The 55,793-nt window shown below is 71.3% G+C and carries 54 protein-coding genes, 7 tRNA genes, 1 pseudogene and 1 riboswitch (2 of these 63 running past the window's edge); of the genes and pseudogenes, 21 read left to right on the top strand and 41 right to left on the bottom strand.

Annotated elements, in window-relative coordinates; genetic code table 11:
• The 4 genes from CGQ25_RS07170 to CGQ25_RS07155 form a co-directional block, all read right to left on the bottom strand.
• Positions 1 to 249: the beginning of a dihydrofolate reductase family protein gene (locus CGQ25_RS07170; protein WP_208712448.1), read on the bottom strand. It extends 291 nt beyond the left edge of the window; the window shows 249 of its 540 coding nt (coding positions 1-249); the start codon lies at positions 247 to 249; its stop codon lies off the left edge, out of view.
• Between the two features lie 37 nt (positions 250 to 286).
• On the bottom strand, positions 287 to 505 hold the full coding sequence (locus tag CGQ25_RS07165; protein WP_208712960.1) for a hypothetical protein: 219 nt from the start codon (positions 503 to 505) through the stop codon (positions 287 to 289).
• A gap of 2 nt (positions 506 to 507) precedes the next feature.
• Positions 508 to 1,698, bottom strand: a complete 1,191-nt coding sequence (locus CGQ25_RS07160) for an inorganic phosphate transporter (protein WP_208712447.1) — start codon at positions 1,696 to 1,698, stop codon at positions 508 to 510.
• A 200-nt stretch (positions 1,699 to 1,898) separates the two neighbouring features.
• A tRNA-Leu gene (locus CGQ25_RS07155) sits at positions 1,899 to 1,980 on the bottom strand.
• Positions 1,981 to 2,109: 129 nt separating this feature from the next.
• Between CGQ25_RS07155 and CGQ25_RS07150 the strand changes: the two genes are divergently transcribed.
• Positions 2,110 to 2,733 (top strand): ANTAR domain-containing response regulator, encoded by a 624-nt coding sequence (locus CGQ25_RS07150; RefSeq protein WP_208712446.1) that lies wholly within the window; start codon positions 2,110 to 2,112, stop codon positions 2,731 to 2,733.
• A 77-nt stretch (positions 2,734 to 2,810) separates the two neighbouring features.
• On the opposite strand, the gene pyk is transcribed toward CGQ25_RS07150, so the two are convergent.
• From pyk to hisI, 11 genes and pseudogenes are all read right to left on the bottom strand, one after another.
• On the bottom strand, positions 2,811 to 4,319 hold the full coding sequence (gene pyk / locus CGQ25_RS07145; RefSeq protein ID WP_208712445.1) for a pyruvate kinase: 1,509 nt from the start codon (positions 4,317 to 4,319) through the stop codon (positions 2,811 to 2,813).
• A gap of 112 nt (positions 4,320 to 4,431) precedes the next feature.
• On the bottom strand, positions 4,432 to 5,889 hold the full coding sequence (locus CGQ25_RS07140) for a glutamate synthase subunit beta (RefSeq protein ID WP_208712444.1): 1,458 nt from the start codon (positions 5,887 to 5,889) through the stop codon (positions 4,432 to 4,434).
• Positions 5,882 to 10,501 (bottom strand): glutamate synthase large subunit, encoded by a 4,620-nt coding sequence (gene gltB / locus CGQ25_RS07135; RefSeq protein ID WP_208712443.1) that lies wholly within the window; start codon positions 10,499 to 10,501, stop codon positions 5,882 to 5,884. The genes CGQ25_RS07140 and gltB overlap by 8 nt, the downstream gene beginning before the upstream one ends.
• A 463-nt stretch (positions 10,502 to 10,964) precedes the next feature.
• Positions 10,965 to 11,873 (bottom strand): annotated as a pseudogene (gene lgt / locus CGQ25_RS07130) (prolipoprotein diacylglyceryl transferase); the annotation flags it as partial.
• A gap of 2 nt (positions 11,874 to 11,875) precedes the next feature.
• Positions 11,876 to 12,685 carry a tryptophan synthase subunit alpha gene (gene trpA / locus CGQ25_RS07125; protein ID WP_208713197.1) on the bottom strand — a complete coding sequence of 270 codons (810 nt, stop codon included), beginning with the start codon at positions 12,683 to 12,685 and terminating at the stop codon, positions 11,876 to 11,878.
• On the bottom strand, positions 12,682 to 14,016 hold the full coding sequence (gene trpB, locus CGQ25_RS07120) for a tryptophan synthase subunit beta (RefSeq protein ID WP_255405749.1): 1,335 nt from the start codon (positions 14,014 to 14,016) through the stop codon (positions 12,682 to 12,684). Before trpB ends, trpA begins: the two co-directional genes overlap by 4 nt.
• A 145-nt stretch (positions 14,017 to 14,161) precedes the next feature.
• Positions 14,162 to 14,989 carry an indole-3-glycerol phosphate synthase TrpC gene (trpC, locus tag CGQ25_RS07115; protein WP_208712441.1) on the bottom strand — a complete coding sequence of 276 codons (828 nt, stop codon included), beginning with the start codon at positions 14,987 to 14,989 and terminating at the stop codon, positions 14,162 to 14,164.
• Positions 14,989 to 15,252 carry an HGxxPAAW family protein gene (locus CGQ25_RS07110; RefSeq protein ID WP_208712440.1) on the bottom strand — a complete coding sequence of 88 codons (264 nt, stop codon included), beginning with the start codon at positions 15,250 to 15,252 and terminating at the stop codon, positions 14,989 to 14,991. Before CGQ25_RS07110 ends, trpC begins: the two co-directional genes overlap by 1 nt.
• Positions 15,253 to 15,327: 75 nt before the next feature.
• Positions 15,328 to 15,978 carry a Trp biosynthesis-associated membrane protein gene (locus CGQ25_RS07105; protein WP_255405641.1) on the bottom strand — a complete coding sequence of 217 codons (651 nt, stop codon included), beginning with the start codon at positions 15,976 to 15,978 and terminating at the stop codon, positions 15,328 to 15,330.
• Entirely contained in the window at positions 15,971 to 17,536 is a 1,566-nt protein-coding gene (locus tag CGQ25_RS07100; protein ID WP_208712439.1) for an anthranilate synthase component I, read from the bottom strand. Before CGQ25_RS07100 ends, CGQ25_RS07105 begins: the two co-directional genes overlap by 8 nt.
• Positions 17,537 to 17,590: 54 nt before the next feature.
• Positions 17,591 to 17,977: a phosphoribosyl-AMP cyclohydrolase gene (gene hisI / locus CGQ25_RS07095; protein ID WP_208712438.1), complete on the bottom strand. Its 387-nt coding sequence runs from the start codon at positions 17,975 to 17,977 to the stop codon at positions 17,591 to 17,593.
• A gap of 88 nt (positions 17,978 to 18,065) precedes the next feature.
• On the opposite strand from hisI, the gene CGQ25_RS07090 reads away from it, so the two are divergent.
• Positions 18,066 to 18,710, top strand: a complete 645-nt coding sequence (locus tag CGQ25_RS07090; RefSeq protein ID WP_208712437.1) for a TIGR03085 family metal-binding protein — start codon at positions 18,066 to 18,068, stop codon at positions 18,708 to 18,710.
• A 49-nt stretch (positions 18,711 to 18,759) separates the two neighbouring features.
• Positions 18,760 to 19,284, top strand: a complete 525-nt coding sequence (locus tag CGQ25_RS07085; RefSeq protein WP_208712436.1) for a hypothetical protein — start codon at positions 18,760 to 18,762, stop codon at positions 19,282 to 19,284.
• A 37-nt stretch (positions 19,285 to 19,321) separates the two neighbouring features.
• On the opposite strand, the gene hisF is transcribed toward CGQ25_RS07085, so the two are convergent.
• From hisF to CGQ25_RS07015, 14 genes are all read right to left on the bottom strand, one after another.
• On the bottom strand, positions 19,322 to 20,095 hold the full coding sequence (gene hisF, locus CGQ25_RS07080; protein ID WP_208712435.1) for an imidazole glycerol phosphate synthase subunit HisF: 774 nt from the start codon (positions 20,093 to 20,095) through the stop codon (positions 19,322 to 19,324).
• 13 nt (positions 20,096 to 20,108) lie between these two features.
• A complete protein-coding gene (gene hisG / locus CGQ25_RS07075) occupies positions 20,109 to 20,957 on the bottom strand; it encodes an ATP phosphoribosyltransferase (protein ID WP_208712434.1) in 849 nt (282 codons plus the stop codon).
• Between the two features lie 81 nt (positions 20,958 to 21,038).
• The gene (locus tag CGQ25_RS07070) at positions 21,039 to 21,302 is read right to left on the bottom strand and encodes a phosphoribosyl-ATP diphosphatase (RefSeq protein ID WP_208712433.1); all 264 of its coding nucleotides are present in this window, start codon (positions 21,300 to 21,302) and stop codon (positions 21,039 to 21,041) included.
• A gap of 99 nt (positions 21,303 to 21,401) precedes the next feature.
• Positions 21,402 to 21,875, bottom strand: a complete 474-nt coding sequence (gene ribH, locus CGQ25_RS07065; RefSeq protein WP_208712432.1) for a 6,7-dimethyl-8-ribityllumazine synthase — start codon at positions 21,873 to 21,875, stop codon at positions 21,402 to 21,404.
• Positions 21,876 to 21,933: 58 nt separating this feature from the next.
• A complete protein-coding gene (gene ribA, locus CGQ25_RS07060) occupies positions 21,934 to 22,611 on the bottom strand; it encodes a GTP cyclohydrolase II (RefSeq protein WP_208712431.1) in 678 nt (225 codons plus the stop codon).
• The gene (ribB, locus tag CGQ25_RS07055) at positions 22,608 to 23,255 is read right to left on the bottom strand and encodes a 3,4-dihydroxy-2-butanone-4-phosphate synthase (RefSeq protein WP_208712430.1); all 648 of its coding nucleotides are present in this window, start codon (positions 23,253 to 23,255) and stop codon (positions 22,608 to 22,610) included. The genes ribA and ribB overlap by 4 nt, the downstream gene beginning before the upstream one ends.
• On the bottom strand, positions 23,252 to 23,875 hold the full coding sequence (locus CGQ25_RS07050; RefSeq protein ID WP_208712429.1) for a riboflavin synthase: 624 nt from the start codon (positions 23,873 to 23,875) through the stop codon (positions 23,252 to 23,254). Before CGQ25_RS07050 ends, ribB begins: the two co-directional genes overlap by 4 nt.
• A complete protein-coding gene (gene ribD, locus CGQ25_RS07045) occupies positions 23,875 to 24,981 on the bottom strand; it encodes a bifunctional diaminohydroxyphosphoribosylaminopyrimidine deaminase/5-amino-6-(5-phosphoribosylamino)uracil reductase RibD (RefSeq protein WP_255405640.1) in 1,107 nt (368 codons plus the stop codon). The genes CGQ25_RS07050 and ribD overlap by 1 nt, the downstream gene beginning before the upstream one ends.
• A 211-nt stretch (positions 24,982 to 25,192) precedes the next feature.
• A riboswitch (FMN riboswitch) is annotated at positions 25,193 to 25,335 on the bottom strand.
• A gap of 110 nt (positions 25,336 to 25,445) precedes the next feature.
• Positions 25,446 to 26,111: a ribulose-phosphate 3-epimerase gene (rpe, locus tag CGQ25_RS07040; RefSeq protein ID WP_208712428.1), complete on the bottom strand. Its 666-nt coding sequence runs from the start codon at positions 26,109 to 26,111 to the stop codon at positions 25,446 to 25,448.
• Positions 26,112 to 27,686, bottom strand: coding sequence for an RsmB/NOP family class I SAM-dependent RNA methyltransferase (locus tag CGQ25_RS07035; protein WP_208712427.1), 1,575 nt, complete (start codon positions 27,684 to 27,686; stop codon positions 26,112 to 26,114).
• Entirely contained in the window at positions 27,683 to 28,603 is a 921-nt protein-coding gene (gene fmt, locus CGQ25_RS07030; RefSeq protein ID WP_208712426.1) for a methionyl-tRNA formyltransferase, read from the bottom strand. Before fmt ends, CGQ25_RS07035 begins: the two co-directional genes overlap by 4 nt.
• Positions 28,600 to 29,187: a peptide deformylase gene (def, locus tag CGQ25_RS07025; protein ID WP_208712425.1), complete on the bottom strand. Its 588-nt coding sequence runs from the start codon at positions 29,185 to 29,187 to the stop codon at positions 28,600 to 28,602. The genes fmt and def overlap by 4 nt, the downstream gene beginning before the upstream one ends.
• 44 nt (positions 29,188 to 29,231) lie before the next feature.
• Positions 29,232 to 30,176, bottom strand: coding sequence for a cytochrome (locus tag CGQ25_RS07020; RefSeq protein WP_208712424.1), 945 nt, complete (start codon positions 30,174 to 30,176; stop codon positions 29,232 to 29,234).
• A 97-nt stretch (positions 30,177 to 30,273) separates the two neighbouring features.
• Positions 30,274 to 30,345, bottom strand: a tRNA-Val gene (locus CGQ25_RS07015).
• A gap of 317 nt (positions 30,346 to 30,662) precedes the next feature.
• On the opposite strand from CGQ25_RS07015, the gene CGQ25_RS07010 reads away from it, so the two are divergent.
• The 6 genes from CGQ25_RS07010 (at position 30,663) to CGQ25_RS06985 (ending at position 31,524) form a co-directional block, all read left to right on the top strand.
• Positions 30,663 to 30,735: transfer RNA gene (locus tag CGQ25_RS07010), tRNA-Gly, on the top strand.
• Positions 30,736 to 30,773: 38 nt separating this feature from the next.
• Positions 30,774 to 30,844: transfer RNA gene (locus CGQ25_RS07005), tRNA-Cys, on the top strand.
• A gap of 32 nt (positions 30,845 to 30,876) precedes the next feature.
• Positions 30,877 to 30,948: transfer RNA gene (locus CGQ25_RS07000), tRNA-Val, on the top strand.
• A 22-nt stretch (positions 30,949 to 30,970) separates the two neighbouring features.
• Positions 30,971 to 31,043, top strand: a tRNA-Gly gene (locus CGQ25_RS06995).
• Positions 31,044 to 31,075: 32 nt separating this feature from the next.
• Positions 31,076 to 31,147: transfer RNA gene (locus tag CGQ25_RS06990), tRNA-Val, on the top strand.
• Positions 31,148 to 31,293: 146 nt separating this feature from the next.
• Positions 31,294 to 31,524, top strand: coding sequence for an antitoxin (locus CGQ25_RS06985; protein ID WP_344297893.1), 231 nt, complete (start codon positions 31,294 to 31,296; stop codon positions 31,522 to 31,524).
• A 95-nt stretch (positions 31,525 to 31,619) separates the two neighbouring features.
• Here CGQ25_RS06985 and zapE read toward each other — a convergent pair whose 3' ends face one another.
• Entirely contained in the window at positions 31,620 to 32,654 is a 1,035-nt protein-coding gene (gene zapE, locus CGQ25_RS06980) for a cell division protein ZapE (protein WP_208712422.1), read from the bottom strand.
• Between the two features lie 277 nt (positions 32,655 to 32,931).
• Between zapE and CGQ25_RS06975 the strand changes: the two genes are divergently transcribed.
• From CGQ25_RS06975 to ybaK, 3 genes are all read left to right on the top strand, one after another.
• A complete protein-coding gene (locus tag CGQ25_RS06975; RefSeq protein WP_208712421.1) occupies positions 32,932 to 33,846 on the top strand; it encodes a sulfurtransferase in 915 nt (304 codons plus the stop codon).
• Between the two features lie 155 nt (positions 33,847 to 34,001).
• A complete protein-coding gene (locus tag CGQ25_RS06970) occupies positions 34,002 to 34,475 on the top strand; it encodes a SufE family protein (protein ID WP_208712420.1) in 474 nt (157 codons plus the stop codon).
• A 1-nt stretch (position 34,476) separates the two neighbouring features.
• Positions 34,477 to 35,016, top strand: coding sequence for a Cys-tRNA(Pro) deacylase (gene ybaK / locus CGQ25_RS06965; protein WP_208712419.1), 540 nt, complete (start codon positions 34,477 to 34,479; stop codon positions 35,014 to 35,016).
• A 29-nt stretch (positions 35,017 to 35,045) separates the two neighbouring features.
• On the opposite strand, the gene CGQ25_RS06960 is transcribed toward ybaK, so the two are convergent.
• Complete coding sequence (locus CGQ25_RS06960; protein ID WP_208712418.1) at positions 35,046 to 36,323, bottom strand: S9 family peptidase; 1,278 nt, start codon at positions 36,321 to 36,323, stop codon at positions 35,046 to 35,048.
• Positions 36,324 to 36,358: 35 nt separating this feature from the next.
• On the opposite strand from CGQ25_RS06960, the gene CGQ25_RS06955 reads away from it, so the two are divergent.
• The 9 genes from CGQ25_RS06955 to CGQ25_RS06915 all read left to right on the top strand — a co-directional run bounded on the left by CGQ25_RS06955 (position 36,359) and on the right by CGQ25_RS06915 (position 46,372).
• Entirely contained in the window at positions 36,359 to 36,850 is a 492-nt protein-coding gene (locus CGQ25_RS06955; protein WP_208712417.1) for a hypothetical protein, read from the top strand.
• A gap of 14 nt (positions 36,851 to 36,864) precedes the next feature.
• Positions 36,865 to 37,308, top strand: coding sequence for a peptide-methionine (R)-S-oxide reductase MsrB (gene msrB / locus CGQ25_RS06950; RefSeq protein WP_208712416.1), 444 nt, complete (start codon positions 36,865 to 36,867; stop codon positions 37,306 to 37,308).
• A 186-nt stretch (positions 37,309 to 37,494) separates the two neighbouring features.
• Positions 37,495 to 38,892, top strand: a complete 1,398-nt coding sequence (locus CGQ25_RS06945) for a DUF6421 family protein (protein WP_208712415.1) — start codon at positions 37,495 to 37,497, stop codon at positions 38,890 to 38,892.
• Complete coding sequence (locus CGQ25_RS06940) at positions 38,889 to 39,662, top strand: SDR family NAD(P)-dependent oxidoreductase (protein ID WP_255405638.1); 774 nt, start codon at positions 38,889 to 38,891, stop codon at positions 39,660 to 39,662. Before CGQ25_RS06945 ends, CGQ25_RS06940 begins: the two co-directional genes overlap by 4 nt.
• Before the next feature lie 84 nt (positions 39,663 to 39,746).
• Positions 39,747 to 40,832 (top strand): low specificity L-threonine aldolase, encoded by a 1,086-nt coding sequence (locus tag CGQ25_RS06935; RefSeq protein WP_208712955.1) that lies wholly within the window; start codon positions 39,747 to 39,749, stop codon positions 40,830 to 40,832.
• A gap of 82 nt (positions 40,833 to 40,914) precedes the next feature.
• Positions 40,915 to 41,499 (top strand): DUF3000 domain-containing protein, encoded by a 585-nt coding sequence (locus CGQ25_RS06930; RefSeq protein ID WP_208712414.1) that lies wholly within the window; start codon positions 40,915 to 40,917, stop codon positions 41,497 to 41,499.
• Between the two features lie 43 nt (positions 41,500 to 41,542).
• Positions 41,543 to 42,949, top strand: coding sequence for an HRDC domain-containing protein (locus CGQ25_RS06925; RefSeq protein ID WP_208712413.1), 1,407 nt, complete (start codon positions 41,543 to 41,545; stop codon positions 42,947 to 42,949).
• Between the two features lie 45 nt (positions 42,950 to 42,994).
• Positions 42,995 to 44,212, top strand: a complete 1,218-nt coding sequence (locus tag CGQ25_RS06920) for a thiolase family protein (protein WP_208712412.1) — start codon at positions 42,995 to 42,997, stop codon at positions 44,210 to 44,212.
• Positions 44,213 to 46,372: a 3-hydroxyacyl-CoA dehydrogenase NAD-binding domain-containing protein gene (locus tag CGQ25_RS06915; protein WP_208712411.1), complete on the top strand. Its 2,160-nt coding sequence runs from the start codon at positions 44,213 to 44,215 to the stop codon at positions 46,370 to 46,372.
• A 36-nt stretch (positions 46,373 to 46,408) separates the two neighbouring features.
• Here CGQ25_RS06915 and CGQ25_RS06910 read toward each other — a convergent pair whose 3' ends face one another.
• The 10 genes from CGQ25_RS06910 to CGQ25_RS06865 all read right to left on the bottom strand — a co-directional run.
• Positions 46,409 to 47,020, bottom strand: a complete 612-nt coding sequence (locus CGQ25_RS06910; protein WP_208712410.1) for a hypothetical protein — start codon at positions 47,018 to 47,020, stop codon at positions 46,409 to 46,411.
• 98 nt (positions 47,021 to 47,118) lie between these two features.
• Positions 47,119 to 48,681 (bottom strand): ATP-binding cassette domain-containing protein, encoded by a 1,563-nt coding sequence (locus CGQ25_RS06905; protein WP_208712409.1) that lies wholly within the window; start codon positions 48,679 to 48,681, stop codon positions 47,119 to 47,121.
• Positions 48,678 to 49,445: an energy-coupling factor transporter transmembrane component T gene (locus tag CGQ25_RS06900; RefSeq protein WP_208712408.1), complete on the bottom strand. Its 768-nt coding sequence runs from the start codon at positions 49,443 to 49,445 to the stop codon at positions 48,678 to 48,680. Before CGQ25_RS06900 ends, CGQ25_RS06905 begins: the two co-directional genes overlap by 4 nt.
• Positions 49,446 to 49,461: 16 nt before the next feature.
• Positions 49,462 to 50,283 carry an ECF transporter S component gene (locus CGQ25_RS06895; protein WP_208712407.1) on the bottom strand — a complete coding sequence of 274 codons (822 nt, stop codon included), beginning with the start codon at positions 50,281 to 50,283 and terminating at the stop codon, positions 49,462 to 49,464.
• A gap of 103 nt (positions 50,284 to 50,386) precedes the next feature.
• Positions 50,387 to 51,397: a nucleoside hydrolase gene (locus CGQ25_RS06890; protein ID WP_208712954.1), complete on the bottom strand. Its 1,011-nt coding sequence runs from the start codon at positions 51,395 to 51,397 to the stop codon at positions 50,387 to 50,389.
• Positions 51,398 to 51,475: 78 nt separating this feature from the next.
• Positions 51,476 to 52,453: an aldo/keto reductase gene (locus CGQ25_RS06885; RefSeq protein ID WP_208712406.1), complete on the bottom strand. Its 978-nt coding sequence runs from the start codon at positions 52,451 to 52,453 to the stop codon at positions 51,476 to 51,478.
• A 39-nt stretch (positions 52,454 to 52,492) separates the two neighbouring features.
• On the bottom strand, positions 52,493 to 53,050 hold the full coding sequence (locus tag CGQ25_RS06880) for a hypothetical protein (protein WP_208712405.1): 558 nt from the start codon (positions 53,048 to 53,050) through the stop codon (positions 52,493 to 52,495).
• Positions 53,047 to 53,658, bottom strand: a complete 612-nt coding sequence (locus CGQ25_RS06875) for a DUF402 domain-containing protein (RefSeq protein ID WP_255405637.1) — start codon at positions 53,656 to 53,658, stop codon at positions 53,047 to 53,049. The genes CGQ25_RS06880 and CGQ25_RS06875 overlap by 4 nt, the downstream gene beginning before the upstream one ends.
• A complete protein-coding gene (gene dxs, locus CGQ25_RS06870; protein ID WP_208712404.1) occupies positions 53,655 to 55,637 on the bottom strand; it encodes a 1-deoxy-D-xylulose-5-phosphate synthase in 1,983 nt (660 codons plus the stop codon). The genes CGQ25_RS06875 and dxs overlap by 4 nt, the downstream gene beginning before the upstream one ends.
• A gap of 139 nt (positions 55,638 to 55,776) precedes the next feature.
• Positions 55,777 to 55,793, bottom strand: the 3' portion of a protein-coding gene (locus CGQ25_RS06865; protein ID WP_255405636.1) for an aconitate hydratase. 2,821 nt of this gene lie beyond the right edge of the window; 17 of the gene's 2,838 nt are visible here — the last part of the coding sequence; the start codon falls outside the window, past its right edge; it ends in the stop codon at positions 55,777 to 55,779.

The following is a 55,793-nucleotide window of genomic DNA, read 5'->3' as shown; positions in this document are numbered from 1 at the left end:
CGTGCCGAGCTCGTGGTGGGTGAAGACCCAGCACGGGACGCGGTACGGCCACCCGTCCTTCGCGTGGGCGCGCACCCACTCGTAGGTGTCGCCGCCCATGACCACGCAGCCCACCCCGGCTTCGAAGGCCTCGTACGCGGCCGCGACCCCCTCGACCTCGTTGAACTGCTCGAGCCATGCGAGGTCGCCGCCGTCCGAGGCGATGTAGCCGTCCAGACTGCTGCCCACGAAGTACACGAAGTCCGCCATGGGCCCCAGCCTATCCGGCGGTCCGCACGGCAGCGGGTCAGGAGTGGAAGTACGGGATGATGAGGTAGATCCCGAAGAGCACCGCCGCCCCGCACAGGGCGAAGCACACCACGGCGGCCGCTCGCGGCAGGCCTCCGCCCTGGGGACGGTCCCCCGCGACGGCGGAGAGCCGGACACCGAGAGAGTAGAGGAGGACGACGACGCCGGAGCCCACCACGGTGGCCAGTGCGACGACGGCGAGCTCAGCCCACTTGATGCTCATGCGGTCCCCCTCGAGGTGAAGCGGCGCTTTCGGCGCGGGAAGGCCACGGCTTCGCCGGCCTCCTCGACCTCGACCACGTTGTGGTGTGCCACCTTCTGGCGCTGGGAGACGACGAACATCCACACGACAGCGATGGTGCCGAGGACTGCGGTGGCGAGCACTCCGGGCGTGCCGAGAGCGATCAGCAGGGCAGCCAGGCCGCCCACGAGGGCCGCGGCGGGCAGCGTCAGCACCCAGCCGAGCGCAATCCTTCCCGCGGTTCCCCAGCGGACGCTCGTGCCGCGCCTGCCCAGGCCGGAGCCGATCACCGAGCCCGAGGCGACCTGGGTCGTGGAGAGCGCGAAGCCGAGGTGGGACGAGGCGAGGATCGCGGCCGCGGTGCTCGATTCGGCCGAGAAGCCCTGGGCGGGCCGGACCTCTGTCAGCCCGGTGCCCAGCGTGCGGATGATCCTCCAACCGCCCGCGTACGTTCCGACGGCGATCGCGGCGGCACATGCCGCGATGACCCAGAGCTGAGGACCGGTGCCGACCTGCTGCTCGCCGCCGGCGATGAGGACCAGCGTGATGATGCCCATCGTCTTCTGCGCGTCGTTCGTGCCATGGGACAGGGCCACGAGGCTCGAGGTGAAGACCTGGCCCACGCGGAAGGTTCCCCGCCCCTGCCGCAGTTTGCTTCCCTCGGCGTCGCGGCGTGCGGTGAGCGCGTACGCCATGCGGGTCGTGAGCCAGGCAGCGAAGCCCGCGATGATGGGGGCCGCGACGGCGGGGAGGATGACCTTCGCCACGAGGGTCTCGAAGTTCACGGCGTGCAGGCCCATGCCGACGACCGCTGCACCGATGAGGCCACCGAACAGCGCGTGGGACGAGCTCGACGGGAGCCCCCGGAGCCATGTGAACATGTTCCACATGACGGCGCCCATGAGGCCCGCGAAGATGACTTCGGGGGTGATGTGGATGCCCTGTTCCCCCTCCCTGATGAGCCCGCCGGAGATGGTCTTGGCCACCTCTGTCGAGAGGAAGGCGCCCACGAGGTTCAGCACGGCAGCCAGTGCCACGGCCTTGCGCGGGGTGATCGCACCGGTAGCGATCGGCGTGGCCATGGCATTGGCGGTGTCGTGGAAGCCGTTGGTGAAGTCGAAGAAGAGCGCCAGTACGATGACCAGCACGATCATGGCGGTGATGTCCACCCGCAGTGCCCTTCGGGGTTGAGGTCAGGGAAAGGAGCCCGTGGATCGCCCGTGTTCACGGTACGTTCATGAACAGTTCGCGTCAAAGGACTTGACGCGGCGGCTGGGCTGCAGCCTAGCCATACTAGCGCGCCACTGCGGGCTCCCGCGCCGCCTGACGAGTGCGGGCCCCGGCTCACTGCCGGGGCCCGCGCTGGACGTGCCCGAGGTGGGACTCGAACCCACACACCTTTCGATACCGCATTTTGAGGGCGGCGCGTCTGCCAATTCCGCCACTCGGGCCTGCCCGACAACTCTACCTTCTCCGGGCCTTCCCGGCGCTGCCTGCCCATCCCCTCCCGCAGGGAAGCGGAGTCAGGCCACGCGCCGGTAGGATCAACGTCAGAGTATCCCCTGACCCGAGGAGCCCGCGTGTCCGACAAGACCCCCCAGGCAGCCCCTTCCGCAGAGAGGGCCGCCTCCGCGACGGCGCGCCGCGTCGTCGTCGCCGAGGACGAGACCCTCATACGGCTCGACATCATCGAGATCCTCCGCGGCGAGGGCTTCGACGTCGTGGCCGAGGCGGACAATGGCGAGCGCGCAGTGCAGCTCGCCGAGGAGCTCAAGCCCGACCTCGTGCTCATGGACGTCAAGATGCCCGTCATGGACGGCATCACCGCGGCCGAGAGGATCGTCAAGGCACGCATCTCCCCCGTCGTCCTGCTCACGGCCTTCAGCCAGAAGGAGCTCGTCGAGCGCGCTCGCGATGCCGGAGCCATGGCGTACGTGGTCAAGCCGTTCACCCCGAACGACCTGATCCCCGCGATCGAGATCGCGCTCTCGCGCCACGAGGAGATCAAGGCCCTCGAGGCGGAGGTGACGGACCTGAAGGAGCAGTTCGCCACCCGCAAGCTCGTCGAGCGTGCCAAGAGCCTGCTCATCACCAAGATGGGCCTGACCGAGCCCGAGGCGTTCCGCTGGATCCAGAAGACCTCGATGGACCGCCGCCTCAGCATGCGCGAGGTCGCCGAGACGATCATCAACCAGGTCAGCTAGACCCCACCCAGACACCGCGAAGGGCGGCACCCGGTCCCGGGTGCCGCCCTTCGCTGCAGCTTGCGCTCTCCGTGCCGTCAGATGGACTCGCGGCGCGGCTCCGTCGGGAGCGGCCACGGGCCGACCTGTTCGCGGGCAGGCGCCGCGGCACCCTCGAGGAGCTGGCCGGCGTCGGCCAGGTCGCCCACCTTGTGCACGCGCAGCGCGTTGGTCGAGCCCGCGACCCCGGGAGGGGATCCGGCCGCGACGACGACCAGGTCGTTGGGCGTGGCAAGGCCTGCACGCAGGAGGTACTCGTCGACCTGTGCGATCATCTGGTCGGTGTGGGCCGCGAAGTCCACCATCCGGGGCTGGATGCCCCAGCACAGGCTCAGGATGTTCAGCGTGGACGTCAGCGGCGTGAAGGCGAAGACCGGCTTCTGCGGCCGCAGACGGCTCAGGCGGCGCGCCGAGTCGCCGGACTGGGTGAAGGTGCAGATGTACTTCGCGTCCAGCTGGTCGGCGATCGCGACGGCGGCGCGGGTGATCGCCCCTCCGCGCGTCTTGGGCTGGGAGCCGAGCGGCGGGACGCGCTCGAGCCCGTGCTCCTCCGTGGACTCGATGATCTTCGCCATCGTCTTGACAGTCTCAATCGGGTAGGCGCCCACGCTCGTCTCGCCCGAGAGCATGACGGCGTCGGCGCCGTCGAGCACGGCGTTCGCACAGTCAGAGGCCTCGGCACGCGTGGGGCGCGGGCTGTCGATCATCGACTCGAGGACCTGGGTTGCGACGATCACAGGCTTGGCCCAGCGCCGCGCGAGCTCGATGGCCCGCTTCTGCACGAGCGGAACCTGCTCGAGCGGGAGCTCGACTCCGAGGTCGCCGCGCGCGACCATGATGGCGTCGAACGTGTCGATGATCTCGTGCAGCTGGTCCACGGCCTGCGGCTTCTCGATCTTGGCAATGACGGGGGCGCGGCGGCCCTCCTCCTCCATGATCTCGTGCACACGGCGGATGTCGCTGGCGTCGCGGACGAACGACAGGGCGACGTAGTCGACCCCGCGCTTGAGGGCCCAGCGCAGGTCGCCCTCGTCCTTCTCGCTCAGGGCGGGAACGTTGACGGCGACGCCAGGGAGGTTGATGCCCTTGTTGTTGGACACGGTGCCGCCCACCGTGACCTCGGTGACGACCTTCACGTCGTCGACCGCGGTGGCCCGCAGCGCGACCTTGCCGTCGTCGATCAGGAGGGTGTCGCCGACCTTGACGTCCTCGGTGAGGCTCTTGAGTGTGGTCGAGCAGATGTCCTTCGTGCCGGGCACGTCTTCGGTGGTGATGGTGAAGACGTCGCCCACGGCGAGCTCGTGCGGCCCGTCGGAGAACCGTCCGAGGCGGATCTTGGGCCCCTGGAGGTCTGCCATGATGCCCACCGCCTTGCCGAGCTCGGCGGAGGCCTTGCGGACGTTCTCGTAGGTGATGTCGTGCACCGAGTAGTCGCCGTGGCTCATGTTCATGCGAGCCACGTCCACACCTGCCTCGATCACGGCGAGTGTCTTCTCATACGTGGAGATGGCCGGGCCGAAGGTTGCCACGATCTTCGCGCGTCTCATATACCTAACCCTAATGTCGAGCGGATTCTGCGTCGGGAGCAGAGGGGTGAACAGTCGGGGTGAAGCAAGCAGGAAGGACAGGCGGGGCGGACACGACCGCCCCGCCTGATGTCTAGAGGACGGCGATAGCGCGGTCCGTGGGGGCGACCGGAGCGGGAAGGCTGGTCGTGCCCATGAGGTGCCGGTCGACGGCGGCGGCCGCAGCGCGGCCCTCGGCGATCGCCCACACGATGAGCGACTGGCCGCGACCGGCATCGCCGGCGACGAAGATGCCGGGGACCTCGGTCATGTACGAGGCATCGCGCGCCACGTTGCCGCGGGCGTCGAAGGGAGCGCTGACCTGCTCCGTGAGGCCCGCCGGCTCGGCCCCGGTGAAGCCCAGCGCGAGGAAGACGAGGTCGGCCGGGATGACCCGCTCGGTGCCGGCCTTCGGAAGGCGCTTCCCGTCGACGTACTCGGTCTCGGCGACCTTGAGGCCCGTGAGGCGCCCGTTCTCCCCCACGAACTCGACGGTCGACGCGAGATACGTGCGCTCACCGCCTTCCTCGTGGGCGCTGGCCACCTCGAAGAGGTTCGGGAACATGGGCCAGGGCTGGTGCGCGGGACGCTCGGACGGTGGCTGCTTGCCGATGGCGAGCGTAGTCACGGACGCCGCCTGCTGACGGTGCGCCGTGCCGATGCAGTCCGCTCCGGTGTCGCCGCCGCCGAGGATGACGACGTGCTTGCCGCGCGCATCGATCTGGCCCGGGACGGTCTCCCCGGCGCAGACCCGGTTGGCCTGCACGAGGTAGTCCATCGCGAAGTGAACGCCGTCCAGCTCGCGCCCGGGGATCGCCAGATCCCGCGGGACAGTCGCGCCGGTCGCGACCACGACGGCGTCGTACCGGCGGCGGAGCTGGTCCCAGCTCACGTCCTGGCCGACCGCCACGCCGGTGCGGAACCGCGTCCCCTCGGCCTTCATCTGGCCGAGGCGGCGGTCCAGCACCTCCTTCTCCATCTTGAAGTCGGGGATGCCGTAGCGCAGGAGGCCGCCGATCTTGTCGTCGCGCTCGTACACCGCGACGGTGTGCCCGACCCGGGTGAGCTGCTGCGCCGCGGCGAGCCCCGCGGGGCCCGAGCCGACGACGGCGACCGTCTTGCCCGTGAGGCGCGCCGGAGGAAGCGGCTCGACCCAGCCCTCGCCGAAGGCCTCCTCGGCGATCGAGACCTCGATCTGCTTGATCGTCACAGCGGGCTGGTTGATGCCGAGGACGCACGAGCTCTCACAGGGAGCGGGGCACAGCCGCCCGGTGAACTCGGGGAAGTTGTTGGTCGCGTGCAGGCGCTCGGAGGCGTCTGCGCCCTTCCCGCGCCACGTCAGGTCGTTCCACTCGGGGATGAGGTTGCCGAGGGGGCAGCCGTGGTGGCAGAACGGCACGCCGCAGTCCATGCAGCGGCCAGCCTGGCGCTTGAGGACGCCCTTCTCCTGGGCTTCGTAGACTTCCTTCCAGTCCATGATGCGGACGGGAACGGGGCGCCGCGGCTGCGTCTCACGCTGCCGGACTTTCAGGAATCCGCGTGGGTCAGCCACCGGTCACCTCCAGGATGCGAGACCAAACTTCTTCGCCGTCCGGGTCCAGCCCCTCGTCGAGGGCGGCCAGACGGGTCTGCAGGACTGCTGCGTAGTCGCGCGGGAGGACCTTAGTGATCCTCGCCGCCGTGTCGTCGAAGTTCTCGAGCAGCCGCTGGGCAAGGGCCGACTCGGTCTCCTCGATGTGCTTCGCGAGGAGGCCGCGCACGATGTCGCGGTCCTCGTCGTCGAGCGCCAGGAGCGTGAGCTCTCCGGCGTCGAGGGCCTGCTTGTTGACGCGCTCGGGCTTGAGGTCGAGGACGAAGGCGGTTCCTCCGGACATGCCGGCACCGAAGTTGCGCCCCGTGCGTCCGAGGATGAGCGCCTGCCCACCCGTCATGTACTCGCAGCCGTGGTCGCCGATGCCCTCGACGACGGCGGTGGCGCCCGAGTTGCGCACGAGGAACCGCTCGCCCACCTGGCCGCGCAGGAACAGCTCGCCGCTCGTCGCGCCGTAGCCGATGACGTTGCCCGCGATCACGTTGCGCTCCGCGGGGAACACGTTCGTGCGGTCGGGGCGGACGATCACCCGGCCGCCGGACAGGCCCTTGCCGACGTAGTCGTTCGAGTCGCCGAAGAGGCGCAGGGTGATCCCTGCCGGGAGGAAGGCCCCGAGGGACTGCCCGGCCGTGCCGGTGAGGGTGATGTCGATCGTGTCCGTCGCGAGGGTGTCGGTGCCGAACGCCTTCGTGACCGCGTGCCCGAGCATCGTCCCGACCGATCGGTCGGTGTTCACCACGGGCAGGCTGATCTTGACCGGGCTGCGGTCGTTGAGGGCATCGGCGGACATCTCGATGAGCTGCGCATCGAAGTGCTTCTCGAGCTCGTGGTTCTGCCCCGTCATGTTGCGCAGCGGGGCGTCGTCATCGAAGTCGAGGCCGGTCAGGATGGGCGAGAGGTCCAGCCCCTCCGCCTTCCAGTGGTCGATGGCCTGGCGCGTGTCCAGGAACTCGGAGTGGCCGATCGCCTCTTCGAGGGAGCGGAAGCCGAGCTCGGCGAGGATCTCGCGGATCTCCTCGGCAATGAACTCGAAGAAGTTCACCACGAACTCCGGCTTGCCGGAGAAGCGCGCCCGGAGCTCGGGGTTCTGCGTCGCGACGCCGACGGGGCAGGTGTCGAGGTGGCAGACGCGCATCATGATGCAGCCCGAGACGACGAGGGGCGCGGTCGCGAAGCCGTACTCCTCGGCGCCCAGCAGAGCCGCGATCACGACGTCGCGGCCGGTCTTGAGCTGGCCGTCGACCTGGACCACGACGCGGTCGCGGAGCCCATTGAGCATGAGCGTCTGCTGCGTCTCGGCGAGGCCCAGCTCCCACGGAACGCCCGCGTGCTTGAGCGAGTTCAGCGGCGAGGCGCCGGTTCCGCCGTCGTGCCCGGAGACGAGCACGACGTCGGCCTTCGCCTTCGTGACGCCGGCAGCAACGGTGCCGATGCCGACCTCGGAGACGAGCTTGACGTGCACGCGCGCGCTCGGGTTGGCCCGCTTGCAGTCGTAGATGAGCTGGGCGAGGTCCTCGATCGAGTAGATGTCGTGGTGCGGCGGCGGGGAGATGAGGGCCACGCCAGGGGTGGAGTGCCGCGTCCGGGCAACCCACGGGTAGACCTTCTGGGCCATGAGCTGGCCGCCCTCGCCCGGCTTGGCGCCCTGGGCCATCTTGATCTGGATGTCCGTGGCGTTCGTCAGGTACAGGCTCGTGACACCGAACCGGCCCGAGGCGACCTGCTTGATCGCGGAGCGCCGCTCTGGGTCCAGCAGGCGGTCGACGTCTTCGCCGCCCTCGCCGGTGTTCGACTTGCCGCCGAGGCGGTTCATCGCGATGGCGAGGGTCTCGTGGGCCTCCTTGGAGATCGAGCCGTAGCTCATGGCACCCGTGGAGAACCGCTTGACGATGCTCGAGACCGGTTCGACCTCCTCGATCGGGACCGCGGGGCGGACCCCGTCCTTGAACCGCAGCAGGCCCCGGAGGGTCATGAGGTTCCGGGACTGGTCGTCGACCCCGTTCGTGTACGCCTTGAACACGTCGTACCGGCGCTCGCGCGTGGAGTGCTGGAGCCGGAAGACGGTCTCGGGGTTGAAGAGGTGGGGCTCTCCGTCCCGGCGCCACTGGTACTCGCCACCGTTCAGGAGCGGGCGGTGGGCCTGCTCGACACCTGACGACGGGTACGCCATCTCGTGCCGCGCCGCGACCTCCGCGGCGATGACATCGAGCCCGACGCCGCCGAGCTGGCTGTGGGTGCCGGCGAAGAACTCGTCCACGAGGTCCTGCGACAGGCCGAGGGCCTCGAACGTCTGCGCGCCGCAGTACGACGCGACGGTCGAGATGCCCATCTTGGACATGATCTTCAGGACACCCTTGCCGAGGCCCTTGATGAGGTTGTAGACGCCGTCCTCGGGGGTCACGCCCGGCAGGTCGCCCGAACGGATGAGCTCCTCGACGGACTCCATGGCCAGGTAAGGGTTCACGGCGGACGCCCCGTAGCCCAGGAGCACCGCGACGTGGTGCACCTCGCGCACGTCGCCGGCCTCGACCACCAGGGCGGTCTTGGTGCGGTTGGCACTGCGCAGCAGGTGGTGGTGGACCGCGGAGAGCAGCAGGAGCGACGGGATGGGCGCCCACTGGGCGTTCGAGTCGCGGTCCGAGAGGACGATGTACTGGACCCCGCGGTTGATCGCGCCCGACACCTGCTCGCAGATCTCCGTCAGGCGCGCGCGCAGGGCCGCCTCGCCGCCCTCCGGCCGGTACAGGCCGCGGATCTTGACGGCGATCCGGTCGCCTCTGTTCTCCCCGGCCTCGGCCTCCATGTTCGCGATCTTCGCGAGCTGGTCGTTGTTGATGACCGGGAACGGCAGGATGACCTGCTTCTCCTTGACGCGCTCCGTGTTCAGGAGGTTGCCGTTGGGACCGATTGCGCCGTTGAGGCTCGTCACGAGCTCCTCGCGGATCGCATCGAGCGGCGGATTGGTCACCTGCGCGAAGGACTGCACGAAGTAGTCGAACAGGAGGCGCGGGCGCTTGGACAGGACAGCCACCGGGGTGTCCGAGCCCATCGCGCCGATCGGTTCGGCGCCGGTGCGGGCCATCGGCCCGACGAGGATGCGGAGCTCCTCCTGCGTGTACCCGAACGTGCGCTGGCGGACGTTGACCGACTGCGGCGTATGGATCACGTGCTCGCGCTCCGGGAGCTCGGCGAGCCGGATCACGTTCTGCTTGAGCCACTCGCCCCAGGGGTTCGAGCCGGAGATCTCTGCCTTGACCTCTTCATCGTCGATGATCCGGCCCGCGTCGGTGTCCACCACGAACATCTTGCCGGGCGAGACGCGTCCCTTCTTGACGACCTTCGAGGGCACGACGTCGACCACGCCCACCTCGGACGCGAACACGACGAGCCCGTCCTCGGTCACCCAGTAGCGGCAGGGACGGAGTCCGTTGCGGTCCAGGGTCGCGCCGACGACCGTGCCATCGGTGAAGGAGACGGCAGCGGGGCCATCCCACGGCTCCATCAGGAGGGAGTGGTACTCGTAGAAGGCCCGGCGCGCGGGGTCCATCGAGGTGTGGTTCTCCCACGCCTCGGGGATCATCATCATGATCGAGTGCGTGATCGGGCGGCCCGAGAGCCACAGGAGCTCCGCGACCTCGTCGAACGACGCGGAGTCCGAGGCGCCCGGGGTGCAGATGGGGAAGAGCTCCTCGGGGGCGTCGCCCAGCAGCGGGCTGCCCAGCTGCGACTGGCGCGCGCGCATCCAGTTGCGGTTGCCCTTGACGGTGTTGATCTCGCCGTTGTGCGCAATCGTCCGGAAGGGCTGCGCGAGCGGCCAGGACGGGAACGTGTTCGTGGAGAAGCGCGAGTGCACGATGGCGAGCTTGGTGGCGAAGCGGTCGTCCGAGAGGTCCGGGTAGAACGGCTCGAGCTGGGCTGTGGTGAGCATGCCCTTGTAGACGATCGTGCGTGACGAGAGCGACGGGAAGTAGACGCCGTGCTTGTTCTGGGCCCGCTTCCGGATCCGCCAGGCACGTCCGTCGAGGTCGTTGCGGCCGAGCTCCTCGCCAGTCGCCGAGGCGATGAACACCTGCTCGAAGTGCGGCATGCACGCCCGGGCCATCGCCCCGACGAGCTCCGCGACCACCGGGACCGTGCGCCAGCCCAGGACCTTCAGGCCTTCGGCCTCGGCGAGGGCCTCGATGCCCGCGCGCGCCGTCGCCGCCTCGCGCTCCTCGGCGGGGAGGAAGGCGATGCCGGCGGCATACTGTCCGGCGGCCGGCAGCTCGAAGTCCACCACGGCGCGGAAGAACGCGTCGGGCAGCTGCGTGAGGAGGCCCGCGCCGTCGCCGGTGCCCTCATCGGCGCCGACGGCGCCACGGTGCTCGAGCGCCCGCAGCGCGTGCAGCGCGGCGTCGACGATGTCATGCCCGGCTTCGCCGCGCAGCGTCGCGACGATCGCGAGGCCGCAGGCGTCCTTCTCGGCGTCCGAGCGGTACATGCCGGCAGAGGCGGGCATGGCCGCAAACCGTTCGAAGGGCGAGAGTACCCTTTCGGACTCCTGCTCGGCGGCGCCGTGGGTCGGGTGAGTCATGACGGAACGTCCTTCCTCCTGGTCGATTCGCGACAGGGGACAACGTTGGCCCCGCAATGCTGTGGCACGAGTGGGCACAGCAAGGCGCTGATTACTGGAAATTGTATGGCTGGCCGCTGCCCGGCGTCACAGGACGCCGCAGCATGACAGCCACACGGTGCCGGCCGTTCGATGCACTGTCCGTCGGAGCCGGGATGATCCACGTCATTGTGGGGACGAGCCGTCCGGGCGGTGGCCCGGCATGGTCCGACTGCGGTCCCCTCCCGCAGCCGGTCGGCTTCCTCACGTCTCCCAAGCGGCCTTTGATGCGGGCCGCGGGTCGTCAGAGCCGTCTCGACTGACCGCCAGATTATCACGCCACCGCATTGCGAGACGGCGCAGTCCGCATGCCGGACATGACTGGCAGCGCGCCGGTGCGCACGTGCTAAGCGCGCGCCTGTGGAGCACCCGCCGTCGCCGGTTCCGCAGCCTCGCGCCCCGGCAGCGCTACGCCGCTGGCCTCGCGGCCGCGGCGCACCGTCAGGACGATGAACACGGCGAGCGAGACCGCGAAGACGAGGATCGACGTCCATACGTTGAGACGGGCGGTGATGCCCGCAAGGGTGACCATCTCGGCGTCGTCGATGCGCATGGCCTCGATCCATACGCGGCCCAGGGTGTAGTAGCAGGCATAGAGCCAGAACAGGCGGCCTCCGCGGAACCGCAGGCGCCGGTCGAGCAGCAGGAGGATGACGACGCCGGCGAGGTTCCACAGCGACTCGTAGAGGAACGTCGGGTGGAAGAGTGTGCCGGGGGCGTAGCCGGGCGGGAAGTTCGGGTTGGCCGCATCGACCTCGAGCCCCCACGGGAGGTCCGTGGGGCCGCCGAAGAGCTCCTGGTTGAAGTAGTTGCCCCAGCGCCCGATTGCCTGCGCGAGCAGCAGGCCCGGCGCAGCCGCGTCGACGAACGCCGTGAGGCGCACGCCCGCGCGCCGGCAGCCGATCCAGGCCCCGACGGCGCCGAGGGCGACCGCGCCCCAGATGCCGAGGCCGCCCTCCCACACGCGCGGGATCGCGCTGAGGTCCCCGGTGCCGTTGAAGCCGGGCCCGAAGTACCGGTCCGGCGAGGAGAACACGTGGTAGAGGCGGCCGCCGACGATGCCGGCGGGGATCGCCCAGACAGCGATGTCCCAGATCGCGTCGGTACTGCCGCCGCGGGCCCTCCAGCGCCTGGCGGTGAGCCAGAGCCCGACGACGATTCCCGCGAGGATGCACAGCGCGTACGCGTGGATGCGCAGGGCGCCCCATGGGAGCGGGATGTCGAATCCGGACCAGTCGGGGCTCGGGATCACAGCCGGCACCGCGGAGGCGGCGTCGGCCAGAGCCGCCGGCACGCTCAGGTCCCGGCCGGCGCGGTCCGCGCGAGCCCGGAGCGCAGTTCGGCGGCGAGGTTCCCGACCGCGTCGGGGCCCCCCTCGCGCAGCGCGCTGACGATCGCCGTGCCGACGATGACGCCGTCGGCGTAGGCGCCGATCTCGCGAACGTGCTCGGCGTTGGAGACGCCGAGGCCGACGCAGACCCGTTCGGCGCCGGCCGCCCTCGCGGACTCGACGACCTCCCGTGCAGCCGAGTCCACGGCAGTCCGGGCACCGGTAACGCCCATGAGGGACACCGCGTAGGTGAACCCGCGCGTCGCGGCGACCGTCATGGCCATCCGCTCCGGCGTGGTGGAGGGGGCGACGAGGAAGACCCGGTCGAGGCCGTACCTGTCGGACACCTCGATCCATTCGTGGGCCTCGTCCGGGATCAGGTCCGGAGTGATCAGGCCCGCTCCGCCGGCCTCGGCGAGGCGGCGGGCGAACTCGTCGACGCCCATCCGCATGACGGGGTTCCAGTAGGTCATGACCAGCACCGCGGTGCCGAGGTCAGCGGTGGCCTCGGTGACTGCCCTGACGACGTCGAAGACGCGCGCCACGTGGAAGCCGCTTGCGAGGGCCTGGGTCGTGGCGGCCTGGATGACGCTGCCGTCCATGACCGGATCGGAGTACGGGATCCCGATCTCGATGACATCGGCGCCGTTGCGGGCGAGCGCGATGGCGGCGTCGATGCTCTCCTCGACGCTCGGATAGCCGGCCGGGAGGTATCCGACCAGCGCGGCACGCCCCTCCGCCTTGGCCTTGTCGATGACGTCGGCGACCTTGCTCACGCGATGCCCTCCTCGGTGTCGTCCTCGCCGGCGTCCGCCGCGTCCTGCCCGCCGTGCGGCATGAAGCCCTTCGGGCGCCGCGTCGACAGGGTGGTTCCCTTGACCTGGCCGTTCTCGTCGAGCATCCCGAACCATTCGGCAGCCGTCTGGACGTCCTTGTCGCCGCGGCCGGACAGGTTCACGATGATGATCTTCTCGTGGGGGTCCCCTCCCTCGGCGGCCAGACGCTGACCGACCTTGATGGCTCCCGCGAGGGCGTGCGAGGACTCGATGGCGGGGATGATCCCTTCCGTCCGGCAGAGGAGGCTGAAGGCATCCATGGCCTCGGAGTCGGTGATCGGCTCGTAGGTCACCCGGCCGATGTCGTGCAGGTAGGAGTGCTCCGGACCGACGCCGGGGTAGTCGAGGCCTGCGGAGATCGACTCGGACTCCACGGTCTGGCCGTCCTCGTCCTGCATGAGGTAGGTCCGGGCGCCGTGGAGCACCCCGGGGCGGCCGAGCGTGATGGTCGCGGCGTGGTGCCCTGTGGAGACTCCGCGTCCGCCGGCCTCGAGGCCGTAGAGCTTCACCGACGGGTCGTCGAGGAAGCCGTGGAAGATGCCGATGGCGTTGGACCCGCCGCCCACGCAGGCGCACACGGCGTCCGGGAGCCGGCCGGTCTGCGCGAGGATCTGCTCGCGGGCCTCCTCGCCGATGACTTCGTGGAAGAAGCGCACCATGGCGGGGAACGGGTGCGCGCCAGCGGCGGTCCCGAGGAGGTAGTGGGTGGTCTCGACGTTCGCGACCCAGTCCCGCAGGGCGTCGTTGATGGCGTCCTTGAGGGTCTGGGAACCGTTCGTGACGGGCACGACCTCGGCCCCGAGGAGCTGCATGCGGGCGACGTTGAGGGCCTGCCGGCGGCAGTCCTCCGCCCCCATGTACACGACGCACTCCATGCCGAGCAGCGCGGCCGCGGTCGCGCTCGCGACGCCGTGCTGGCCCGCCCCCGTCTCGGCGATGAGACGCGTCTTGCCCATGCGCCGCGCGAGGAGCGCCTGGCCGAGGACGTTGTTGATCTTGTGCGAGCCCGTGTGGTTCAGGTCCTCGCGCTTGAGGAAGACCCGGACCCCGCCGGCGTGCTCCGAGAACCGCTTCGCCTCCGTCAGGAGGGAGGGGCGGCCGGAGTAGGTGCGGTTGAGCTCGGCGATCTCCGCGAGGAACTCGGGATCCGCCTTGGCCTTCTCGAAGGTGTCCTCGAGCTCGTCGAGCGCCGCGATGAGCGACTCGGGCATCCATCGCCCGCCGTACGAGCCGAAGTAGGGGCCCGGCGCGTGGCGCAGGCTTCCCTTCAGGAAGGCGTCCGCAGCCGACTCGGCGGCCGCTCCGTCCGTCCTGACGTTGGGTGCGTCCCCGGTGCCCGGGGCTGACGCTGGCGTCGTGTCGCCCACCAGTCCTACCTTCCTTCAGGCACGGCCCCATGGGGGCCCTGCCGTGTTCTCAGTGCGCGCCCGGCCTGGCGGCGATGGCAGCCGCCCCCGCGCGCTTGAATTCCTGGATGCGGGCCCGAGGATCACCGTGCGTGACGAGCGCCTCGCCCACGAGGATCGCGCCCGCGCCGTGCGCCGCATAGTAGGCAACGTCCTCGGGGCCACGCACTCCGGACTCCGCGACGGCCACGGCGCCGACGGGAAGACGGTCGGCCAGCCGGCCGAAGACGCCACGGTCGACGTCGAGCGTCTTGAGGTTGCGCACGTTGACGCCCACAATGCGGGCGCCCACGGCGGCAGCGCGGTCGATCTCGTCCTCCGTGTGGGTCTCCACGAGCGCCTCCATGCCCAGCGAGCGGGTCAGCTCGAGCAGGCCCGCGAGCCGCGCGTCGTCGAGCGCCGCGACGATGAGCAGCACGAGGTCGGCGCCGTGGGCCCGGGCCTCGTGGACCTGGTACTCCTCCACCGTGAAGTCCTTGCGCAGGAGCGGGATCCCGACCGCCGCGCGGACGGCGTCGAAGTCGGCGAGGCTGCCCCCGAAGCGGCGCTGCTCGGTGAGGACGCTGATGACGGAGGCGCCGCCTTCGGCGTACAAGGCCGCGAGCGAGGCGGGGTCGGCGATGTCCGCGAGGGCGCCCTTCGACGGGCTCTGCCTCTTGACCTCGGCGATGACCCGCAGCTCACCGGCGGGCTCCCCGCCGCCGAGCGCCGCCCACGCGTCCAGGGCGGCGGGCCGGGCAGCCGCAGCCGCCTGGACTTCGGCCGCCGGGAGCAGGCGTTCACGCGCGGCGAGGTCCTCCCGGACCCCGTCGATGATCTCGTCGAGGACGGTGGCCATCAGTGCTGGTTCTTGAGCTTGCTGCCGCCGACGCCGTAGCCGGCCTTCTTCATGGCCCAGCCGACGACGAGTCCCGCGGCGATGACGACAATGCCGGCCCAGAACACGATGCTGTTGGCGATCGCGAACCCGATGCAGGACACGATGGCGCCGAGCATCATGACGAACACGCACGTCCACGCCGCAGGGCTGTTGCCGTGGCCGAGGTCCTCGCCGTGGAGGACCTTGTTCGTGGTGGTCTGGGAAGCACGCGTGTTGCTCATCTCTTCGTCTCCTGAAGTCGGGGTACTACTGTCATTCTGCCACCTCCGGCACCGCGCCGAGGACGGGGCGGGGGGTCAGTCGGTGGGGTCCTCGCCGCGGCTGAGGCTGTCCCAGCCGTCGATTCCGTCGACCGCGGACCGGCTTCCGTCGCCGCCCGTCCCTCCCCCGCCAGCGGCGGCCCTGCCGCGGGAGCCGGGGACGGCGGCGTCGTACCTCGTACGGGTGGGCCAGTGGCGTGAGGCGACGAGCAGCACGACGCCGGCCGCGGCCAGCAGCGCGCCGGCTGCTGCCGCGAGGGCCGGGAAGGCGGTGAGCCCGACGGCCGCGTCGGTGCCGGCAAGGCCGGTCGCCTGCGCGATCGAGCCCTCGGCGGCGGCCCGCGGGTCGGCGAGGACTGCGAGGCACGCCGTCACGATGCCGACGCCCGCGAGGATCACGATGGCGCCGGCGATGGTCCTCCCGATCCGTCCCGCGACCGCCACGGCCAGCGTCCCCGCGAGGCCCACGAGGGCGAGGGCGGACACCGATGTGGCGGCCTTGCTCCCCTGCACCGCCAGATGGGCGGTCCGCACGGCGGCGCCCCGGACTTCCGCGTCCAGCCAGGTCTGGGTCGTCGCGCCGAACGCCGCCAGCGCGAGCGCGACGGCGAGCGTGACGATGACGGGCTTGCGGGCCCATCGTGGCGCGCCCCGCTCGGCGCGCTGGCTGCCGGCGGCGTCAGCCACGGTCAGCTCCGGCCTCCACAGGGGCAGGGGCGGAGGCCGGCCGGAGCGCCGACGCCGTATGCACGGCCCGCAGGGGCGCCGCCGCCTTGTTCACAGACTCCTGGGCCTCCGCGGCCGGGTCGGAGTCGGCGACGATCCCGCCGCCGGACTGGACGTAGGCCCGGCCGCCGCGCAGCAGGGCCGTCCGGATGGCGATGGCCATGTCCATGTCCCCTGCGAAGTCGAAGTACCCGACCACCCCGCCGTAGACGCCCCGGCGCACCGGTTCCACCTCGTCGAGGAGGCGCAGGGCGCGGGGCTTGGGGGCCCCGGACAGGGTGCCCGCGGGGAAGGTCGCGGCCAGGACGTCGTAGGCGCTCGCGTCGGGCCGGAGCTTGCCGTCAACCGTCGAGACGAGGTGCATGATGTGGCTGAACTTCTCGACGGCCATGAACTCGCTGACCTCCACGGTGCCGGGCCGGCAGACCTTGGAGAGGTCGTTCCGGGCGAGGTCGACGAGCATGAGGTGCTCCGCGCGCTCCTTCTCGTCCGCGAGCAGCTCGTCGGCGAGGACCTTGTCTGCTTCGACCGTGGCTCCGCGCGGGCGGGAGCCGGCGATCGGATGGGTGACGACCTGCTCCCCCGTCACCGTCACGAGCGCCTCTGGCGAGGATCCCACGATCGAGTAGTCGCGGCCCTGCGCATCGACAAGGCTCAGCAGGTACATGTACGGGCTCGGGTTGGTGGTGCGCAGCACGCGGTACACGTCCAGCGGCGACGCGTCGTACTCGAGCTCGAAGCGGCGGGAGATGACGACCTGGAACACGTCGCCGTCGTAGATCGCCTCCTTGCCGCGCGCAATGGCCTCGAGGTAGCCCTTCTCGCCCCAGGCGTGGATGACCTTGTCCTGGTAGTCGCCGACCGGGCCCAGCACGCTCAGTGCGGGGTCGGCGGGGCGCAGGAGCGCCTCGAGCATGCGGCCGAGCCGGTCCACGGCGTCCTGCCACGCTTCGTCGACGCGCTCGTCGCTGTTGTCGAAGTTGATGGCGTTGGCGACGAGCGTCACCGTGCCGTCGACGTTGTCGTGCACCGCGAGGTCGGTCACGAGGTTCATCGCGAGCTCGGGGAGATCCATGTCGTCCTCGGGCGGCGAAAGGAGCTTCTCCCACCGGCGCACGGCCTCCCAGCCGACGAACCCGACCATTCCGGAGGTCAGCGGCGGCAGGCCCTCGAACCGCTCGGTGCTCAGTGCGGCGACGGTGTCGCGCAGCGCCTCGAGCGGGTTGCCGGACGTCGGCACCCCGGCCGGCGGCTCCCCGATCCAGTGGGCCTCGCCGTCGCGGCTCGTGAGAGTCGCGCGGGACGCCGCCCCGATGAAGGAGTACCGCGACCACGCGCCGCCGACCGCGGCGGATTCGAAGAGGAAGGTCCCGGGCCTGCCGTCCGCGAGCTTGCGGTAGATGCTGATCGGCGTCTCAGCGTCCGCGAGGAGGCGCATCCGCACGGGCACGACCCGGCGGTGGGCCGCCACCGCGCGGAACTCCTCGAGGGTGGGGCTGATGGCTCCTAGGTCGTTCATGGCTGCAGTGTCGCTTTCGGTTCGCGGGTCCGTCGTGGTTCGTGGGGCGCGGGGTCAGGAGGCGTCGCCGACGACGGCGTCCAGGCGCCGGCCGTCGAAGCAGGTCCGCGTCCCGGTGTGGCACGCGGCTCCGACCTGGTCGACGCGGACGAGGAGGGCATCGCCGTCGCAGTCGAGGTCAACGGACTTCACCCACTGGACGTGGCCCGACGTGTCGCCCTTGCGCCAGTACTCCTGACGCGAACGCGACCAGAAGGTCACCCGGCCGGTCGTGAGCGTGCGGCTCAGCGCCTCGTCGTCCATCCAGCCGACCATGAGCACCTCGTTGGTGTCGTGCTGCTGCACGACCGCGGCGACCAAGCCGGCGTCGTCCCTCTTCAGGCGCGCGGCGAGGTCGGCGGGCAGCGGGCTGGACACGGGGGAGGTTCTCTGCTCAGACATCCCCTCAAGTCTAGTGGGCGCCGCTGCATGGACCGGCCGCCCGCGGCGCGCCTGCACGCTTCGCGCGCGCGTGCTAGTTTCGCCAGTGATGCATTTCAGCCACCTGTCGCGCGAAGTCCTGGCCGAGACGCTGCTCGCGGCCGGCCCTGACGCGCCCACGCTCTGCGAGGGCTGGGCCACGAGGCACCTCGCCGCCCACCTGTACCTGCGCGAGCGGAGCGCCCGCGTGGGCCTCGGCCTCGTCGTCCCGGCGTGGCATGCTGCGTCGGACCGCGCGACAGAGCGGCTCGCGGCCAGGAATGCCACCCCGGAGCGGTTCGCGGAGATCGTTGCGGCGTTCCGGGCGGGACCGCCGGCCCTGTCGCCCCTCCGCCTCGCCGCGGTGGACGAGGCCGCGAACCTTGCCGAGTTCTTCGTCCACACCGAGGACGTCCGCCGTGCCACCGACCGCTGGGCACCCCGGGCCCTCGACACTGCGTACGCGGACGCGCTGTGGGACGAGCTCATCAAGCGGGCCGCCCTCCTGTACCGCGGCGTCGACCTCGGCGTCGTCCTCGTGAGCACGGCCGGGCCCCGGCACGTCGCGCGCCGCGCGCCCGTGTCCGTCGCGATCGTGGGTGACCCCGGCGAGCTCCTCCTGCATGCCGCGGGCCGCACGGCCCAGGCCCTCGTGACGTTCGAGGGGCAGCCCGACGCCGTCGCGCTGCTCGCGAGCTCCGAGATCGGCCACTGAACTCGGGCACCGAGCCGGATCCCCGCCTCCGGAGTGGCAGGATGGTCCCATGACCGACTTCGAGCCCTCCTGGGAGTCCATCGCCCCTCTGCTCGCCGCGCTCCACGGCCAGGAAGCGCAGTTCGACAACGGCGCGCTCCTCATCGCCCCCACCACCGGCGCCGCGGGTTCGATCCTCTCGATGCACGACGGCGACGGCGCGGCTGACGCGACTCTCCTCGCCATCGCGACGGGCGACATCCCCCAGCCGCCGAAGCTGCCGGAGGGTGGCGGAATCGCCGAGGCGCCTCTGGGTGCGTACGACGCCGTCGAGCTCACGGTGTTCGGCCGGCCGGCGGCCAAGGGCCGGATTGCGTACGGCACCTCGGTCGCCGCGGTGGGCGGCTTCGAATTCGCGGTCGACGACGCCGAGGGAAGCCTGGGCGCCGCCGTCGTCTCCGCCCTGGCAGAGCAGGCCTTCCTGGAGGGCGCCGAATGGCTCGTCACGCTCGTCGAGGGCGACCCGGCGGAGGTGCCGGCGTTCCTCGGCGAGGGCTGGGCCCCCGCCGCGAGGCTCCGCAGGAAGCTGCAGTGAGCCGAGGCGCGCGCCCCGAAGCCCAGCGGACGGGGGGCTAGCGGACCGGGAAGCCAGCGTCGCGGATGGCTGCCTTGACTCGGGCGATCATGTCGTCCGGGCCGAAGTGGAACATCGACGCGGCGAGCACGGCGTCCGCGCCGGCCTCGATCGCCGGCGGGAAGTGCTCGGGCACACCGGCACCGCCCGAGGCGATGATCGGGACCTTGACGGCGGCTCGGATCAGCCGGATGAGCTCCAGATCGAAGCCCTCCTTGGTGCCGTCGGCGTCGATCGAGTTCAGCAGGATCTCCCCCACGCCCCGGTCCGCCGCCTCCTTGGCCCACGCCACGGCGTCGATGCCGGTTCCCCGGCGACCGCCGTGGGTCGTGACCTCGAAGCCGGACGCCGTCGCGGTGCCCTCCTGGACGCGACGGGCATCGACCGAGAGGACGAGGACCTGCGAGCCGAAGTGGCGGGTGATCTCGTCGATGACGTCAGGCCGGGCGATCGCCGCGGTGTTGATCGACGCCTTGTCCGCCCCCTCCCGGAGGAGGCGGTCGACGTCGTCCACTCCACGGACGCCGCCGCCGACGGTGAGCGGGATGAAGACTTCCTCGGCGGTGCGGCGGACCACATCGAAGGTGGTCTGCCGGTCGGACGAGGACGCGGTGACGTCGAGGAACGTGAGCTCGTCAGCCCCGCCGTTGTCGTAGCGGTGGGCGAGGGCGACTGGATCGCCGGCGTCGCGGAGGTCCTGGAAGTTGACCCCCTTGACGACCCGCCCGGCATCGACGTCGAGGCAGGGGATCACGCGGACGGCAACAGACATGTGGCGTCCTTCCTCAGATGCGGCAGGCGTGGATGCTGCTGACGAGGATGGCGCGGGCGCCGAGGTCGTACAGCTCGTCCATGATCCGGTTGGTCTCGCGCTTGGGCACCATCGAGCGGACCGCCACCCATTCGGAGTCCCGCAGCGGCGACACAGTCGGCGACTCGAGCCCGGGGGTGAGCGCGGCGGCCTGCTCGACGAGGTCCTTGCGGATGTCGTAGTCCATGAGCACGTACTGGCGCGCCACGAGGACGCCCTGCAGACGGCGGATGAGCACGTCGATCGCCGGCAGGCTGTGACCGCTGCGGCCGATGAGGACTGCCTCCGACTTCAGGAGCGGCTCGCCGAACACGTCCATGCCGGCGGCCTTGAGCGTGCTGCCGGTCTCGACGACGTCCGCGATCGCATCCGCGACGCCGAGGCGGACCGACGACTCGACGGCGCCGTCCAGCCGGACCACCCGGGACGCGGCGATGCCGCGCTCACCGAGGTACCGGCGCACGAGGCCGTCGTAGCTTGTCGCGATCCGCTTCCCCTCGAGGTCCTCGAGCTTGGTGAACTGGCCGACGGGGCCGGCGAAGCGGAAGGTCGAGGAGGCGAAGCCGAGGCCGAGCAGTTCCTCGGCCTCCACCTCGGCGTCGAGCAGGAGGTCGCGGCCGGTGATGCCCACGTCGAGGGTGCCGCGGCCCACGTAGACCGCGATGTCCCGGGGTCGCAGGTAGAAGAACTCGATGTCGTTGTCCGGGTCGACCATGACGAGTTCGCGGCCGCCTTCGCGACGCTGGCGGTAGCCGGCCTCGGAGAGCATCGACGAGGCGGCTTCGGACAGGGATCCCTTGTTCGGGACGGCTACACGGAGCATTGAGGGGCTTTCTGGGCGTGTGGACGTGGGGAGGGCGGCTGACGCCGCGGTTGCCCGCCGGGGATTCGGCGGGCGCCGCGGCTACAGATGACGGTAGACGTCCTGCAGCGTGAACCCCTTGGCCAGCATGAGCACCTGGACGTGGTAGAGGAGCTGGGAGATCTCCTCGGCCGCAGCCTCGTCCGACTCGTACTCGGCAGCCATCCAGACTTCAGCGGCCTCTTCGACGATCTTCTTGCCGATGCCGTGCACTCCGGACTCCAGTTCGGCGACGGTGCGCGATCCGGCCGGGCGCTTCTCGGCCTTCTCGCTGAGCTCGGCGAACAGTGTCTCGAAATCTTTCACGACCCAAGACTACTGGAGCCGGACGGCGCGCCCGCCCCCCGATGGCTCTGTGAACCACGGCCTGTGAGAGACGCCACAGGCTGCGCCGAGGTGTGCGGCTCAGACGCCGCGCAGGGTCTGGGCTGTCAGCAGCGCCGCGGTGACAGCCTCGTGGCCCTTGTCCTCGGAGGAGCCTTCGAGGCCCGCCCGGTCGATCCCCTGCTGCTCGGTGTCGCACGTGAGCACGCCGAACCCGACGGGGACCCCGGTGCGCACGCTCACGTCTGTCAGCCCCACCGTCGCCGCCTCGCACACGTACTCGAAGTGTGGAGTGCCTCCGCGGATGACGACGCCGAGCGCCACCACCGCGTCGTGGCTGGCGGCGAGCTTCGCGGCGGCGACCGGGAGCTCGAAGGCCCCCGGCACCCGGACGACGGTCGGAGAGCCGATGCCGGCCTCGCCGGCCGCCCGCAGGGCGCCGTCCAGGAGTCCGTCCATGATCTGGGTGTGCCAGCTCGCGGCGACGATCGCGAGCTTGAGGCCGGCGAGGTCGGGATTGTCGAGGGAAAGGGTGGGGGCGCCGTGTCCGCTCACGTGGTTGGGCTCCTTCTGTCGTGTGGTGGTCTGGGGTCGTCGTAGGACGGGGAGGCTGTCAGTCGGCCGCGCGCTGGCGCCGCGGACCGGTGGCCGCGCGCACCTCGAGGGTGAGGCGGTGGTCCATGCGGTCCTTCTTGGTCTGCAGGTAGCGGAGGTTCTCGGCTCGGGAGGGCACCTCGGTGGGCACCATCTCGACGATCACGACGCCGGCGTCTGCCAGGCGGTGCTTCTTGTCGGGATTGTTGCTCAGGAGCCGGATCCGGGTGAGGCCCATTTCGGCGAGGATCTGGGCAGCGGCGCGGTACGAGCGGGCGTCGACGGGCAGGCCGAGCTGCTCGTTGGCCTCGACCGTGTCGAAGCCGGCCTCCTGCAGGGCGTAGGCCTTGATCTTGTTCGCCAAGCCGATGCCGCGGCCCTCCTGGCCGCGAAGGTAGAGCAGTGTGCCACCCTCCTGGCCGATCTTCTCGAGGGCGTAGGCAAGCTGTTCGCCGCAGTCGCAACGGTACGAGCCGAAGACGTCCCCTGTCAGGCATTCGGAGTGGAGGCGCACGAGGGGCGCCGTGCCGTCCACAGGTGCCATCGGCGAACTGACCGCGAAGTGCTCGACTCCCGTCTCCTCGTCGACCCAGGCCTGGGCGACGAAATCGCCGAAGGCGGTGGGCAGCTTCACGATCGGACCCCCTGAGACGGGATGCGGTCGGTGCACGTCGTCAGGGGAATGCCGCTTGGTCATGAGACTCCTCCCTGCCCGCCGCCTGCGGCGACGAACGCTGACAGCTCCTCGATGGAGATGAGCGGGCAGCCGTGCGTGTCCGCGAACTCGCGGAGCGCCGGAAGCCTCATCATCTCGCCGTCGTCGTGCACGACTTCGGCGATGACGCCCACGGGCGCCAGACCGGCGAGGCGGCAGAGCTCGACCGCCGCTTCGGTGTGGCCCGGCCGGGCCAGCACACCACCGTCAACCGCCCGCAGGGGGAATATATGCCCCGGCCGGCTGAAGTCCGCGGCCGTCGAGGACGGGGAGGCGAGCGCCGCGACGGTCTGGGAGCGCGCGGTCGCGCTGATGCCGGTGCCCGTGCCGATGAGGTCGCAGGAGACGGTGTAGGCCGTGCCCTTGGCGTCCTGGTTGTCGGCCACCATCGGGGGAAGCGCGAGCCGTTCCGCGGTCGCGCCGTCCATGGGCGCGCAGACCACGCCCGAGCTGTAGCGGATGGTCCAGCCCATGAGCGCGGGCGTCGAGTGCTGCGCGGCGAAGATGATGTCGCCTTCGTTCTCGCGGTTCTCGTCGTCGACCACGAGGACGGGCCTCCCGGAGCGGAAGGCGTCGATCGCGGCACTGACCGGTTCGAGGCGGATGGCCTGTGCGGGGGCGCTCACAGCTGGGCCCCCTCGCGCGAGAAGGAGAGCAGCCGGGCCGTGTACTTCGCGAGGACATCGACCTCGAGGTTGACGGGTGCGCCGACCGCCTTCGCTCCGAGGCCCGTGTCGGCGAGGGTCGCCGGGATGAGGCCGACCTCGAACCACTGCTCCTTCTCCCCCGCCGGGCTCACGGCGGTGACGGTGAGCGACACGCCGTCGATCGCGATGGAGCCCTTCTCGGCGATGTACGGCGCGAGGCTGGCGGGCACGGAGAACCTCAGCCGGTGCCAGGCGGACTGGGGCTCACGCTCGATGAGCGCGCCGACGCCGTCGACGTGGCCCTGGACAACGTGCCCGTCGAGGCGGCCGCCTGCCTGGACGCAGCGCTCGAGGTTGACCGCGTCGCCGGCCTTGAGGGTGCCGATCGTCGTGCGGGCGAGGGACTCCCCCATCACGTCGACGGTGAAGCGCTGGCCGTCGTTGGTCACGGCTGTCAGGCAGCATCCGTCGACCGCGATGGAGCCGCCCAGCGGGAGGTCGCGGGCGAGCGTCGGCGCGCTGAGCGTGAGGACCGCGCTGCCGTCGGCCGAGCGCACCTCTTCAATGGTCCCGCGCTCGGCGATGATTCCGGTGAACATCAGTGGGTCTCCTTGGAGCTGTCGTCCGCGGCGGTCGGCGCCGCGGGTGCGAGATGGAAGCGGACATCCGCGCCGAGGCGGCGGACAGACCCGCCGTCGGCCTCGTCCCAGCGCCAGTGCTGGGCATCGGCGAGCGTGCGGACGCCGAGGTCGGCCACGGCGTTCTTGCCGGAGCCGAGGATCGTCGGGGCCTGGTAGACGATGAGCTCGTCGACGAGGCCCGCTGAGAGGAAGGCCGCGATGACGCGGGACCCGCCCTCCACCATGAGGTGCCGGACTCCGGCCGCGAAGAGCTCCTCGAGAGCTTCGGTGGGGTCCTGGGTCCGGAGGTGGACGAAACGGCCGTCGGAACCGCGCACGGCTGCGTCCTCGGGCACGTCGCGCAGGCCCATGACGGCGCGCAGCGGCTGGTGGGCCAGGAGCGACCCGTCCGCTGCGCGCGCGGTGAGCCGCGGGTTGTCCACCGCGACGGTCTGGCTGCCGACGAGGATCGCGTCGATGCGCGAGCGCGTGGCGTGGTTGTCCGCGAGGGACTCCGGGCACGTGATCCACTGGCTCGTCCCGTCCTCGGCGGCGATCCGCGAATCCAGGGTCTGCGCTATGTGCAGGGTCACGAACGGGCGGCGCTCCTCGACCGCCTTGAGCCAGCGTCGGTTCAGCTCGGCAGACTCCGCTGCGAGAGCGCCCGACTCGACGTCGACGCCCGCAGCGCGCAGCGTCCGGGCGCCCCCGCTCGCGATGTCGTGGGGGTCGTCGATGGCGTAGACGACGCGCGCGATCCCGGCACCGATGATCGCCCGTGCGCAGGGCCCGGTGCGGCCTGTGTGGTTGCACGGCTCAAGCGTGACGTACATGGTCGACCCGGCCAGGTCCACCCCGTCGCGCTCGGCGTTGGCAATCGCGTCAGCCTCGGCGTGCGCGGTTCCCGCCCCGCGGTGGTACCCGGTCGCCAGTGTCGTCCCGTCGCGTCCGACGGCGACCGCTCCCACGAGCGGGTTCGCTCCCCTGACGCCGTGGGACGCGAGCGCGAGTGCCCGCTGCATGTGGGCGAGGTCATCGGCCGGCCAGTGGGCGCGGACGGCCTCGGGGGATGCGGCGGCGCTCACGCGGCCACCTCCCGGCCGTGCCGCGTCATGGGCCCGACGCCGCTTCGGGGCCTGAGGCCCATCTCGCGTGCGTGGAATGCGGATCCCGTCAGGGGGACCCGCGCTGTCAAGAGCCACTGCATGAAGTCCATCGCAACCTCCTTATCCTTCACCGCAGCGGCTCCGGGGTTGCGACAGATGCGGCGCCGCCGATGACGGCGCACCGCACACTGCACGTGCTTCTCCCATCCAGACTCTAACTGTCGGTGCCGGAATTCCACCGGCTCAACCGACGTCCCTGCTCGGATGAGCTGGGCCGCCGGGTCGCGGACTGTCACCGCCGGTTCGGACTTTCACCGACCCCGGAGCACGTTTCGTTTGCTATCCGGCCGTGTGGCGCCTGCTTCGATGACAGTTCAACCAAACGACCAGTGACATTCTGACATATCAGGAGCACTTTCACGCATGCGCCACGTCACATGGGGTCAGCGGCGCGCGGCGGCCTGGGCGAGTCCGCGGAGCTTCTCGACGGCTGCTCCGGGATCGTCAACGCCGTAGACCGCCGAGCCGGCCACGAAGACGTCGGCTCCTGCCTCCGCGGCGCGCTCGATGGTCGCTTCGGAGATGCCGCCGTCGACCTGGATCGCCACCTTCGCCCCGCTGCCGTCGACGGCGGCGCGGGCGCGACGGATCTTGGGCAGGGTCACGTCGAGGAACGACTGGCCTCCGAAGCCCGGCTCGACGGTCATGACGAGGAGCATGTCGAGCTCGGCCAGCATGTCGAGATAGGGCTCCACGGCGGTCGCGGGGCGCAGTGCCATGCCCGCCTTGGACCCTCGGGCGCGGAGTTCGCGTGCAAGCTTGATGGGGGCGGTGGCGGCCTCGGCGTGGAAGGTGACCGACGCGATGCCGAGGTCCGCGTAGAGCGGCGCCCAGCGGTCGGCGTCGGCAATCATCAGGTGGGCGTCGAGCGGGACTGGGCTGACCGCCTGGAGCCGCTGGACCACCGGAAGGCCCAGGGTGAGGTTCGGCACGAAGTGGTTGTCCATGACGTCCACGTGGACGGCATCCGCCGTCGAGATCCTGGCCAGTTCGGCCTCGAGGTTGACGAAGTCGGCGGAAAGGATGCTCGGGTGGATGCTGCAGGTCACTCAGGACTCCTTGGTCGGCGCGCCGGCGGATGAGCGGCTCGTGGACGGATCGCTGGACGGAAGCTTGCGGAAGAGTGCCAGGAACATCGCGTCGGTCGAGTGGACGTGCGGCCACAGCTGCGCGGTGCCGTCGTGGCCGGCTTCCAGGGGCCGCAGCGCCACCGCGTCCAGCGCGTCGCCGGCGTCGAGGAGTTCGACGTCCGACCGGCGCCTGAGTGCGTCCTGGACGACGACCGTCGTCTCGGCCGGGTGCGGCGAGCAGGTCACGTAGCCCACCACGCCGCCCGGTGCTGTCGCGTCGATCGCCGAGTCCAGCAGGGCCCGCTGGAGCGGACCCAGTTCGGCGAGGTCGTTCGGGGTGCGGCGCCACCGTGACTCCGGCCGTCGGCGGAGGGCTCCGAGCCCGGTGCAGGGCACGTCTGCGATGACGCGGTCGAACTGGGCCGGCTGTTCGCGCCCGAGCTCCCGGCCGTCACCCGTGCGCACTTCCCACGAGTCACCCGGCACGGGCCGCAGCGCCTGCCGCACGAGGTCCGCACGGTGGGGCGCGGCCTCGTTCGCGAGGAGGCTCGCCCCCTGCTGGGCGGCGAGGGCTCCGAGCAGCGCGGCCTTCCCGCCCGGTCCGGCACACAGGTCGAGCCACCGCTCGTGGTGGGCTGCGGCGTCCTCCGCGGCCTTGCCCGCGAGGGGCGCCGAGGCGACGGCGCGGGCCACGAGTTGCGATCCGACATCCTGGACGCGCAGCGTCCCTGCGCGCACGGACGGCCACCGTCCGAGGTCTCCCCCGCCGGAGAGGGCGGAGTCGTCCACGAGGCTGCCTCGCTCGGCACCGTCCTCGAGCGCCTCGGCCAGCGAACCCAGCCCGGGAAGGGCGACGAGGTTGACGACGGGAGCAGCGTTGTCGGCTTCGAGGAGTTCGTCGATCTCCGCGGGCGGCCGCCCGTGGGCGACGAGGGACTGCCTCAGCGCCCGGACGATCCATGCGGGGTGCGCATGGCGGAGCGCATCCCGCTCGGTGTCGTCGGCGGCGTCCGCCTCGAGCTCGTGGAGCCACTCGTCGAGCGTGCGTTCGCTCACGCGGCGCAGGACGGCGTTGACGAGGGAGGCAGGGCCGGCACCGACGACCGCGCGGACGAGGCCGACGGTCGTGTCGAGGGCTGCGTGCGGCGGCACGCGCATCCCCAGGAGCTGGTGGGCCCCGAGGCGGAGGGCGTCGAGGACTGCGGGATCGAGCTTCGCGAGGGGTCGGTCCACGCAGCGCGCCAGCACCGCGTCGAGGGTACCCCGCCCGCGCAGGGCGCCATAGGCAAGCTCAGTGGCGAAGGCGGCATCCCTCCCGGCGAGCCGATGGTGCCGGATGCGTGCGGGGAGGACGAGGTTCGCGTAGGCGTCCTCGGACGAGACGGCGCGGAGGACCTCGAAGGCGACGAGGCGGGCCGGATCCGCGCGGCGTGTGCGCTGGCTCGGGGCCGTCCGGCTCTGCTGCCGCTGTCCCTGGCCCCGGTTGCGCTCGCGGCCCTGGGCGTCACGGCGCGACGGCCGGCCGCCTGACCCCCGGTGTTCCCGTTCGCTCATCCGAGCACCTTCCCTTCGATGTCGCCGGCGCCCCGCGCCCAGTCGGCCGCGCCCATCATCTTCTTTCCGGCCGGCTGGACCCTCGTGAGCTCGAGGGCGTGCGTTCCCGTCCCGACGACGAGCGCCTTCCCGGCCCACGCGAGGCGTCCCGGCGCCACCCCGTCGACGTCGGGACGGAGGCGGGGCGGCTCGAGCTTGAGGCGCTGCCCGTCGAGGAGCGTCCAAGCCCCGGGCTCCGGCGTCACTCCGCGCGCCCGGCGGTGCAGGGCGACAGCCGGCTGGGTCCAGTCGAGGTGCCCGTCCTCGAGCGTCAGCTTGGGCGCGAAGGTCGGATCTCCCGCCTGTGGCTGAGGCTCGAGCCGGCCCGACGCAATGCCCTCGAGCGTGGCCACCAGGAGCGTCGCGCCGCTCGAGGCGAGCTCGGCGAACAGCTCGCCGCTGGTCGCCTGGGGCCCGGGGGTCACCGCGAGCGTGCCGTAGACCGGGCCGGTGTCCAGCCCTTCCTCGAGCCTGAACGTCGAGGCACCCACCACGTCGTCGCCGTGGATGACCGAATGCTGCAGCGGCGCTGCGCCCCGCCACGCAGGAAGGAGGGAAAAGTGCAGGTTCACCCATCCGTGCGGCGGAACCGCCAGTGCCGACGGGGGGATGATGCCGCCATACGCGACGATCGCCGCTGCCTCCGGTGCCCACGCGGCGATCTGGCGCGTGACCTCCTCGGTCACGCGCGCGGCCTTGATCACGGGGATCCCGAGCTCTGCGGCACGGGCGCCGACGGGCGACGGGGTCAGGACCCGTTTCCGGCCGACGGGGGCGTCCGGGCGGGTCAGCACTCCGGCGATGTCGAACCCGGCCGCTGCGAGGGCGTCGAGCGAGGGGACCGCAACCTGAGGGGTGCCGGCGAAGACGATCCTCATGCCGTGGGGCCACCGCCGAAGGCGGCGCCCTGGCCGGAGCCGAACGCTGATCCCACGTGCGACGCGCGCTTCGTCACCGTGGCGTCGGCCACCGAGCGGTAGTCGAGTGCGCGGATGGCCCGCAGGGCGGCCTTCCGGTCCTCGCCCTCGAGCCTGTCCGGGAAGAGGATCCCGTCGAGGTGGTCCGTCTCGTGCTGGGCGATCCGTGCGAGGAGGCCCTCGGCGTCGAACTCGATGGGGTTGCCGTCTGCGTCGGACCCCTTCACGTGCGCCCTCGCACGGCGGCGGACCGGGAAGGCGACACCGGGGATGCTCAGGCAGCCCTCGACGGCGTCGTCCTGGTCGTCGTCGGAGAGCTCGAGGACGGGATTCACGATGTGCCCACGGCGGCCATCGAACTGGTAGGTGAACACGCGCTGGCTCACACCCACCTGCGGGGCGGCGAGGCCGGCCCCGTCGACATCTTCCATCGTCTCCATCATGTCGTCCACGAGGCGGCGCAGCCCGGGGCCGAAGTCGGTGACAGGCTCTGCAACGGTGCGCAGCACTGGGTCGCCGATGATCCTGATGGGCAGGATGGCCATGCAATCAAACCTTTCGGGTGGGTATGGGGAGACGCCTGTCCAGTCTAGGCGCCGGGGGCGTGCACGAGGATCTGCTCTTCAGCCCCCGCCTCAGCCCGAGCCCCACCGCCAACCTCGGCTGGCGCCGGCGCGGCGGCCCGTGCCGGCGGCGGTGGCGGCAGCGGCAGGAGCGTGCGACCGGCGGCCGAGACCTCCACGCGCGCGGCCCAGACCCGCCGCAGGTGACAGAAGGTGAGCCAGTGCTCCCGCCTGACCTCGGGGTTCACCCTGACGGCGGCGGACTCCGTCTCGCCGACCGCGACGGCGATGAGGAGGGGGTCCTCCCCATAGGCCCACGGGTCCCAGGATCCCGCCTCCGGGTCGACGAGGCTTTCCTCAGCCTTCATGCCTGCCACGAGCTGCATGGCAACCTTCTCGTCCGGCATCTTGACGCGGCCGTCGCGTGTCGTGCCCTTCGTCTTGTAGTCGACGAGGCAGATGCGCCCGTTGATCCGTGCCACGAGGTCGAGGGTGCCTGCGTACCCGAGGGTGTGGTTCCACACGGTGAGCTCGGTGGCGATGGGCTCGACGCCGAAGTCCGCCCACCACTTCTCCACACTCGCCGCGAAGCCCTCCTCGCCGTGCTCGCGGAGGGCCTCCCGGGCCTCCCGCAGGGTGTTGGGGCGGCCAAGAGCCTCGAGCCCGAGCTGCTCGGCGAAGGTGTGCACCCGGTCCCCCCGTTCGGCGGCGGAGCGCGTGTAGGACTCCGAGGCGTCGACGGCCGCGCGCACGAGCGTGCGCATCTTTGCCGGGTTGTCGAGGACATTCCTGAGCTCGGGGTGGTCCGCAATGTGCTTCGCCGCCATGTAGCTGCGCCAGCCGTCGAGCTCGACGGGCTGCTGGGCGATCACGGTGGTGATGGAAGGAACGGTCGGCGGCGTGCTGAACGACCTCCGGTACATGCGTCCGAACCCATCGGGCGAGGCTACTGCGAGCTGCGGAGCTGTCATGGTGGCACCCTTTCACAGCGGTCCGACACTCGTGCCGCCCACCCGCCGTCGTGATACGAGAAGGACCCCCGGACTCGCGTCCAGGGGTCCTGAAGTGTGGGCGATACTGGGTTCGAACCAGTGACCTCTTCGGTGTGAACGAAGCGCGCTACCACTGCGCCAATCGCCCGTGCTGCCTCGCGGACCGGGATGACCCGGGCCCCTGCGGCGCTCTACGACTCTAGCCCAGAGAGACCCGCACCGCCAAATCCCGTCAAGCGCGGCGCGGACGCGCCCACACCGCCGAGGCCGGCAGCCCGTCACCGGCCGAAGTCCGCCCGGCCAATCCCCAGGTGGAAGAGGACGCGCGCCCCCGCGCGAGGAGGCGCCGCGGATTTGTGCATTGGCCTGCCGTCCTATAGAGTCGTTACTCGTTGAAGCGCGCCTCAAGGCCTCAAACGACCCCTGATCAGGGGACGTGATGGCGGGAGGCCGTGGATCACCCCCGCGGACGTAGCTCAGTTGGTAGAGCACCACCTTGCCAAGGTGGATGTCGCGAGTTCGAGTCTCGTCGTCCGCTCGCAGGACACTGTCGAAGCATCCTCGTGATGCCAACACGGTGGGGTGGCCGAGAGGCGAGGCAGCGGCCTGCAAAGCCGTATACGCGGGTTCGAATCCCGTCCCCACCTCGGTGGTCATACTGGCTCCCTGACGGGAGCGAGGGCGATTGGCGCAGCGGTAGCGCGCTTCCCTGACACGGAAGAGGTCACTGGTTCGATCCCAGTATCGCCCACGGAGGAGCCCAGGCTCCCCCTGCGGACGTAGCTCAGTTGGTAGAGCACCACCTTGCCAAGGTGGATGTCGCGAGTTCGAGTCTCGTCGTCCGCTCTCTCCCTGTTAAAGGGGACACAACAGAACACGGGCGATTGGCGCAGCGGTAGCGCGCTTCCCTGACACGGAAGAGGTCACTGGTTCGATCCCAGTATCGCCCACGTCAAGCGGCGCACTGCGCCGCTTTTTTTGTGCCCGTACGCTCTCAGCGCAACCGGCCCCGAGCGGGTTGGATTGGCCTGCAGGGCTGACTACCATCGATTCCAGCAGGGGCGAATCTGGCCCCGCGGAGTGAAAGGAGGTGGCCGTGTCATTTCTCGACGACGTCAAGGGCAAAGCTGAGGAACTGATCAGCGGCAACGCCGAGGCCGTCAAGGGCGGCATCGAGAAGGTCGGCGACTTCATCGACGAGAAGACCGGTGGCAAGTTCTCCGGACAGGTCGACGGGGTCCAGCAGTCCGCCTCCGATTACGTCGACGGCTTGGACAGGGAAGATGCCCCTTCCGAGCCCTCCGAGGCTCCCGCACACCAGGCCTGAGCTTCCCTTCGTTTCGTCACTGAGTGCCGGTACCGCCGCGAGGCGGGACCGGCACTCGGCGTTTCCAGGCGCCGGCCCGCGGCTCGCCCGTCCCGTCAGGACGGCTCGTGCGTCTGGCCCTCACGCGCCAGCGCGGTCAGGCGGGACACTGCCCGGAAGTACTTCTTCATGTATCCCCCGCCCATCATGTCCGGCGTGAAGAGCTCGTCGAATGGGACGCCGGAGGCCAGGATCGGGACGTCCTTGTCGTAGAGCCGGTCCGCGAGCACGACGAACCGGAGTGCGACGGCCTGGGACTCGATGGTGTGGACGTCCTTCCACACCACGCCGTCGATCCCGTCGATCAGCTGCCGGTACCGGCTCGGGTGGACGCCGGCAAGGTGCTTCATGAGATCCGCGAAATCGTCGACGGCGACCACTCCGCCGTCGAACTCGGCATTCATCCGGGAGTCGAGCTCGTGGGTGGGAATCGGCTGGGGCGCGGCCGGGAGCCCGCGGTGGCGGTAGTCCTCCCCGTCGATGCGGACGACGTCGAACTGGTCGGCGAGCACCTGGATCTCGCGCTGGAAGTCGACGGCGGCGAAGCGGCCCTCGCCTAGCGCGCCGGGCAGCGTGTTGGACGTCGCGGCGAGCTTGACCCCGGCGTCAGCGAGCTCGCGCATGAGCCGGGACATGAGCACGGTGTCCCCCGGGTCGTCGAGTTCGAACTCGTCGATGCACACGAGTCGGTACGAGCTGAGCGCGTCAACGGTCTTGCGGAACGAGAGCGCACCCACGAGGTTCGTGTACTCGACGAAGGTGCCGAAGGCCTTGGGCCCGGGGGCAGCGTGCCAGAGCGACGCGAGGAGGTGGGTCTTGCCGACGCCGAACCCGCCATCGAGGTAGATGCCGGCACGGGAGGTGGGCTTGGAGCCGAAGATCCGCGAGAAGAAGCCTCCGTTGGAGGCTCCGATCGTGCTGCCGAAGCTCTGGAGTGCCCTGACCGCGGCAGCCTGGGACGGCTGCGCCGGATCGGGACGGTAACTGGCGAAGGACACTTCCCCGAAGCGCGGAGACGGATGGAATCCCTTCAAGAGCTCCTCCACGGAGACTCTGGGCGTACGGGTGGTGAGGTGTGCGACAGTCGCCAAGGATTTCCGTCCAGGGGGTGGGCTCTCAGAAGGGGCAGGGACAAGGATATCGTTTCGGCCCCGCCGCAGGGGGCGGTATGTGGGAGACTGCACACGTTTGGCCCGTCACCCCTCGGCCCGGAGTGCCCCCCATGTTGCGCACCGTGACAGGTGCGACGGCGGGCGCGAGCGCGTGCAGGGAACGCTGGCTAGGCTTGATTCGACCACTCAGGAGCGAGGACTTCCCGGGGCATCCCGGCTGTCCCGCGCCCTGGCTCAGCCGAGCGAAAGGCACACCATGAGCTACCCCGTCGACAGCAGCGAGAAGTTCGCTGCCTATGCCCACCCCGAGCGCCTCGTCTCCACCGAGTGGCTTGCCGAGCAGATTGCCTCCGGCGCTGTCGGCGACGGCAAGCTGGTCGTCGTGGAGTCCGACGAGGACGTGCTCCTCTACGAGACGGGCCACATCCCCGGTGCCGTCAAGATCGACTGGCATACCGACCTGAACGACGAGGTTGCCCGCGACTATGTCGACGGTCCCGCCTTCGCGAAGCTGCTTGCCTCCAAGGGCATCTCCCGCGACACGACCGTGGTGATCTACGGCGACAAGTCGAACTGGTGGGCCGCGTACGCCCTCTGGGTGTTCACGCTGTTCGGACACGAGGACGTTCGCCTCCTCGACGGCGGCCGGGACAAGTGGATCGCCGAGGGCCGCGAGCTGACGACCGAGGTGCCGACCCCGGTCGAGGGCGACTACCCCGTGGTCGAGCGCAACGACGCCCCGATCCGCGCGTTCAAGGACGACGTCCTGGCGCACCTGGGCAAGCCGCTCATCGATGTGCGCTCCGCCGACGAGTACACCGGCAAGCGCACCCACATGCCGGCCTACCCCGAGGAGGGCGCGCTGCGCGGCGGCCACATCCCGACCGCGGCATCGATCCCGTGGGCGCGCGCCGCCGCCGAGGACGGCACGTACAGGTCACGCGAAGAGCTCGAGGCGCTCTACCTCGGCGAGGCCGGCCTCACGCCCGGTGACGACGTCGTGGCGTACTGCCGCATCGGGGAGCGTTCGAGCCACACGTGGTTCGCGCTGAAGTACCTCCTGGGCTTCGACACTGTCCGCAACTACGACGGCTCGTGGACCGAGTGGGGAAACGCGGTGCGGGTTCCGATTGTGAAGGGGGAAGAGCGAGGCACGTGGCCGCTGGGCTGAACCGCGGCACCTTAGCCGCCCGGATCAGGGAGGCGGAAGGACAGCACGTGGCCTCAGGCCTGAACCGCGGCGCTGCCGCAACCCGACGTCACACTGGGCCCCGCCCACGGCGAACACGCGCCGTGCGGCGGGGCCTTGCGCGTACCCTTGAAGGGATGAGCACGAACACCATGCCCGCTGCACTGGCGGAGATCGTCGAAGACTTCCAGGCCGTGGACGAGCGCGAGCGGCTCCAGCTGCTGCTCGAGTTCTCCCGGTCGCTCCCGGACCTGCCGGACCGGCTCAAGGATCACCCCGAGATGCTCGAGCAGGTGGTCGAGTGCCAGTCGCCGCTCTTCATCGCGATCGAGACGGAGGCGCCCGCAGAAGGCACCGCGCAGGCGGCCGGGCCGGTCGTCCGGCTGTTCTTCTCGGCCCCGGCGGAGGCTCCGACAACGCGGGGCTTCGCTTCAGTGCTGCATGAAGGCCTCGATGGACTCACGGCGGCGGAGATCCTCGCAGTCCCCGACGACATGCCCGAGGAGCTCGGCCTCACGCGGGCAGTGACTCCGCTGCGCATGCGCGGGATGTCAGCCATGCTCGCCCGGATCAAGCGCAAGGTCCGCGGGGAGTGCCCGATCGGCCTCTGACGTGGGCAAAAAGGCGAAGAAGGCGCAGGAGGCGGACGGACCCGGGCACCACGGTCCCGCGACACCGGCCACGACGGCCCTCGACGCTGCCGGGATCGCATATACGGCCCGCACCTACGACCATGACCCGTCGGCGGGCAGCTACGGCCTCGAGGCGGCCGACGCCCTCGGGGTGGAGCCCGGGCGGGTGTTCAAGACGCTCATGGTTGAGGTGACCGCAGGCAGCGGGAGCCGGCTCTGCGTCGCCGTCGTCCCCGTCTCCGGCAGCCTGGACCTGAAGGCGGCCGCCGCAGCCCTCGGGGGGAAGAAGGCGGCGATGGCCGACTCCGCCGCCGCGGAGCGGCGCACCGGGTACGTCGTGGGCGGGATCTCGCCTCTGGGGCAGCGCCAGCCCTCCCCGACGGTCATCGACGACTCGGCCCTCGAGCATGCCACCGTGCTCGTGTCCGGCGGCCGGCGGGGCTTCGACATCGAACTCGCCCCCGATGATCTCGTCAGGCTCACCGGCGCGGTTGTCGCGACGGTCCGCAGCGTCGGCTGAGGGCCCAGGCCTGACGCGTCAGCGGCGCATCAGACGATGCCTCCTGGCGCCCGCCGCGGCGCGAGCTGCTCCCTCAGCCACGTGCGCACCGCCCGTTCCCAGCGTTCGGGATCCACGTTCCACTCCTTCGTGTGCCGGGCGCGCCGGAACGTCTCCAGGGTGACCATTTCCGGGTTCCGCTTCGCGAGCTCGAGCGAGGGGGCGACGGGCACGAAGTCGTCGTCGACGCTGTGCAGCACGAGGGTCGGCGTCCGCAGCTCGACGGCCCGGGTCACCCAGTCCATCGCCTTGAAGTCCAGCGGTGCCGCGAGCCCGGTGAGCCGACGTCCCCACGGGTGGCCGAGGAGCACCTGGCCGAACCGTCCCACACGTGAGGGGATGCGGTTGAGCTTGGCCTGGAACGCCAGGACATGCACCCAGTCCACCACCGGCGCGTCGAGCACCAGGGCCCGCACGTTCTCCCTCAGGGTCGAGGAGTCGGCGGCACGGAGGGCAATGGCGCCGCCCATGGACCATCCGAAGAGCACGACGTCGCGGGCGCCGGCGTCGAGCGCGTACTGGATGGCGACCTCGACGTCGCGCCACTCGGTCATCCCGAGCCCGTAGCGGCCGTCGGGGGTCGAGGGGGCCTCGCCGTCGTTGCGGTAGGACATGACGAGGCTCGTCAGCCCGAGCTCCTGCGCCGTGGGGAGCGCTCGGAGGCACTCGCCGCGCGTGGCACCCCGGCCGTGGACCATGATCGCCCACGTGGGCGATGGGTGCGGGGCCGGGACGAGCCACGCCGGTGCGGCGCCCACGTCGAGGGGGAGCTCGATGTCGCGGAAGCCGAGCCCGAGGTCAGCCGGCGAGCTGTACACGAAGCCGCTCCAGCGCGCGCGGACCGCCTTCGTGAGGTCTCCGGAGTACTCGGCGAGCACCGGCCTGGTCACGGTGGACTCCTCGGGGGCGTAGTCCTCGAGATGCCCCAGGCGGACGTGCCCGGCGCCACGGTCGAAGAAGAGGCTGTACTCGCCGTCGACCGTCGTCTCCGCCGTGGCGCGGAGTATCACCCGTCGCGACTCCCCCTCCCCCTGGACGGCGAGGACCTCCTGGTCCTCCGCCTTGACCCGTTCCGGGGTCACGATCCGGCGCGCGAAGTACGCGGCGAGTGCCGAGCTGGATGCGGCAGCCGCGGAAGCGGCCAGGAGCGCGGCTCCGGCGCCCGCGGCTGCCCAGAACGTGCGCGGGAGCGGTTCGGCGGCGGACGACGGCGAGGGGCGGCCCGAGCGGGCGACGCCCGCCTTGGCGGGACGAACACGGTGAGGCATGCTCTCATTGTGTCGCGTGCGGCTAGTCTGAGTGCATGAGCGCGCCGATCCTCATCCTGACCGAAGTGGCACTGGGCCCCAGCGAGCGCAAGGCGGTCGAGGGCCTCCTCGAGAACGGCGTCGCCCGTCTCGAGATCCTTGTCCCTGCCGGCCGCAAGCGCCGTCTCGTGGTCGACTTCCTCGACCACCTCTCGATGCTCGAGTTCGGCAAGGCCGTCGGCGGCCTCACGGACAAGGGGCCGGGCCCCGAGTCGGCGCGCGCCCTCGCCCAGACGGCACTGTCCACGTCCCTCGCCGCCCTCGAAGGTCTCGGGACCGACGTCTCGGGGAGCATCATCGAGGGAGACCCGGTACAGGCGCTCGCCGATCGCGTCTCGGCCACGGCGGCAGAGCAGGCTGTGGTGGTGACGCTTCCCCACGCCATCGAGGACACCTTCCACACCGACTGGGCGAACCAGGCCCAGCGCCGGCTCGGCATCCCCGTCCTGCACCTGTACGCGGGAACGGGATTCATCGGGGACTCCTGAACGTTGTTCTGAGCATGGACACCACCCCGACAACCCCCTCCCCCGATCCGGCCCGCGAGAAGGTCCGCAAGTCGGACGCCGAGTGGCGTGCCCAGCTGAGCCCCGAGGAGTACCAGGTCCTCCGGCAGGCCGGGACGGAACGCCCCTTCACGGGCGAGTACTGGGACACCCACACCCAGGGCTCCTACCGGTGCCGGGCCTGCGGCGCCGAACTGTTCACCAGCCGTGAGAAGTTCGACTCGCACTGCGGCTGGCCCTCCTTCTGGGCGCCGCTCGCCGAGGATGCGGTCGTGTACCTGCACGACAGGACCCTCGGCATGGAGCGGATCGAGGTCCGATGCGCCACCTGCGACTCGCACCTCGGCCATGTGTTCGAGGGTGAGGGCTACGCGACGCCCACCGACCAGCGGTACTGCATCAATTCGATCTCCCTGACGCTCGTCCCCGACGAGGGATGACGGCTCCGCGTCAGAATCCTGCCCCTCTGCGGCGGGCCCGGCCTGGTGAGGACCAGCGCGCGGCCCGCCGCTCGGCCTTCCGGCGCGCTTGAGACCAAGACTTCCTGATGCTCGAGGCTTCCGAGGCCCAGCGGGTCCACCCTCTCGCTACGCTCGACTTACCAGCAGAAGAAAGCGAGAGTGAGAATGTCCGCCATTGCCGTCGCGACTCCCAGCGCGTCCGCTCCCCACGCCCCGGTCCAGAACGATCCCGCGTGGCTCTCCCTCAAGAGTGCAGCCATCGAGCTCCAGAGCCTCCAGGGGCAGGACGGTTCGGTCCCGGAGCCGGACAGCCGGGAACGCGCAGCAGCGCTCGTGGAGCTGATCGTGGCCGGCGTCGAGGCACTTTCCCCGCGCTTTCCGCACGACGCCGAGTACCTCCGCCTGCTCGCAGCCGACTTCCGCGCGTGGTCGGCGGGCGGCTTCGGGGTGCCGGACTTCCTGGACTCGCTCGTCGCCTTCCAGCCGCAGCTGGAGAGGGCGGACGGCCGCCAGCACCTCGTCGTCTTCCCGATGTACACCCAGAACGGCAGCAGGAACCGCTTCGTCGAGGCGGTCCTGGTAGAGGTCCTCTGGCCCGACTTCATCGCGGAGCTCGAGGCCGGCGAATACAGCAACAGGCTGTTCGTGCCGATCCGCTTCCTCGACTTCACGCCCGGCTACGCGACGAACTCCGCCGTGCTGTTCCCGGAGACCGTGGCGATGCGCGAGGTCCCGACGTTCACCTGGGGGGCGATCTTCGCGGACCGGGAAGCCGCCCGGTTCCGCCGAGTCCTCGACGCCGCGGCGAGGATCACCAACCTCGACCTGCCCGAGGAAGCCGCCGAGCTGGTCACAGACCAGAAGCTCGCGCAGGAGACCTTCGTCATGTGGGACCTCATCCACGACCGCACGCACATGCGCGGCGACCTCCCGTTCGACCCGTTCATGATCAAGCAGCGCATGCCGTTCTTCCTCTACTCGCTCGAGGAGCTCCGCTGCGACCTCACCGCCTTCCGCGAGTGCGTGAAGATCGAGCGTGACGACGCCGCGGACCCGGCGGCCCGGAAGCACGCGAAGCTCGTGCAGTATGCCGTGGTCTTCGACCGGATCTTCCGGTTCGCCATCACCGGCGGCCGCGTGCGCAACTATGACGGCCTCGGCGGCCAGCTGCTCTTCGCGTGGATGCACCAGCACCGCGTCCTGAACTGGACCGACACCAAGCTCACGATCGACTGGGCGGAGGTGCCCGCCGTCGTGAGCGCCCTCGGCGGCGCCATCGATGAACTCTACTGGCGTTCCATCGACCGGCCGAAGGTGGCACACTGGCTCGCAGCGTACGAGCTCGTCTCGGGCACCGTGACGCCGCACCCGGCCTCCGTGTGGGCCAAGGGCCCCGACGCCCTGCCCCTGACGGGCACCCCGCGCGAGCTCACGGACCAGGTCCTCGACGACGAGTTCCCGCTGTCGATGTTCTACGAGGCCCTGGAGAAGAAGATGCGCACTGTCATCGAGTCGACCGCCGGGATCACCGGGGAGACCGCCCTGTCCCCGTCGGCCGCGTGAGCACGGACAGCCAGCCTCCGCGGTCGCCGTCCGCCGGCGCGGAGGGTGCGGTGGTCGTCGTCGCCGGGGCCACCGCGGCCTCGGGGGTGGCGGCCGTGCGCGCCCTGCGCGCCGCCGGCGCGACGGCGATCGCCGTGGGCAGCAGGACCGAGCACCTCGCCGAAGTGTTCGGCGACCCCGCGCACGACGCCGGGGTACCTCAGTTCGCGTGCGACCTCGCCGACTTCGCAGCCGTCCAGCGGCTCTCCGCGGACGTGAGCGCCCGGTTCGGGGCGGTCGACGGGGTCATCCACCTCGTCGGCGGATGGCGCGGAGGCGGCACCCTCGCGGACCAGGACGACGCCGACTGGGACTTCCTGGCCCGCGGCGCCATCACGACACTGCGGAACACCTCGCGCGCCTTCTTCGACGCCATCGCGGCATCGCCGCGCGGACGCTTCGCCATGGTCTCCACGACCACGCTCGCCCGCCCCAGCGCGGCCAACGCGAACTACCAGGCGGCCAAGGCCGCTGCCGAGGCCTGGACGCGGGCCATGGCCCAGGGCCTCGCCGCCGTGCAGTCCGCGCGGAAGGAGGGGCCGCTCCCCCAGACGAGCGCCGCCGTCGTCCTCGCCGTCAAGGCCCTGCTCGACGAGGGGATGCGCGCCAAGAGCCCCGAGCGGAGCTTCGCGGGCTACACCCATGTGGACACGCTCGCAGCCCGCGCCGTCGAGCTGTTCTCCGACGACGCCGCCGAGGTCAACGGCGCGCGCCTCGACCTCACGGCGTGAGGGCCCAGCGGCTCCCCGAGACCCCCTGTAGACACCGACACCCTTAGGCATACTGTGACTGTGACTGACTCCCCTGCCCCGACCATGCCCGCCTCCGTGCCGCTTCCCGCCGCCCCGTCAGGGTGGCCGCTCCACGATCCGGGCGTGCGCGGCTTCGCGTCGGACAACTACTCGGGCGTGCACCCCGAGGTGCTCGCCGCGCTCGCCGCCGCGAACGGCGGCCACCAGGTCGCCTACGGCGAGGACGACTACACCGCGAGGCTCCAGGAGGCCGTCAAGGGCCTGTTCGGAGAGGCGGCCGAAGCGTACCCGGTGTTCAACGGCACCGGCGCGAACGTCGTCTCCCTCCAGTCGCTGCTCCCGCGCTGGGGTGCTGTGGTGTGCGCGACGACCGCCCACATCAACGTGGACGAGAACGGCGCACCGGAGCGTGTGGGCGGGATCAAGCTCCTTGCCGTCCCTGCCCCGGACGGCAAGCTCACCGCTGAACTCATCGACCGGGAGGCCTGGGGCTGGGGCGACGAGCACCGTGCACAGCCGCTCGCCGTCTCGATCACCCAGACCACCGAGCTCGGGACCCTCTACTCCGTGGAGGAGATCCGGGCGATCACCGAGCACGCCCACGCCCGCGGCATGAGCGTGCACATGGACGGGGCCCGGCTCGCGAACGCGGCGGCCGCCCTCGGAGTTCCGGTGCGCGAGTTCACCGCGGGCGCAGGGGTTGACATCCTCTCCTTCGGCGGGACAAAGAACGGCATGCTGTTCGGTGAATGCGTCGTCGCCCTCAACCCTGAGGCGGCGCGCGGACTCACGTACCTTCGCAAGATGGACATGCAGCTCGCCTCCAAGATGCGCTTCGTCTCGGCGCAGTTCCTCGCCCTCCTCGAGGACGGCCTCTGGCTGCGGTCGGCGGCACACGCCAACGCGATGGCCGCCCGCCTCCGCTCGGCCGTCGAAAGCCTCGACGGCGTCGAGCTCACCCAGCCCACCGAGTCCAACGGGGTCTTCGCGATCCTCCCCGAGGGCGTGGCTGACCGCGTGCGCGAAAAGTTCCGCTTCTACGACTGGGACGCCTCCCGCCGCGAGGTCCGCTGGATGTGCTCCTTCGACACGACCCCCGAGGATGTCGACCGGTTCGCCGAGGCGCTGCGGGCGGAACTGGGGCGGTGACGCCTGGGCCGGGCGGCACGCAGGCGGCTGGACCGGCGTGCCGCTCCAGAGGGGCCGCAGGGCCTGAGCGTACGCTGGTGAGGTGACCGCACTAGCACACCTGCCTGCGGATTTCGTCAGCGCTCTGCGCTCACTCCGCAGTGCGTCGAACCGGCGCGAGCTGGGGCTCAAGGAGATTCCTGCTCCGGCCCGTCTGGCCCCGTACGCCGTGGCCCTCGAGGCCGAGGTGCGCGACGACGACGAGGAACTGGCGACTGGCAGGTTCATCCTCCTGCACGACCCCGAGCCGCCCGCGGTCTGGGAGGGCACGTTCCGGATCGTGACCTACATCCGCGCCCAGCTCGAGCCCGAGATGGGGAACGACGCCCTGCTGGGCTCCGTCGCCTGGACATGGCTCGTGGAGTCGCTCGAGAAGCACCACGCCGGCTATGCAGCCGCCGGCGGGACCGCTACACGCGTGCTCTCGGAGTCCTTCGGGACCCTCGCAGGGCGCAGCGATGCGATCGACATCGAGCTGAGGGCCTCGTGGACTCCCGCGGGCCCGCAGATGAGGGACCACCTCGAGGCATGGTGCGACATGGTCTGCAGCTTCGCAGGCGTGCCGCCTCTCCCTCCGGGTGTCGCGGCGCTTCACTGGCGCCGTCCCCGGCCAGCGGAGAAGCCGTGAGCGCCGCCGGCACGGCCGGCACCGGCGGTACACTGACGTCACCATGACCGCTCAGCCCCACGACGTTCCCCACCCGAAGGACAACGACGCTCCCACCGCAGCGTCAGGGCGGCGGTCCGATGCCGTGCCCGCCGAAGCCGCGGCGGCCGACGCTCCCGCGGCGTCCGTGGTCCGCAGAGCCGCTCACATCGCCGTCGAGGGTTTCGAGGTGCCGGTCCCCGCTGTCGTGGACCTCGACGCGCCGCGGGACGGCGTCCCGCTCGTCATCTCCACCGACGAGGGGCTCGAGCGCGCGGCCCGGGCGATCGCGGCCGGAACGGGACCCGCCGGCGTCGACGCCGAACGCGCCTCAGGCTTCCGCTACGGGCAACGGGCCTTCCTCGTCCAGATCCGCCGCGAGGGCGCGGGCACGTGGCTCATCGACCCGGAGCCCTTCGACGACCTGAAGATCATCAACGAGGCCCTGCGCGGCGTCGAATGGATCATCCACGCCTCCACGCAGGACCTTCCGTGCCTCGCCGAGCTGGGGATGTGGCCCGACAGGCTCTTCGACACCGAGCTCGCGGCCCGGCTCGCAGGGCTCCCGCGTGTGGGGCTCGCCGCCGTTGTCGAGCAGATGCTGGGGTTCGGCCTCGCCAAGGAGCACTCGGCCGCCGACTGGTCGACGCGACCGCTCCCCGAGCCGTGGCTGCGGTATGCGGCGCTCGATGTCGAGGTCCTGGTCGAGCTGCGCGAGGAGCTGATCGAGCTGCTCGAAGGCCAGGGCAAGCTCGGCTTCGCCGAGGAGGAGTTCGCAGCGATCCTCGCGGCGGGCGTCCCGGAGCCGAAGCAGGACCCTTGGCGCCGCACCTCGGGGGTCCACCAGATCCGCGACCGGCGCCAGCTCGCCGCCGTCCGCGAGCTGTGGCTCGAGCGCGACGCCCTCGCGGCGAAGCGTGACATCGCCCCCGGCAAGCTCATCCCCGACTCGGCGCTCGTCGCGGTGGCGCGTGCCATGCCGACCACCGTCCCCCAGCTGCTGACCACCAAGGGCTTCCACGGGCGCGCCGCCCAGCGCGAGGCGCCCCGGTGGCTCCGCGCCATCGCGGCAGCGCGTCGCCTCGAAGAGCTCCCTCCGCTGCATGTTCCCAGCTCCGCGCCGCCTCCGCCACGGGTCTGGGACGAGCGCGACCCGGAAGCGGCGGCGCGGTTCAAGACCGCACGCCCGCGCGTCGCGGCGGCCGCGGACGCGCTGCACATGCCCACCGAGAACCTCCTGACGCCGGACCACCTGCGACGTGTCGCGTGGCGCCCCCCGGAGCCGCTGACGCTCGAGTCACTGGCCGCCGCGCTTCGGGGACTGGGTGCGCGTGAGTGGCAGATCCAGCATGTGGCCCCGCTCATCCTCGACGCGTTCGAGCACTCAGAGCCGCTTGCTGCGAGGGCCAGGAAGGACACCGTCGAGGACTGACCGACCCCATTGCCACAGATGTTACTGGTCAGTAACATTAGCGGCATGAGTACTGCACGTCACATCAGGGACGTCGTCTTCGTCGACGGCGTCCGCACCCCCTTCGGCAGAGCCGGCGAGAAGGGGATCTACCATGGCACCCGCGCCGACGACCTCGTCGTCAAGACCATCCGCGAGCTGCTGCGCCGCAACCCGTCGCTGCCGGCCGAGCGCGTGGACGAGGTCTCCATCGCTGCCACCACACAGACCGGAGACCAGGGGCTCACGATCGGGCGAACTGCCGCACTCCTCGCGGGCCTTCCCCGCAGCGTCCCCGGCTTCGCCGTCGACCGCATGTGCGCCGGTGCCATGACGGCCGTGACGACGACGGCGAGCGGCATCGGGGTGGGCGCGTACGACGTCGTGATCGCCGGCGGCGTCGAGCACATGGGCAGCCACCCGATGGGTGCGGGAGCCGACCCGAACCCGCGCTTCATGTCCGAGAGGCTCGTGGACCCCGCAGCGCTGAACATGGGCAACACGGCCGAGAACCTCCACGACCGCTTTCCGGCCATCACCAGGGAGCGCGCCGACGCCTACGCCGTCGCCTCCCAGGCCAAGCTCGCCGCAGCATACGGGGACGGGAAGATCCAGCCCGATCTGGTCCCCGTCGCCACGCACCGGCCCGGCGAGGGGTTCGGCCTCGCGACCGCGGACGAGCCGCCGCGGCCGGGTACCACACTCGAGGACCTCGCCGGCCTCCGGACCCCGTTCCGCCCCCATGGCAGGGTCACCGCGGGCAACGCGGCAGGCCTCAACGACGGTGCGACGGCGTGCCTGCTCACGTCGGCGGAGACCGCCGGAGAACTCGGACTCGAGCCGAAGATGCGCCTCGTCGCCTTCGCGTTCGCGGGCGTCGAGCCGGAGGTCATGGGCATCGGCCCCGTCCCGGCCACCGAGAAGGCCCTTGCCAAGGCCGGCCTGGGAATCCAGGACATCGGCCTGTTCGAGATCAACGAGGCCTTCGCCGTCCAGGTCCTGAGCTTCCTGGACCACTTCGGGATCGCCGACGACGACCCCCGCGTCAACCGCTACGGCGGAGCGATCGCCGTCGGGCACCCGCTCGCCTCCTCTGGCGTGCGCCTCATGACCCAGCTCGCGCGCCAGTTCGCCGAGGACCCGAGCGTCCGCTACGGCATGACCACGATGTGCATCGGCCTCGGCATGGGCGGCACCGTCATCTGGGAGAACCCCCACCACCCCGACTACCGGAAGGGCGAGTGAATGAGCGCCACCACCCCCACCTCACGGTTCGACGCCTTTGCGGGGCTCGCCGCCCACGTGCCCGACGAAGTGGTCACCCACTCGCTCGTGAAGGACGTCGAGGTGCCCACGGACGGCGGCACCGTCCGGGTCGCGCTGATCACGCTCGACAACGGCCTCGACCACACCAGGCCCACGACCCTCGGCCCCAACACGCTCATCGAGCTCGGCCGGACGCTGGAAGGGCTGCGGGCGCGGGCGGCGGCGGGAGAGATCCACGCCGTGGCGGTCACTGGCAAGCCGTACTTCCTCGTCGCCGGCGCCGACCTGACGACGGTCAAGACCCTGCGCGATCCCGCGGCGGGAGAGCAGATGGCGCGCCTCGGCCATGCCGCCTATGACCTCCTCGCGGGCGGAGTCGGCGTGCCGACCTTCGCCTTCATCAACGGAGTCGCCCTCGGCGGCGGCCTCGAGATCGCGCTCGCGTGCACGTACCGCACAGTCTCCGCGGGCGCCCAGGGCATCGGGCTGCCGGAGGCGTTCATCGGCCTCATCCCGGGCTGGGGCGGAGTGTGGCGCCTCCCCCGGCTCACAGGGCCCGAAGCCGGCCTCAGGGTGATGATCGAGAACCCCCTGAACAACAACCGCACCCTCCGCGGCACGGAGGCGTTCGAACTCGGGATCGCCGATGCCCTCTTCGAGCCCGCCGACTTCCTCGAGCGTTCCCTCGTGTGGGCCGCCTCGGTGCTCTCCGGCGGCACCACCGTGGAGCGGCCGCATGCCGTCGAACCCCGGGAGGACGCTGCCGCAGCGCAGCGGTGGGCCGAGGCTGCGAAGGCCGCGCGCGCCGTCGTCAGCGCGAAGACGTCGGATGCCGCCCCCGCCCCGGGGAAGGTGCTCGACGTGTTCGAGGCGGGGGCACACGCCACGCAGGAGGAATCCGCCGAGCTCGAAGTCGCCGCGCTCACCGGGCTCATGCAGTCCCCACAGTTCCGCGACACCGTGTACGCCTTCCTCGACCTCGTCCAGAAGCGCGCCAAGCGGCCCGCCGGGGCGCCGGATGCGAAGCTGGCCCGGCCCGTGACCAAGGTCGGGATCGTCGGCGCGGGACTCATGGCCGGCCAGCTCGCCCTCGTGTTCGCGCGGCAGCTGAAGGTCCCCGTCGTCATGACGGACGTCGACCAGGCCCGGGTGGAGAAGGGCGTGGGGCACGTCCACGCCGAGGTGGACAGGCTGCTCGGCAAGGGCCGGATCTCCGCCGACGCCGCCAACCGCACCAAGGCGCTCGTCACCGGCTCGGTGTCGAAGGCCGAGTTCGCCGACGCGGACTTCGTCATCGAGGCCGTGTTCGAGGAACTCGCGGTCAAGGAGCAGGTGCTCGCCGAAGTGGAGGCGGTGGTCAAGCCGGAATGCATCCTCGCCACCAACACGTCCTCGCTCTCCGTCACGGCCATGGCGCAGGATCTGGCCCACCCCGAGCGCGTAGTCGGATTCCACTTCTTCAACCCGGTCGCCGTCATGCCGCTCATCGAGGTTGTGCGCGCCCCGCAGACCGACGCCGCGGTCCTGGCCACCGCGTTCGCCCTGGCCAAGGGCCTGAAGAAGACCGCCGTGCTCGTCAAGGACGCCCCGGCGTTCGTCGTGAACCGGGTGCTGCTGCGCCTCATGGGCGAAGTCACGGCGGCATTCGACGAGGGCACGGCCGCCGAGGTCGCGGACGGCGCACTGGCCCCGATGGGCCTGCCCATGACTCCGTTCACGCTCGCCGAGATGGTCGGGCTGCCCGTCGCGCAGCACGTCGCGGAGTCCCTGCACGCTGCCTTCGGCGGCCGCTTCCACGTCTCGGCAAGCCAGCAGGCGCTCATCGACGCAGGCATCAAGGGCCTCTGGGCTCCGGCGGCCGACGGCGGACGCGAGGTCCCGGAGTCGACGCTCGCCCTCCTGCGCTTCGGCAGCACACCGTCCACGGCCAAGCAGATCCTCACCCGGTGCCAGGACGCGCTCGCCGAGGAGATCGGCCTCATGCTCGCCGAGGGCGTGGTGGCCGGCCCCGAGGACGTAGACCTGTGCATGATCCTGGGGGCCGGGTGGCCCATGCACCTGGGCGGAATCACGCCCTACCTGGACCGGGTCGGCGCGTCCGAGCGCATCAACGGGAAGCGGTTCCACCCGGAGATCTGAGACGCGGCTCGCCCGGGTTGTCCGGGCGGAGGCGGGTCAGCCCCCGAAGCCCTCGCGGAGGAACGCGCCCAGTCGCGGCGCGATCCCCGCGAGGGCTTCTCTGTCCCCCGGGCAGGCGAAGGCCAGAGTGCCGGCGGAGGCGGTCCGCACGACCCCGCCGTCGTGCGCCCAGTAGGTGGCCACCCGCATCCCGCCAGCGGTGACATCGAGCCGCTCGGCGCGGATGCTGCGTCCATCCGGCAGGTCCACGGGCTCAGCGCCGCCGCGGCGCAGCTGCGCCGGAGCGGGTGCTGCGTCGGGGCAGGCCTCGTCGACCCGCAGGTATGTCGCCATGCCGCGCGAGGAGGCCGCGAACTGGGCGACGAGGAGGTACTCGCCGCTTGCCGGCAGCGTGTCCACGCCCAAGCCGGACTCGTCACGGCGCAGGCCCTCGCCGAGCCCACCCGGCTCCTGCCGGTAGCGGTAGGCCCGCCAGGTCTCCCCGTCGTCCGTGAGGCGCACGAGCGATTCCGAGGCGAAAGGGGTCCCGGTGGCATCCTGGAACGCGACGCGCGTGGTGAGGAGGCCGCCGTCGAACGCGCGGAACACCGCGCCGCGCCGGACACCTGCCACCCAGAAGCTGTCCCAACGCTCCCACGCCGCGTGCACGCATCCTCCTCTGGCACTCCCGCCCCGCTGGGGGCGCCGGGCGCAGACGCCCCTAGCCGAGAACACTACCGGAACGGCAGCCCCCCGACGCCGGCGAGTCACTCCGCGACGAAGCGCCCTTCCGCGATGGCCAGCACGCGATCGGCCCGGGCGCGCGCCCACGCGGCGGCGTGGGTCGAGAGCACGACGGCACCGCCCGACTCTGCCGCGCTGGCGACGAGGCGCTCGAGGCAGGCGAGCCCGTGGCGGTCAAGGCCGACCGTGGGCTCGTCGAGGAGCAGGACACGGGGCCCGCGGGCGATGACCGCGGCAAGGGCGGTCAGCCGCTGTCCGGAGGCGGTGAGATCGTACGGGTGCTCCCCCGCCCGGGAGCCGAGGCCGACGGCGTCGAGCGCCCCGAGCGCCCGACGCCGGACCTCGGCGCGGGACCTCCTCGCGCGGCCCCGCGGCCCCTGGCGGAGGCCGAACTCGACCTCGCGCAGGACGCTCCGGGCGAAGAGCTGGTCGCGCGGATCCTGGAAGAGGGTGCCCACCGTGTCCGCGACCCGCCCCGCGGGGACACGCGCGATGTCCCGGCCGGCGACGCGCACGGTCCCCCGAGTGGGCCGCGCAATGCCGGCGAAGTGCTTCAGGGCCGTGGACTTCCCCGCGCCGTTGGGCCCGGCGAGTGCGACCACCTCGCCCCGGCGCACCTCGAGGTCGGCCTGGTCCAGAACCCAAGACGGGGTGCCCGGGTAGGCGAACGAGACCCCTGCGAGCTCCGCGAGCGCTGGGGCAGCCGGTGCCGTTGCGGAGAGGGCCCCCACAGCCGCGCTGCCGCCCGCTGACCGCTGGGAGGGGTCGTCCGGCGCGGCGTCCGCGGGGTCCTGCGGCAGGACTCCCGAGAGCCGGAACGCCTCCGTGGCCAGGACCTGCTCCGGGGTCCCCTCTGCCGCGGGAGCCCCGGCGGCCAGGAGCACCCAGTGGTCCGCGCGGCGGGCGAGCCTGTCGGCGCACATCCCGACGACGACGACGGCCGTCCCCGCGGTGCGCAGCGTGTCGATGAGCTGCCCGAGGTCCGCGCGGCCGGCAGCGTCGAGCGACGCCGACGGGTCATCCAGCACCACAACGGTCGGCCGCCCGACGAGCGCGCAGCCGAGTGCGAGGCGGCGCTGCTCCCCGCCGGACAGGTGAGCCGGGTGCCTCCCGAGAAGGGCCGAGAGCCCTACGGCGCGCGCGGCCTCGGCGACGCGGCGGCGCATCTGCTCGCGGGGCATCCCGCGCTGTTCGAGGGCGAAGGCGAGTTCCTCGCCGACCGTCTGCGCCGCACCGGTCAGAAGGTCCGTCGCACGCTGCGGGACGTAGGCGACATGCTGCCCCCAGGCCCCGAGCCTCAGCCTGGGATCGTCTGGGCCGCCCCGGAACTCGAGCGTGGTGCGTTGCCCCGAGCCAGCCGGCCTGAGGGCAAGCGTCCCGTCGAACACACCGTGCCCGCCGGACACCGCCCAGCCGGAGAGCAGCTTCGCGAGCGTGGACGTCCCGCTGCCCGACCCGCCCAGCACGGCGCTGAGCGAGCCGGGCGGCAGCTCGAGGCGGACGCCGCGCAGGACCGGGGCCGCGCCGTCGTACGAGAAGGAGCGGATGTCGGCAGCCAGCACCGGCTGCGCGGTTCGCGGCGTCATCCCCCCGCCGTTCCCGCGACAGCCACGACGACTGTCCCCACCGCCACAGCCCCGGCCGTCAGGAGGAGTGCCCAGCGCAGGGCGCGCTGCGCTGCCGAGTCCGGCTCGTCGACATACGAGGTGCGCGGCCCAGGCAGGGTCTGGCCCCGCGCATCGAGCGCCATCGCCCGCTCCCCGGCCTCGTCGAGGAGGCCGAGCACGAGCGGCACGATCTGGAGCCGCGCCGCGAGCAGCCGTGACCCCGGACCCGCCCCGACGACGAGTCCGCGGGCCTCCTGCGCCTCGCGGATGCGACGGAGGCGGTCCCCCACGACGCCCGCGAGGCCGAGCGACGCGGCGAGGACGTACCCCAGCTGCGGTGGGACTCTCCGGCGGACGAGGGCGGCGCGGAGCACCGCCACATCGACCCACAGCGAGAAGGCGAGCATCACCACCACGGCCGCGGCGGTCCGCAGCACGAAGGACCCGGCGTAGGCCAGCCCCTCGGCGGTGACCCTCAGCGGTCCGGCCGCGAGCAGCACGGTGCGCCCCTCGGGGAAGAAGAACCCGTGGATGACGAGCGCCCACAGGGCGAAAGGCGCGACGACCACGCCGGCAGCGACCGCCACCCGTCCCAGCGTCCCGGCCCTTGCCGAGGCTGTCGCGGCCAGCACCATCGTCCCGGTCCACACCGCCCAGTGCGCCAGGGCGAAGCAGAACACGAGCGCTGCCGCCGCGAGCGCGAGCCCGGTGAGGGGATTGACGCGGGCGGTGGCGTCGTGCACAGGGAGACGGGGATCGTCAGACAGCAGGCGCCGCCTCGGAGTCCTGCCTCGGGGCAGCCAGGACGCGGTGGCGCCGCACGAAGCCGAAACGCCCGCTGGTGCGCCGGGGAAGGGCGTAGGCCAGCAGCGCCGCCACCGTGAACGTGATCGGCTTGTCCCACAGGTCCGAGAAGATCGATCCCTTCAGGACCGCATCCACGAGGCTGTCGCCGGTGGCCCTGAAGAAGGCGATGACGGCCCCGGTCGCGCCCGTCGAGGTCCCGCCGAACACGGCGACCGCGACCGAGGCCCCGATCACGGCCGCGACGGCTCCCGTGACGAGGCCGGCGACCGGAACCCACCAGAAGCGGCGGACTGCGCCCAGCCGCGCCGCGAGCCCTGCGAGGGCGCCGATGGCCGCCGCCCCGGCGGCGAACGGGATGAGTGTCGGGTTGAAGAACGACCACACGATCGTGCTCAGGAGACCGGTCGCGGCACCGGCGGCGGGTCCTGCGAGGAATCCGACGAGCACCGTGCCGATCGAGTCGAGGTAGATCGGGACGAGGCTCGATCCGACGAACTGCCCCAGCACGATGTTCAGCACAAGCGCGACGGGGAGGAGCACGAGGGTCGAGGTCGGCAGCGTCGGGAGGATGCCGGCGAACAGGAGCGCCGTCGCGATCCCGTAGCCAGTGAGCGCCACGAGGGCGGCGGACGAGGAGGGCACGTCCGCGGGCTCCGCCGGGGACGTCGCGACAAGGTAGACGAACGTGGCGACGATGGCCGCGGCGCCGAGGACGATGAGCACAGTCCTCAGGGGCGTGCGGCGCGGTGCGTCTTCGGTCAGGGGGTGCGACATGGCCGGGCGAGGTCCTTTGCGAATGCGTCGTGGTATGTGGATGGGGCGACGCCGCCTATGTCACCTCGGCGGTTGTCCCGGCGCTGCCGGGGCACAGTGCAGTCTAGTCCAGTCGCCGCGCCAGGGCGCCGAGGGAGGCCACGAGCTCGGCGAAGGCCTCGTCGGGGTGGTTCTCCGACACGATGCGCGCGTTGGGGGGCTCGCCCCACAGGCCGCGGTAGTCGGCAACGGTGGTGCCCGCGAGGCGGTGCGAGCCGGTCTCGACGTGGACTGTCGCGGCGCGCGTGGCGTAGCGGGCGGTTCCGGCCGCGACGCTCGCCGCGAAGTAGTCGTGCACATGGGCGACGTAGCCCTGGTCGTAGTGGCGGTGGAATTCGAAGTAGAAGCGCAGCATGTCGCTCACGTGCCGCACGAGGGGGCTGGATGCCCGGCTGCGCGTGCCCTCCGGCTGGTCGGGCAGGACCTCCTCCGGCTCTGCGCATCCCGCCGCCTCCGCGAGGGCAGCGAGGTGCTCGGGGTGCATCTCGATCCGCTCGGTGGTCTCGAGGGCGCACACGACAGGGAGCCGGTCCGCGGGATGGCCTGCGTACGCGGCGAACACCTCGGCGGCGGCGTGCGGGTCCACGTGGGTGTTCCATTCCGCGGTCGGGGTCGTGTTGCCCTGGTAGTTGTACGCCCCGCCCATGATCACCACTCCGGCCAGCAGCTCGGGCAGCCGCGGCTCGGCCCGCAGCGCGAGCGCGAAGTTGGTCAACGGCGCGGTGATGAGGGCCGTGAGCTCGCCGGGGCGTGCGCGGGCCGCCTCCACCCAGAGCTCGACGGCGTCGCGCGCCTCGGGTGCCCGCCGTGCGGGGGGAAGCGCCGCGTACCCGATTCCCTGGGGACCGTGGGTCTCGGGGGTCGTGACGAGCGGGATGGACAGCGGCCCCCGGGCCCCGATGGCAACGGGGACGTCGTCGCGGCCGCAGAGTTCGAGGAGCGCCAGGTTGTTCGCGGCGACCTGGTCGGCGTCGACGTTGCCGGGCGTGCTCGTCACCGCGACGAGCTCGACGTGCGGCTGGCTGCACAGGTAGAGGAGCGCGAGCGCATCGTCGATCCCCGTGTCGCAGTCCATGAGGACGGACACGGGACGGCGGATGGGCTCGTGCGGGACGGGGCGGGACTGGTCGTGCACGTCGGTTCGGTGCGCGGCTCAGAACAGCGCGATGCGAGGCGTCTTGGGGAAGATGTCGTCCAGCTCGTCGAGGTCCTCGGCGCTGGGCTCCCACGAGGCCGCCTCGGCGTTCTCGCGGATCTGCTCGGGCCGCGTGGCGCCGGCGATCACCGAGGCGACCGAGGGCTGCGCCGCGAGCCAGGAGAAGGCGACCTGCAGCTCGGTGAGGCCGCGCTCCTCGGCGAAGGCGGAGAAGCGGTCGAGCTGGTCCCAGTCCGCGTCGTGGACGAGGTTGGTGCGCGTGTGGGACAGGCGGGACCCTTCCGGGGCACTCCCGCGGGAGTACTTGCCGGTGAGGAGCCCGTTGGCGAGCGGGAAGTACGGCAGGACGCCGAGCCCGTAGGCCTCCGCCGCCTCCGTGACCTCGAGCTCTGCGCGCCGGTCGAGGAGGTTGTAGTGGTTCTGGCTCGAGACGAACGGCGTGTACCCGCCCATGCGCGCGACGAACTCCGCCTCTGCGATCTGCCAGCCGGAGCGGTTCGAGTGGCCGATGTAGCGGACCTTGCCATCGTGGACGAGGTCGTCGAGGGCCGAGAGCGTCTCCTCGATCGGGGTTCCGGGGTCCGGGGTGTGGAACTGGTAGAGGTCGATCCATTCCGTCCCGAGCCGCCGCAGGGACGCCTCGACGGCCTTGCGGACGTAGCGCCGCGAACCGCGTGCGCCGAAGTCCCTGCCGTTGGCTCCGTGCATGTCCATGCCGAACTTGGTGGCGACCACGACGTCGTCCCGTCGGCCGGCGAGGGCCCTGCCGAGCATCTCCTCGCTCAGCCCGGGCGTGGCTCCGTAGACGTCGGCGACGTCGAACAGCGTGATCCCGGCGTCGATGGCGGCATGCACGACCGCGTCGGTGCCCTCCTGCGTCGCGGTCGGCGTGTTCGCGCGGCCGAGGTTGTTGCACCCGAGTCCGACGGTCGAGACGGTCAGGCCGGAGTGGCCGAGACGGCGGTAGTCAGTCATGCCGCCAGCCTACCCGCGCGATCCGCGGCAGCGCCGGTCCTACAGCGAGAAGCCGCGGACCCCGGCGGGTGCGTGCTTGAGCCTGAAGGCCTCCGGGTCAGTGGCCGGCGCGACGGCGATCGAGAGCTTCGTGAAGTCGCTCGTGGCCTCGCGCAGGCAGGTCTTGACCGCCGTGACGGCCTTGCCGGAGTCGACGCAGGTCGCGAAGACGTTGAGCTTCCCAGCGCCGATCGAGCTGCCCTCGACCGTCCCGAGTCCGCGCCAGGCCAGGTGGGCCGACAGCGCCTGGACCGCCTGCCGCTCGAGGTGCCTGTCCCGCTCAGTGCCCTCGGCGGTCTTGAGTGCGAACTGGGCGACGACCCGCCACAGCTGGTCCTCGGGCACCGGGCCGTAGCCGTCCTCGGCGCACTGTGCCTCGAAGGCGGCCAGAAGCGCCTCGCCGGCGTCAGCGCCGACGTCGTCCGTCTCCTGGGTCTTCGACTGGTGGCCCACCGTGCCGTGGTTGACCACGAACTGGGCTGCCTCGTCGTCGTACCAGGCCTCGCGGAACTCGAGCGTCCCGTCCTCGGTGCGCCTGTACAGCCTCGTGTAGCTCATGCGTTCTCCTTCCGGCCGCGCGCCATCCAGGCGTCGGCGGTTCCGTCGAAGGGGCCGGTGCCGTCCAGCACCGCCCGGTGGATGCGCGCGCACTCCGCGCGGACGGCGGCCACGAGCTCCTGGGGGTAGGCGAGCTCGCGGCGGTGCTCTTCGAACTCGTCCTCGTCGTCGACGAACACCCCGTGGTGGGCGGACCGGATCACGTCCAGGTCCATGTCGACCATGTGGAACTCGACCACCCCCGGGTGGCCAGGGCCCGCGGGCTCGCCGATGCGGTGCCACGCGAGGTCCCAGGCGAGGTCCACGTAGACGCGGAAGTCGCCCGGGTTGGTGTCGTCGTAGAAGGTGGCCGCGTAGCCCCCGGCCCGGGGCACGAGCAGGACCGCGTCCGAGCGCGTGTGCAGCGCGGCGCCCGGGCGGGAGATGAACTCTCCCCGGCCCTGGTAGATCCACCAGCCGTGCTCGTCCTCGCCGAGGCTGAAGCCGGGGACCACCCAGTGCCCACTGCCGTCCCACTTGCGGTTGCGCGCGACGACGAGCTCGCCCGGTCGGGGCGTGTCCACGCCGGCCGGCGGGGCGGGCGTCCAAGGCCCAGACGGGATCGTCACAGCGTGGGCAGGCTGCCGGTGGAGGGGGCGGGCTGCCCGGGCAGCGGGCGCGCGAAGGGGACCTTGGTGCCGAGGACCTGCGCGACGATGTCGTGCGTGATCTGCCGGGGTGTCAGGCCCACACGCTCGAGGACCTGCGCGCGGGTGCCGTGGTCGAGGAACTCCGCGGGCAGGCCCACCTCGTTCAGCGCCGTGTCCACTCCCGCGGCGCGCATCTCCTGCCGGATGCGCGAGCCCACTCCGCCCGTGCGCACGCCGTCCTCGAGGCACACGACGATGCGGTGGCGGGCTGCGAGCCGGATGAGGCTGCGCGGAACGGGGAGCACCCACCGCGGGTCGACGACGGTCGAGCTGATCCCCTGGTGCTCGAGGCGCCGCGCCACATCGAGCGCGATCTCGCTCATGGCGCCCACGGAGACGAGCAGGACGTCGGGGCCAGCCCCTCCCCCGGCGTCGTGGCCGGCCCGGGCGAGGATGTCCACGCCGTCGTCGAGCCGCTCGATCGCCTCGGTCTCCGCGCCCACGGTGCCCTTCGAGAAGCGGACCACGGTCGGGGCGTTGTCGATGGCGACGGCCTCGCGGAGCTCCTCGCGCAGGCGGGAAGCGTCCCGCGGCGCTGCGAGGTGCAGGCCCGGGATGCTCTGCACGAGCGCCATGTCCCACTGCCCATGGTGGCTTGCCCCGTCGGGGCCGGTGACGCCGGCCCTGTCCAGGACAAGGGTCACGCCGGCCTTGTGGAGCGCGACGTCCATGAGGAGCTGGTCGTACGCGCGGTTGAGGAAGGTCGCGTAGAGGGCGACGACGGGGTGGAGGCCGCCGAACGCAATGCCGGCCGCGGACGCGACCGCGTGCTGCTCGGCGATGCCCACGTCGAACACGCGGTCGGGGTGCCGCGCGGCGAACTTGTGCAGGCCCACGGGAATGAGCATCGCCCCCGTGATCCCGACGACGTCCTCGCGCTCGTCCGCGATCGCGGCGATCTCGTCGGCGAAGACGCTCGTCCACGATGTGCCCCCGCCCGTCTCGGCAGGCGCCCCGGTCTCGGGATCGATCACGCCGACCGCGTGGAACTGGTCGGCCTCGTGGTTGCGCGCCGGAGCGTAGCCGTGGCCCTTCTCCGTGATGGCGTGGACGATCACGGGTCCGGCGAAGTTCTTCGCGGTGGCGAGCGCCTCCTCGAGGGCGCGCAGGTCGTGGCCGTCCACCGGGCCGACGTACTTCAGGCCCAGGTCCTCGAACATCCCCTGGGGCGCCCACCAGTCCTTGAGGCCCTTCTTGGTCGCGTGCAGGCCCTTGTAGACGAACTGGCCGAGCGGCCCGCCGTTCTTGAGGCGGCGCTTGGCGAGCTCCAGCATGCCCTCGTACGCCGCGGTGGTGCGGACCTTGTCGATCGCGGGCCTCATCGAGGCCAGGTAGTCGGCGACGCCGCCGACGGTAGGCGCGTAGGAGCGGCCGTTGTCGTTGACCACGATCACCACCCGCCGGTCCTTGTCCGCCGCGATGTTGTTCAGCGCCTCCCACGACATGCCGCCGGTGAGGGCCCCGTCGCCGATGACGACCACGGTGTAGCGGTCGCCCTCGCCGGTGAGCTTGCGGGCACGGGAGATGCCGTCGGCCCAGGACAGGGAGGAGGATGCGTGCGAGGACTCGACGATGTCGTGCACGCTCTCGGCCCGCGAGGGGTAGCCGGAGAGGCCCCCCTGCTGGCGGAGGGTGGAGAAGTCCTTGCGGCCGGTCACGAGCTTGTGCACGTAGGACTGGTGCCCGGTGTCGAAGACGATGCTGTCGCGCGGCGAGTCGAACACCCGGTGGAGCGCGAGCGTGAGCTCGACGACGCCGAGGTTCGGTCCGAGGTGGCCGCCCGTCTGGGACACCGTGCGGATCAGGAACTGCCGGATCTCCTCGGCCGCGTCCTCGAGCTCGGCCGCGCTGAGGCGGTTGAGGTCCTTCGGACCCTCGATGGACTCCAAGATGCCCAAGGGCGACTCCTTGCTCGAAATGTGCACGAACAACTGTAGCGCTTCCTCGGCTCGGCCTGCGGGACAGGGAAGGGCCCCCACCGGGAGACGGTGGGGGCCCTTCGTGGTCAGGTCCGACGCCCAGGGGGCGTCAGTCCGCTCAGTTCGCCGAGATCT

The organism is Sinomonas sp. R1AF57, from assembly GCF_002224485.1.
Taxonomy (GTDB): domain Bacteria; phylum Actinomycetota; class Actinomycetes; order Actinomycetales; family Micrococcaceae; genus Sinomonas; species Sinomonas flava.
Note: the sequence above shows the minus strand (reverse complement) of the source record. Positions and strands in the feature narration are given on the sequence as shown.

What these genes read in the sequence shown, in the direction of transcription:
- pyk (WP_208712445.1), bottom strand. Translation starts at nt 4,319, where the DNA reads ATGAGACGCGCGAAGATCGTGGCAACCTTCGGCCCGGCCATCTCCACG.
- gltB (WP_208712443.1), bottom strand. Translation starts at nt 10,501, where the DNA reads ATGACTCACCCGACCCACGGCGCCGCCGAGCAGGAGTCCGAAAGGGTA.
- trpC (WP_208712441.1), bottom strand. Translation starts at nt 14,989, where the DNA reads ATGGCCACCGTCCTCGACGAGATCATCGACGGGGTCCGGGAGGACCTC.
- CGQ25_RS07110 (WP_208712440.1), bottom strand. Translation starts at nt 15,252, where the DNA reads ATGAGCAACACGCGTGCTTCCCAGACCACCACGAACAAGGTCCTCCAC.
- CGQ25_RS07100 (WP_208712439.1), bottom strand. Translation starts at nt 17,536, where the DNA reads ATGAACGACCTAGGAGCCATCAGCCCCACCCTCGAGGAGTTCCGCGCG.
- hisI (WP_208712438.1), bottom strand. Translation starts at nt 17,977, where the DNA reads ATGTCTGAGCAGAGAACCTCCCCCGTGTCCAGCCCGCTGCCCGCCGAC.
- CGQ25_RS07090 (WP_208712437.1), top strand. Translation starts at nt 18,066, where the DNA reads ATGCATTTCAGCCACCTGTCGCGCGAAGTCCTGGCCGAGACGCTGCTC.
- CGQ25_RS07085 (WP_208712436.1), top strand. Translation starts at nt 18,760, where the DNA reads ATGACCGACTTCGAGCCCTCCTGGGAGTCCATCGCCCCTCTGCTCGCC.
- hisF (WP_208712435.1), bottom strand. Translation starts at nt 20,095, where the DNA reads ATGTCTGTTGCCGTCCGCGTGATCCCCTGCCTCGACGTCGATGCCGGG.
- hisG (WP_208712434.1), bottom strand. Translation starts at nt 20,957, where the DNA reads ATGCTCCGTGTAGCCGTCCCGAACAAGGGATCCCTGTCCGAAGCCGCC.
- ribA (WP_208712431.1), bottom strand. Translation starts at nt 22,611, where the DNA reads ATGACCAAGCGGCATTCCCCTGACGACGTGCACCGACCGCATCCCGTC.
- CGQ25_RS07050 (WP_208712429.1), bottom strand. Translation starts at nt 23,875, where the DNA reads ATGTTCACCGGAATCATCGCCGAGCGCGGGACCATTGAAGAGGTGCGC.
- CGQ25_RS07035 (WP_208712427.1), bottom strand. Translation starts at nt 27,686, where the DNA reads ATGAGCGAACGGGAACACCGGGGGTCAGGCGGCCGGCCGTCGCGCCGT.
- fmt (WP_208712426.1), bottom strand. Translation starts at nt 28,603, where the DNA reads ATGAGGATCGTCTTCGCCGGCACCCCTCAGGTTGCGGTCCCCTCGCTC.
- def (WP_208712425.1), bottom strand. Translation starts at nt 29,187, where the DNA reads ATGGCCATCCTGCCCATCAGGATCATCGGCGACCCAGTGCTGCGCACC.
- CGQ25_RS07020 (WP_208712424.1), bottom strand. Translation starts at nt 30,176, where the DNA reads ATGACAGCTCCGCAGCTCGCAGTAGCCTCGCCCGATGGGTTCGGACGC.
- CGQ25_RS06975 (WP_208712421.1), top strand. Translation starts at nt 32,932, where the DNA reads ATGAGCTACCCCGTCGACAGCAGCGAGAAGTTCGCTGCCTATGCCCAC.
- CGQ25_RS06970 (WP_208712420.1), top strand. Translation starts at nt 34,002, where the DNA reads ATGAGCACGAACACCATGCCCGCTGCACTGGCGGAGATCGTCGAAGAC.
- CGQ25_RS06960 (WP_208712418.1), bottom strand. Translation starts at nt 36,323, where the DNA reads ATGCCTCACCGTGTTCGTCCCGCCAAGGCGGGCGTCGCCCGCTCGGGC.
- CGQ25_RS06955 (WP_208712417.1), top strand. Translation starts at nt 36,359, where the DNA reads ATGAGCGCGCCGATCCTCATCCTGACCGAAGTGGCACTGGGCCCCAGC.
- msrB (WP_208712416.1), top strand. Translation starts at nt 36,865, where the DNA reads ATGGACACCACCCCGACAACCCCCTCCCCCGATCCGGCCCGCGAGAAG.
- CGQ25_RS06945 (WP_208712415.1), top strand. Translation starts at nt 37,495, where the DNA reads ATGTCCGCCATTGCCGTCGCGACTCCCAGCGCGTCCGCTCCCCACGCC.
- CGQ25_RS06935 (WP_208712955.1), top strand. Translation starts at nt 39,747, where the DNA reads ATGCCCGCCTCCGTGCCGCTTCCCGCCGCCCCGTCAGGGTGGCCGCTC.
- CGQ25_RS06925 (WP_208712413.1), top strand. Translation starts at nt 41,543, where the DNA reads ATGACCGCTCAGCCCCACGACGTTCCCCACCCGAAGGACAACGACGCT.
- CGQ25_RS06920 (WP_208712412.1), top strand. Translation starts at nt 42,995, where the DNA reads ATGAGTACTGCACGTCACATCAGGGACGTCGTCTTCGTCGACGGCGTC.
- CGQ25_RS06915 (WP_208712411.1), top strand. Translation starts at nt 44,213, where the DNA reads ATGAGCGCCACCACCCCCACCTCACGGTTCGACGCCTTTGCGGGGCTC.
- CGQ25_RS06905 (WP_208712409.1), bottom strand. Translation starts at nt 48,681, where the DNA reads ATGACGCCGCGAACCGCGCAGCCGGTGCTGGCTGCCGACATCCGCTCC.
- CGQ25_RS06895 (WP_208712407.1), bottom strand. Translation starts at nt 50,283, where the DNA reads ATGTCGCACCCCCTGACCGAAGACGCACCGCGCCGCACGCCCCTGAGG.
- CGQ25_RS06890 (WP_208712954.1), bottom strand. Translation starts at nt 51,397, where the DNA reads ATGGACTGCGACACGGGGATCGACGATGCGCTCGCGCTCCTCTACCTG.
- CGQ25_RS06885 (WP_208712406.1), bottom strand. Translation starts at nt 52,453, where the DNA reads ATGACTGACTACCGCCGTCTCGGCCACTCCGGCCTGACCGTCTCGACC.
- CGQ25_RS06880 (WP_208712405.1), bottom strand. Translation starts at nt 53,050, where the DNA reads ATGAGCTACACGAGGCTGTACAGGCGCACCGAGGACGGGACGCTCGAG.